This is a genomic window from Pseudomonas sp. GD03842 (genome assembly GCF_029841165.1).
In the GTDB taxonomy this organism is placed as follows: Bacteria; Pseudomonadota; Gammaproteobacteria; order Pseudomonadales; family Pseudomonadaceae; genus Aquipseudomonas.
Genome location: NZ_JAOCEA010000017.1, coordinates 57,672 through 115,342, shown reverse-complemented (window position 1 = coordinate 115,342; position 57,671 = coordinate 57,672). Strand labels below are relative to the sequence as shown.

Below are 57,671 nucleotides of genomic sequence, written 5' to 3'. Positions count from 1 at the left end.
CACTTCTATGACGTGGGTCAGGCCTGACTTGGTGCCGCGTGGCAGGTCGATCTGCGTGATGTCACCGGTGATCACTGCGGTGGAGCCAAAGCCAATACGGGTCAGGAACATCTTCATCTGCTCGACAGTGGTGTTCTGACTTTCGTCGAGAATGATGAAGCTGTTGTTAAGGGTGCGCCCGCGCATGTAAGCCAGCGGCGCGACTTCGATCACCTGTTTTTCGATCAGTTTGGCAACGTATTCGAAGCCCAGCATCTCGTACAGCGCGTCGTAGAGCGGCCGCAAATACGGGTCGATCTTCTGCGCCAGGTCGCCCGGCAGGAAGCCCAGCTTTTCACCCGCTTCGACGGCCGGACGGACCAGCAGGATGCGGCGAATCTGCTCGCGCTCCAGTGCATCGACCGCAGCCGCCACCGCCAGGTAGGTTTTACCCGTACCTGCCGGGCCGATGCCGAAGTTGATGTCGTTGCCGAGAATTTCCTTCACGTAGCGCTGCTGATTCAAACCACGCGGGCGAATCATGCCCTTCTTGGTGCGCAGCGCAACGCCCGCGTCGGCGGCAGGGTGGTTGTCCAGCGCTTCGACGCCGGACTCCTGCAGGAACAAGTGGACCATGTCCGGAGACAGTTCGGTGCTCTTGGTCTCCCGGTACAGGCGTCGCAGCAGGTTTTCGGCAGAAGTGGTCTGTTTGCGCTCGCCAATCATTTCGAACTGGCCTCCGCGATTGCGGATTTCGATGTCCAGCCGCTGTTCGATCAGGCGCAAGTGCTCGTCGAATTGGCCGCACAGATTGGCGAAGCGATGGGCCTCGATAGGTTCGAGACTGAAACGATGAGGTTCGATAGGTGCGTTCAAAGTGGTTATCAGCCGCCCGACGGCAATGAATGTGGAATGAAGGATAACCCCTGTGGGCAGTGTCCGAAAGGGCCCACTTACTAATGGTCGGATTGGATATTGCGATAAAACCCGTAGGAGCGCGCTTGCCCGCGATAGCTTTCTGTCAGCCAGCAGTGTTTTGTCTGAAACACCATGGTCGCGGGCAAGCGCGCTCCTACAGGATTTTGCGCCATCGCTGGCTTGCGGCGTCTGTCCCTATTGCAACAGCGAACCGCGCAGCGAGTGCGGTTGTGCGCTGTCGATGTACACGTCAACGAACTGCCCGATCATCTTCGGGTTGTCACAACGGAAGTTGACGATGCGGTTGTTCTCGGTGCGCCCCTGGAGTTCTCCCGGGTCTTTTTTCGAATAATCGGTGACCAGGATGCGTTGCACCGTGCCCGCCATGCGGCGGCTGATTTCGAAGCCCTGGCGATCGATCAGCAGTTGCAGCTGTTTCAAACGCTCCTTCTTCACCTCTTCCGGGGTGTCGTCGTGCAGATCGGCTGCCGGGGTCCCCGGGCGCTGGCTGTAGACGAAGGAGTAGGAAAAATCCATACCGACCTCTTCCACCAGCTTCAGGGTCTGCTGATGGTCTTTCTCGGTCTCGCCGGGAAAGCCGACGATGAAGTCGGAACTGATGCAGATATCTGGCACAGCGGCGCGGAGTTTGCGCAAGCGGGATTTGTATTCCAGCACGGTGTGGTTGCGCTTCATGGCCGCCAGAATGCGGTCGGAACCCGATTGCACTGGCAGGTGCAGGTGTTTGACCAATTCCGGCACTTCGGCATGGGCCTGAATCAGGCTGTCCGAAAACTCCAGCGGGTGCGAGGTGGTGTAGCGAATCCGGTCGATGCCGTCGATGGCGGCGACCACGCGAATCAGCTCGGCCAGATCGGCCACGCGCCCGTCGTGGGTGGTGCCGCGATAGCCATTTACGTTCTGGCCCAACAGGGTCACTTCACGCACGCCGTTTTCCGCGAGATGGAAGACCTCGGTGATCACGTCGTCGAACGGGCGGCTGACTTCCTCGCCGCGGGTGTAGGGCACCACGCAGAACGTGCAGTATTTACTGCAGCCTTCCATCACCGAGACGTACGCGCTCGGGCCATCGACGCGGGGCTCGGGCAGGTGGTCGAACTTCTCGATTTCAGGAAATGAGATATCCACTTGCGGGAGCCGGGTGACCCGCGCTGCGTCGATCATCTCGGGCAGGCGATGAAGGGTCTGGGGGCCGAAGACCACGTCGACATAGGGCGCACGGTCGCGAATGGCCTCGCCCTCCTGGCTGGCCACGCAGCCGCCCACGGCGATCACCATTTCCGGATTGGCCAGTTTCAGCTCACGCCAGCGGCCTAGCTGGGAGTACACGCGATCCTGGGCGCGTTCGCGGATCGAGCAGGTATTGAGCAGGATCACGTCGGCATCTTCCGCGCGAGCGGTGACTTCCAGCGCTTGATGTTCGCCCAGCAGATCGACCATGCGCGAGCTGTCGTACTCGTTCATCTGGCAACCGTGGGTTTCGATGTAAAGCTTCTTGGCCATGCGGGTTCGGATTCATCAGGTGATTCGAAGAACCGCGCATTATAGTGACCCGAGCCTTGGGTTCCTAGCGTCGCCTAACGAGCGGCGTGCTATAGTTCGCGCCCTTTTCAAAACACCGATCATTGCCTGCCTGTCATGACCAAACGCGAAGCTCCAATCTACAAGGTGATTTTTCTCAACCAGGGCCAGGTGTACGAGATGTACGCCAAGCAGATCTATCAAAGCGATCTGTGGGGCTTTCTGGAAGTCGAGGAATTTGTCTTCGGCGAGCGGACCACGGTGGTCGTCGATCCGAGCGAGGAGAAGCTCAAGGCGCAGTTCGATGGCGTAGTGCGCAGTTTCGTGCCAATGCACTCGATCGTGCGTATCGATGAGGTGGAGCGCATGGGGACCGCGAAAATCAGTGAAGCGCGCCCGACCGGCAACGTCATGCCGTTTCCGATGCCGATGCCGGAAAAGTAAGCGACTCGATCAGGGCTTGCTGGTGTCAGGGAAGGGTGCGAAAGGCGTGCGCCCTTCAGCGGTTTGCAGTTCCAGCAGGTATTTACGGAAGATTTGCCCCAGCACCTGGGTGGCGACGTCCAGGTCTTCCTTTTTCATTTGCCCGGACACTTCGTCGGCTTCGTCCAACGCGTCTTCGGAGCCATTGACCGCGGCCATCTTCAGCACGATGTAAGCCTGAATGTTATTGGCCTGTACCCCTTCGCCACGGAAAAACATCAGACCCAATTGATATTGCGCCTGTGCATGGCCCTGCAAAGAAGCCTGCTCGAAGTAGTTGAGTGCCTGAGTGAGATCACGCGGCGCATTCTTGCCGTCGTAATAGAACTGTCCCAACTCGTATTGCGCTTGTGCATCCCCACTCTGCGCCGCCTGCTGGCAAGCCGCTAACGCTGCGGGCAGGTTGTCTGGCTGGGTGTTCAGGGTGCAGCGACCCACCGCTGGGATTAACAACGAGTTGCCACCTGCATTCGCCAGCAGGGGATGAAGAAGCAACAGGCAGCCCAATGCAAGGGTGCGGCCGGTGCGATTCATGGAAGTCGACTTACCTCTGAAAAAGGTGCGGGTAATGCCCGTCCAGCTGAACGTGCTGGCTGCGCATTATGAAATAAGCGGGGCCTACCTTACAAAGTCTTTGCACAAATTCTGCCGCACGGCCTTGATTGGCCTGACTTCAGGCGCTCAATCCGACGTGCGGATATAACGATTCAACAAAATAACGCAGAAACAACCCAAATCAACTGCAAATACCTTACTGGACTCTGTAAGAGCGTGGCTGTCTGTGGGCCGTACTCGGGCAATCTGCCGGGGACCGGTTGCAAAGCCTGAATCCCCGGCTTACTGACTCTCCAGGTTGGTCGGTTTTACGACGGCTTCGCAGCCGATCATCCGAATGCGGCCCAGAGGCAAGCCACGCTCCTACAATGGCAGCGAGGTTATTTCAGCTGCGCAAATGCTTTCTCAGCGGCTTCCAGCGTCAGTTGCAGCTCTGCATCGCCATGGGCGATGGAGGTGAACCCTGCCTCGAACGCACTTGGCGCCAGATACACCCCACCCTCGAGCATCAAGTGGAAGAAGCGTTTGAAGCGCTCGGCGTCGCTGCTCATCACGTCCTGGAAGGTGACGATTGCTTTCGCGTCGGTGAAATACAGGCCGAACATGCCGCCTGCCTGGGTGGTGGTGAACGGAATGCCGGCAGCGTCGGCACGCTGCTGCAGGCCGTCGAGCAGGCGCGTGGTGTAGGCCGTCAGTTCATCGTGAAAATTCGGACGGCTGATCAGGCGCAGCGTCGTCAGGCCCGCGGCCATCGCCAATGGGTTACCCGAGAGGGTGCCCGCCTGGTAAACGGGGCCCAGTGGAGCGATATGCGACATGATTTCGCGTTTGCCGCCGAAGCAACCCACGGGCATGCCGCCGCCGATGATCTTGCCGAACGTGCTCAGGTCCGGGGTGACGCCATAGTGGGCCTGCGCGCCACCGAGGGCCACACGAAACCCGGTCATGACTTCATCGAAGATCAGCACCACGCCATGCTTGTCGCAGGCGTCGCGCAGGCCTTGCAGAAAGCCGGGGGCTGGTGGCACGCAGTTCATGTTTCCGGCGACGGGTTCGACGATGATGCAGGCCACTTCCTGGCCCACATCCGCGAGCATTGCGTTGACCGCGTCAATGTCGTTGAACGGCAGGGTCAGCGTGTGTTTGGCGAATGCCGCCGGGACGCCTGGCGAACTGGGAACGCCCAGCGTAAGCGCCCCGGAACCGGCCTTGACCAGCAGGCTGTCGGAGTGCCCGTGATAACAACCCTCGAATTTGATGATGCTGTCGCGGCCCGTGTAGCCACGCGCCAGACGAATCGCGCTCATCGTGGCTTCGGTGCCGGAACTGACCATGCGCACCATCTCCATGGAGGGGACGATGGAGCACACAAGGTCCGCCATTTCGGTTTCCATGGCGGTCGGCGCGCCGTAGGACAGGCCATGTTCCAGTTGCTTACGCACGGCTTCCAGCACGTCGGGGTGGCTGTGGCCGAGAATCATCGGCCCCCATGAGCCAACGTAATCGACGTAGCGCTTGTCGTCTTCATCGGTGACGTAGGCGCCGGCTGCATGTTTGAAGAACAGCGGCGTACCGCCGACGCTCTTGAAGGCGCGAACCGGTGAGTTGACGCCGCCGGGGATGTGCTTCTGGGCGTTGGCGAACAGGGTTTCAGAACGGGACATGATGAGGTCTCTGTTTGAATCGAAAGAGATGAACCGGCCCGATGTGGAATCAGGCCGATTTGAACAAGTCGTTGAAGGCGCGAGCGCGACGGGTGACTTCCTGAGTGGTTTCAGCGCCGAACAAACCCTGCACCACCGCCAGCAAGTCAGCCCCCTGCGCCACCAGCGGCGCGGCGTTTTCCAAGGTGATCCCGCCAATGACGGCAATCGGCAGCGAGATTCGCTTGCGCGCCTGCGCCAGCATGTCGAGGCTGCACGCCGGGGCGCCCGGCTTGGTGGTGGAATTGAAGAAGCGGCCGAAGGCCACGTAGGTCGCCCCGTCGGCCTTGGCTTTTTCGGCCAGTTCGATCTGCGCATGGCAGGTCGCGCCGACGATAGCTTTATGGCCAAGCAAAGCACGGGCATCGGGCAGCGAGCCGTCGGTCTGGCCAAGGTGCACGCCGACGCCCAGACGTGCGGCGACTTCAGCGTCGTCGTTGATGATCAGGCGGGTCTTGTAGCGCTCACACAATTTGAGCAGTTCCGAGGCTTCACGCAGTCGACGGGTTTCGTCGCCGGACTTGTCGCGGTATTGCAGCAGCGTCACGCCACCGTCGAGGGCGGCTTCGACATAAGCGAGGAATTTTCCGGCCAACAGTTGGCTGTCGGTCACGGCGTACAAGCCACGCAGTTTCATCAGGGGTGCCTCTTGTTCGTGGCGTTACGAGCAGAAATCCAGTGGCAGGCGACGCGGCACGAACTGGCCTTTGCCCAGTTGTTCAGCGTCGCGCAAGGTGCGCCAAGTGTAGTCCAGGGCTGTTTCCACAGCGCCCAGCACGTCCTGACCCAGTGCCAGTCGACCGGCGAGGGCGCTGGCCAGGGTGCAGCCGGAACCGTGGTAGCTGCCAGGTAAACGCTGACAGGTAAAGGTGCGCGACGGGCCATTGCGGGTGTAGAGACGGTTGTGGACTTCATGCTCATCGCCGTGGCCTCCGGTGATCAGCAAATGTCCACAGAAGGGCAGCAGCTTGTCGGCGCACTCGTCGGCAGTGCCTTCTGGCAGCTCGGCGAGAATACGCGCTTCGGGCAGGTTCGGCGTGGCGATGGTGGCTAATGGTAACAGGCGTTCGCGCATGGCATAGCCCACTTCGTCCTTGCCCAAACGGCCGCCGCCACCGGCCCGCAGCACCGGGTCGCAGACCAGCGGCAGATGCGGGTTGGCTTGCAGCAATTCGACGACGGTGTCGACCATTTCCAGCGAGCCGAGCATGCCCAGCTTGACGGCAGCCACTGTCGAGTCGTTGAGCACGGCATGGGCTTGGGCCAGCACCCATTCGCGATCCAGCACCCGAAAATCGGTGACGTTCACGGTGTCTTGCACCGTCAGGGCAGTGACCGCAGGGGCGGCGTGGCAACCTTGGGCGAGCAGGGCTTCGATATCTGCCTGCAAACCGGCGCCGCCACTGGGGTCGTGGCCGGAGAGACAGAGGACAACGGGGCGGGAGCTATAGATAGTCATGGTGCGCGAGCTTACCACTAAAGCTTTTGTCGGGCCGATGGTGGGTATCACAATTTTCCGGATCTCAAGCCGAACCCCTCTAGACCGGGTCTTTGAGAAGAAAGATGAACGGTGGTCATGAAAGGTTAAGGAAAGGCAGATGTGTGACGATTTAAATAGTGTCATCCAGCTATCAAACGCTATGCTTTCGCTTAGCTGTGTTCTTCCTGCCATCAGAGAAAAAGCAAGTGCGTTGCCCGCTATCCCAGTTGGCCGGGGCATCCCGGAACAAAATGTCGCCTTCAATGGTTCGGGAAATCTGCGACGCCGCCCACGCTGAAACGGGCGGTTTCCCATGCGTTTTCTTCTGATCGGGTTGCTGATGCTGGTGCCGATGCTGGTCAGCGCCGTGGATTTCAATGAAGACACACGCAATTTGCCGCTAGGCCCGGCGACCCTGGTTTATGAAGACCCCACCGGCGCAGCCACCATCGAAGAGGTCGCCTCTCCCCAAGGGCGGGCGAAGTTTCAGGCGTTGAACGCCAGCGCGCTGAATGCCGGGTATTCCCGTTCGGCGTATTGGTTGAAAGTGGATTTGACCTACAGACCACTCAATCCCGTGGCGGCCACGGACTGGTTGCTGGAATTGGCCTATCCGCCCATGGACCATGTCGACCTTTATCTCGCCAGCGAGGGCGCAATACCCAGCCTGACGTGGCAGACCGGGGACACGCTGCCGTTTTCCAGCCGTCAGATCAGGCAAAACAACTACCTGTTCGACCTCGACCTCAAGCCCCATGACACCAAGACCGCCTATATTCGAGTGGCCAGCCATGGCTCATTGCAGGCACCGCTGAACCTCTGGGCCAGCCACGCCTACATCGAAGAGCAGCCCTCACGGTTCTACATTCTCGGCATGATCTACGGCGTGCTGGCCGTGATGCTGGTGTACAACCTGTTCATTTACCTGAGCGTGCGGGATACCAGCTACCTCTATTACATCCTCTATATCGTCTGCTTCGGCCTGTATCAGGTCTCGGTCAACGGCGCGGGCATCGAGTACTTCTGGCCAGACAACCCTTGGTGGGCGAACACCTCGACGACCTTCCTGATGGCGGCAGCGCTCCTCTTTGCCAGTCAGTTCGCGCGCAAGTTCCTGCAGACCCCACGGTTGGGACCTTGGCTGGACGTTCCTTTGGTACTCACCATGGTCTGCGCCGCAATCATCATGGTGCTTGCGTTGTGCATGGATTACGGCATCGCTTTGCGCCTGGTCACCGCGCTGGTGCTGGTGTTCACCCCGGTGATCCTGTTGATTGGCGTGGTTGCCTGGCTTCGAGGCCGCCGCGTGGCGCGCTATTTCATCGTTGCCTGGTCAGCGTTTCTGCTGGGGGGCGTCGTCAACGCCACGATGCTGCTGGGGCATCTGCCGAACAACTTCTGGACCATGTACGCCAGCCAGATCGGCTCGGTGGTGGAGGTTGCACTGCTGTCGCTGGCATTGGCCGATCGCATCAACACCTTGCGCGAACGCCAGGCGCAAATCATGGCCCAGTCCAGCCAGGACCTCGAAAAGCTCAACCAGCAACTCGCAGTCAGCAACCGCTTGAAAGATGAGTTCCTCGCCACCTTGACCCATGAACTGCGAACGCCCATGAACGGTGTGATCGGCTCCCTGGAGCTGATGCAAATGGAGAGTGACCAGGACGAAATCGAACTCTATCGCCAGACCGCCGCGGACTCCGCGCAAAACATGATGGGCATCGTCAACGGCATTCTCACCCTCACTGAGCTGCAGGCTCGGCGCATCGCCGTGCAAAACGCGACGTTTAGCCTGCGTCATCTGCTGTTTCAGGTGCGCAGCACGTTCGAGCCCTTGGCGCGAGACAAGTCGCTCGCGTTGAACATCGAGATCGACGAAACGCTGCCTGACAGTCTGCACGGCGATGCCCTTCGCTTGCGCCAATGCCTGGATTGCCTGCTGGACAATGCAATCAAGTTCACCAAGGCCGGGTCGATTCGTGTCCGCGTGAGCGGCCACGTCATCAATGACCGGGATGTGCGGCTGGTGCTGGATGTCATCGACACCGGTATCGGCTTTGCCCGGTTGGATGAAGAGACGCTCTATGCCAACTTCTACCAAGTCGACGGCTCCATGACTCGGGAATACGGCGGGCTCGGCATCGGGCTGGCGATCTGTCGGCAATTGATCGAGCTCCAGGGCGGGCGTCTGAGTCATCAATCCGAGCCGGGCAATGGCAGCCAGTTTCGCCTCAGCCTGGACGTGCAGCGCGCGGCGTTGCCGGTGACTTGAGCGAGGAAGGACCGCACGGCACGGGCGAGCGCCGCGCATGACCCCGCGCCGGAGGGCGAAAGCGCCGAGATTTAGTCGTCTATGGCACTTCTTTCGCGTTTGGGTGCGTGTTTCACTGAGGGCATCTGCCGAACGAACCGGAGCCCGCCATGAACCTGCATCAGTTCGCTGAGACCCATGAAGTCACTAACCAGCCGCCGTCGCTGGATGGGGTCAATCTCTATCGCATTGACCTGCCGCTTCAAGAGTGGTCGCGACGCTTCGGTGCCGGTTGGGCCGAGGCCCGGATCGATGCCTATGGCGCGCTGGCCGGTGGCCCGCTGATGGAAGCGGGTTTTCTGGCCAACCAGAACAAACCGGTGTTCGCCAGCCATGATCGCTATGGGCATCGCATCGATCTGGTGGAGTTTCACCCGGCCTATCATCAGTTGATGCAAACCGCTGTCGAGCATGGCATTCCTTCGCTGCCATGGACCGATCCGCAGGGCGGAGCGCATGTCGCCCGCGCAGCCATGAGCTATCTCCATTCGCAGGCCGAAGCGGGCAGTGGGTGCCCGCTGACCATGACGTTCGCCAGCGTCCCCGCGCTCCGTTTGCAGCCCGATCTGGCCGAGACCTGGCTGCCAAAAATCCTCGCCACTCACTACGATCCGCGCAACGTCGGCGTCGCCCACAAGGCCGGGGTCACCATTGGCATGGCCATGACCGAAAAACAGGGCGGCACCGATGTGCGGGCGAACACCACGCGGGCCTACCCGGTCGGCCAGCCTGGCCCAGGCCAGGCCTATGAGCTGGTAGGGCACAAGTGGTTCTGTTCGGCGCCGATGTGCGACGCCTTTCTCACCCTCGCGCAGACCGACAAAGGCCTGACCTGCTTTCTGCTGCCACGCCATCGTCCAGACGACACGCGCAACGAGTTCTACATACAGCGCCTGAAGAACAAGCTGGGCAACTGGTCGAATGCGTCCAGCGAAGTGGAGTTCCGCGGCGCCTTGGCCTGGATGGTCGGTGAGGAGGGGCGGGGCGTGCCCACCATCATCGAAATGGTCGCCATGACCCGTTTCGATTGCATGACCGGCTCCAGCGCCCTGATGCGTCAGGCCCTCACCCAGGCCGCGCATCATTGCGCGCATCGTCGTGTCAGCGGCCGGTTGCTGAACGAGCAGCCTTTAATGCAGAACGTGTTGGCGGATTTGGCCCTGGAAAGCGAGGCGGCGCTGGCGTTGAGCATGCGCATGGGACGCTCGCTGGAGCGGCTCGAGGATGCCCATGAGGCACGTTTTGCCCGGTTGGTCACGGCGGTGGGCAAATATTGGATCTGCAAACGTGCCCCTGCGATGATCAACGAAGCCGCTGAATGCATGGGCGGCGCAGGCTATGTCGAAGACACGATCCTCCCACGCCTGTACCGGGAAGCTCCGGTCAATTCGACGTGGGAAGGTTCGGGCAACGTGCAATGCCTGGATGTGCTGCGGGCGCTGTCCAAAGAGCCGGGCGTGCTCGATGCGCTGTTCGACGAATTGGGCGACGGTCATGGCGATCGACGGCTGGCTTCCCACATCGAAAGGTTGAAGGCGGCGTTCAGCGACACCGCTGACATCCAGTACCGCGCACGGCAGTTGACCGAAGACATCGCTGTGGCGCTTCAGGCCAAATTGTTGCTGGAGGCGGGCAACTCCGCCGTCAGCGACGGTTTCATCGCCGGGCGTATCGATCAGCCGGGCCGGGTGTACGGCGCGCTGCCGCGTGGGGTGGATGTCGAAGCGTTGGTCGCCCGGTCTTCGCCACAGGTGGCGTGAATCCTCGGCCGCGCTCCTGCAGGGGCATGCGGTACGGCTTCCATCATTTCGTGCCTTCGTTCGTCGTTGCAGGCAAGATGGAGCCTTGCAAGATCAGAAGGATGCACATCGTGACTGAAGCTTTTGTCGTCGTAAAAACTGCCGAGCAAGCCGTGGACCGGCTTGCCGAACTGCACGGTCGTGCGACCAGCGCGTTGAGCCAGGCGCTCAAGCGTTACCTCAAGGACCGCATCGAGCCCGACGCCGCCGAGCGTCTGCTGTTCCGCTACCCCGAAGTGCGCCTGACCTACCATTGCCAGGGCGAAGTGCCGCTGACCACTCGCGCCTACGCCAAGGTTCAACTGCCCGGGACCTACAGCGTCACCGTGACCCACCCGGCGGCGTTTCGCAAATACCTGATCGAACAGCTGACGCCCTTGATGAATGACTTCACCGTCACTGTCGAGGTCGGTGTCAGCGAGCAAAACATTCCGTACCCCTACGTCGTCGAGCAGGGCGATGAACTGGCGGGCACGGGCGTGACGGCGGCGACGCTGGCGCGGGTGTTCCCGAGCACCGATTTGTCGGCGGCCACCGATGGCATCGCCGACGGCCTCTACGACTGGGCCAATACCGATCCGCTGCCGCTGGCGTTGTTCGATGCCGCTCGCGTGGACTTCTCTCTGCGCCGTCTGGTGCACTACACCGGCAGCGACTGGCGCCACGTGCAGCCGTGGATCCTGCTCACCAACTATCACCGCTATGTCGACCAGTTCATCGTCCACGGCCTTGAAAAACTTCGCGACGACCCGCGCTTCGTGAAGATGGTGTTGCCCGGAAACGTGGTGGTGGACAAGAGCATGGATCACGGCGAGGCGCAGGCTATCGTCTCCAGTGTGGTCTGGCACCGCTATCAGATGCCGGCCTATCACTTGATCGCCGAAGACGGTCATGGCGTGACGCTGGTCAACATTGGCGTCGGCCCGTCCAACGCGAAGAACATCACCGATCACCTCGCCGTGCTGCGTCCGCATTGCTGGCTGATGATCGGGCACTGCGGCGGGCTTCGTCAGTCGCAGACCATCGGTGATTACGTCCTGGCTCACGCTTACATGCGCCGTGACGGCATTCTGGATCGCGTGCTACCGCCGAACATTCCGATCCCCGCGTTGGCCGAGGTGCAATTGGCGTTGCAGGAGTCGGCGGCGCAAGTCACCGGCGAGCGCGGCGACGACCTGAAAAAGCGCCTGCGCACCGGCACCGTGTTGACTTATGACGACCGTAACTGGGAACTGCGCTGGGCTCAGGAGCGACCGTTGATCAACCTGTCCCGTGCCGTCGCGGTGGACATGGAAAGCGGCACCATCGCAGCCCAGGGTTATCGCTTGCGGGTGCCGTACGGGACGCTGCTTTGCGTGTCGGACAAACCGCTGCACAGCGAAATCAAATTGCCGGGCTCGGCCAACGCCTTCTACGAGCGTGCGGTGACCCAGCACCTGAAGATCGGCATCGCGGCGCTGGACCTCATGCGGACCCAGCTCAACTCGCTGCACTCGCGCAAATTGCGCAGCTTCGATGAGCCGCCATTCCGTTGATTCGCTAGGCGTTTGAAGAAAGGGCCACTAAAGTGGCTCTTTCTGTTTTCTCGCTTCGAGTTGATATGCCCCGCAACCCTCGCCCCCCTGCCCGTCGCCCTGCGCCCAAACCGTCGGGCTCGCCTCGTCGTGTTGCCAAGGCGCCGCCTGCCGAACCGCGGCTGATTCTGTTCAATAAACCCTTCGACGTGCTGACCCAGTTCAGTGATGGTCACGGGCGCGCAACCCTCAAGGACTTCATCGACATCCCAGGCGTTTATCCCGCCGGGCGACTGGACCGCGACAGCGAGGGCCTGTTACTGCTGACCAATGATGGGCAGTTGCAAGCGCGTATTGCCGATCCCCGGCACAAACTAGCGAAAACCTATTGGGTGCAGGTCGAAGGCGAGCCGTCTGAAAGGCAGTTGCAAATGCTGCGTGATGGCGTCGAGCTGAACGATGGCCCGACCTTGCCAGCGCAGGCCCTGCTGCTCGACGAACCCGAACTGTGGCCGCGCAACCCGCCGGTGCGTTTTCGCAAAAGCGTACCCACCCATTGGCTGGAACTGATCATCAAGGAAGGTCGCAATCGTCAGGTGCGCCGGATGACCGCAGCCGTCGGCCTGCCAACCTTGCGGTTGGTGAGGGTGAGAATTGGCGACTGGAGCATCGACGGGCTGGATCAGGGGCAATGGCGAGAAGTCCCCGCCAAGCTTTGACGAGCCTAGGAGAGCACGGCTTTACGGGAGGTTGCCAGTGAGCCGTTACGGGTGTTGCTCAAGGTAGGCGATCACCGCGCTCTTGATCACGAACGCCAGCACGCCCAGGCCCAGCACACCGAACAGCATGATCGTGCCGAAGCGCCCTGCGCTGGATTTCTTCGCCAGGTCCCAGACGATGAACGCCATGAAGCCGATCAACACGGTTACCAGAATGGTCATCATCCATTCTTCGAACAGTTCGGGCTCCATGGTCGTCTCCAATCGGTAAGGCAGCAGGTCAAAAAAACGCAACTGGGTTCAGTTGCGCAAATGCACCAAGGGCAATTCGGTGCTGGCCAGCACCTGATTGAGCACGAAGCTCGAGCGCACGCTGGTCACGCCATCGATACGGGTGAGGTGGCCGAGCAGGAATTTCTGATAGTGCTCCATGTCCGGCACGACCACTTTCAATTGGTAGTCGGCGTCGACTCCGGTCACCAGGCTGCATTCCAGCACTTGCGGCAGGTTGCGGATCTGCTGTTCAAAGTTTTCGAAACGGTCCGGCGTGTGCCGGTCCATGCCGATCAGCACATAGGCGGTCAGGCTCAACCCCAGCAGTTTGCGATCGAGCAGGGCCACCTGCCGGACGATGTAGCCGTCGTCCTCCAACTGTTTGACGCGGCGCGAGCAGGGTGACGGGGACAGCCCGATGCGCTCGGCCAGCTCCTGATTGGAGATGCGGGCATCGCGCTGCAATTCGGCCAGTATACTCAGGTCATATCTGTCGAGTTTGCTCACGACTGACTCCTTTATTCGATCAATTGCGCCGAATTATTCATCCGAAGGGAAAAATTGCGCAAGTGGTGTTTTCCTCAGCAACATTCGCAATCCTCTGTCGCTCCTGTAGGCCTATTCTTTTCAACAGAATCACTGCCCGGACATAGCGTCCAGCGCGGCCCGCCCAATCAGGCCAGCCGCGGCCTCCAATCCGACAGGGTTGACCAGGCCACCGGGCTACGCACTGTCCAGAAGACGATGCGAGGTGAGCCGGCGTCAAAAGCGTCGAGCCAGGGCGAAGTATCCAAAAGAGGGCTGACGAGCCCTCTTTTTTTATGCCCGCGATTCGGGAGCCTCCTCGGCCCTCCCTGCGCGGGCATCGCAGTTTCACGGCATGCTTCTCGCTGATAGAGTGCGGCGAACGGCGCACCCATTACGCAGTCCTATCATCAGGTATCCGCGCCGCAGTGAGGAAAGCATGAGCATGCGCATCTGGCGTTTGGCAGGTGTCAGTCTTTTGGCCTTGAGCATCAGCGCTCAGGTGTTGGCCGACGATAACAATCAGCAACAACAGCAGCGCAACGAGCAACGTCAGCAACAGCAGCGTGGCTTCGAGATGCAGCGCCAGCAGCAACAGAATCAGCAGCGCAGTTTCAACGAAGACCGCCAGCGCGATCAGCAGCAACGCCAGCAACAGCAACAGCAATTCCAGCAGCAGCGCCAGCAGGAGCAGTTGAATCAGCAGCGCCAGATCCAGCAGCAACAGCAGCAGCGCTTCGATCAGCAGCGCCAGCAACAAGACCGCGAGCGCAATCAACAGCGTCAGGAGCAGTTGCAGCAACAACGCCAAGAGCAGCTTCAACAGCAACAGCGCCAACAGCAGCAACAGTTGCAACAGCGCCAGTTGCAAGACCGCCAGAACAGCCTGCCCATTCAGAGTCGCCCCGACACCGCCATTCAGACGCAACCGCCGCGCCAGGGTTTTTATCGGGATCAGCCCCGTGATAACCCTTGGCGAGGGGGGGACAATCGCCCGCCCGTGGTCGGCCACCCCGGGGGGCATGGCGATGGCTGGGGCTCGGGACCGCGCTACCGTCCAGGCTACGAGATCGATCGCATCCCCGGCGGTTACTCTCGCGTGCCTTATCGCGGCAATGATTATTTTTACTCGGGTGGCTACTGGTACCGCCCCCAAGGTCCGCGTTACGTCGTCGTCGAGCCACCACGGGGCGTGCGGGTGCGGTATCTGCCCGATTATGCCCAACAGGTCTGGCTGGGCAGCGCGCTGTTCTTCCTGGCGGCGGGCACTTACTACTCCTATGAGCAGAGCACCCAGGAATACGTCGTGGCCGAACCGCCGCAGGGCGTTGAGCCGGTGTACAGCCCTGAGCAGCCGATCCAACAGGGCAGCCCGTATGAAGTGCTCGCCTATCCCGCCAACGGTCAGGGCGAGCAGCCGATCGCTCAGGATCGCTACGACTGCTATCAGTATGCGATACAGCAGAGCAATTTCGATCCGTCCACCGCGACCTATCAGCCGGCGCCGGAAGTTGTCGGACTATTCCGCCAAGCCATGGCGGGGTGCTACGCGGGTCGGGGGTACAGCGTTCAGCAGTGAGTCAGGGCACAGCCGTTGCGGGGCCTCGTCTCTGCCCGCACGGCTGCCCCATCCCTCAATTCAGGACCGGACTGCCGGCTTGATTCACCACTTCCTGCGGGTCGGCGTGGACCAGCACTTCGGCCTTCGGGTATTCGCTGATGATCGCTTGCTCGACCTGAACGCACAGGTCATGCGCGACCGACAGGGTCAAGGTGCCGGGCAATTCCAGGTGCAACTGCACGAACCAGTGGTTACCCGAAATGCGTGTGCGCAAGTCATGGGCGCCGAGCACGCCGGGGACACCTTGCGCCAGTTCGAGCATCTTCGCGCTGACACCTGGCTCCAGTTCCGCGTCCATCAGCACTGACACCGTCTCGCGAGCGATGGAAACCGCACTCCACAAAATGTAGAAGGCGATGGCTAGACCGAACCAGGCATCCAGTTGGCCGTATCCGAAGTAGGCCAGGCCCAGCGCCACCATGATGCTGACGTTGAGCAGCAGGTCGGAACGGTAGTGCAGCGAGTCGGCGCGGATCGCGGCTGAGCCGGTCTCCTTGACCACTTTGCGTTGCAGAGCCAGAAGCGCGACCGTCAGCACGATCGACAGCAGCATGACCAACATGCCCAAGCCAGGGGCGTTCAGCGGCTCGGGGTGCTGAATGCGCTCGATTGCTTGAAAGGCGATCAGGCACGCACTGACGGCGATGAACAACGATTGCGCCATCCCGGACAGGGCCTCGGCCTTGCCGTGACCGTAACGATGGTCGTCATCGGCCGGACGCAACGCGTAATGCACCGCCAGCAAGTTGAGGAAGGAGGCCGCGCCATCGAGCAGCGAGTCGGTCAAGCCCGCCAGCAGACTGACGGACCCGCTCAGCCACCAGGCAACGGCTTTGGCGATCACCAGAACACTGGCCACCGCCAGCGAGGCTCGCGTTGCCAGACGCAATAACCGGGCATGTTCAGGACTGCTGTTCATGGCGCTTCCTCAGCGAATCGACGTAAATCATCAGGCGGAGGGCACCAGACCCAGTGACGCCAGTTGCTCCACGCTGCCTTTGTGCTGAATCAGGCGTGGGTCATCCAATGGCAGACTGCGGCCCAGTTCGGCCTGCAGGATGGCCTGCAACTTGGCATTGTCGACCGTGCCATCCGCACGCACGGCGGGTTGCAGCTTCTGCGGGTCGACTTGCGCCTGTTTGCCTTGGGGCAGATAGATGGCGCCGGTGGCGAAATCGACGCCAAACGCGATCACGCCGGGGATGATGTAGAACAGCAAACCGATGGCGTCGAGCACCACGATTGCGGGGTCCATCCGGCCGCTGCCTTGAATCTGGCCGCGGCGTTCGGGGTAGAAAATGCTGCCGCAAGCGGTCAGTTGAGCCAGCAGGCTGACAACCAGAGCACCGCCGATCAAACGGGAAGGAATACGCATGAAGATCTCCTCAGAGGAAGTCGCAACTATACAAGGCAAATGCCTAACCAATAAGACTATCCCGTGAGCGCGACGGTTCGGTGTCGTGAGAAGCAAAGACGCGAGCCAGACCCGTATAATCGGCGACCCGTGTTTGGAGCCGCCATGATTTCCCTACCCATCGATGCCGCCCTGCCTGCGCTGTGCCAGGCCTTGGTCCACCGTCACGAAGCGGTACTCGAAGCGCCGCCCGGTGCGGGCAAGACCACACGCGTTCCCCTCGCGCTCTTGCGGGAGCCGTGGCTGGCAGGGCAGACCATCCTGATGCTCGAACCCCGTCGTCTGGCCGCCCGGGCCGCTGCTGAGCGGCTAGCGTCGGAGCTGGGGGAAAAAGTCGGTGAAACGGTGGGCTACCGGATTCGACTGGAGAGCAAGGTCGGCCCGGCCACCCGTATCGAAGTGGTGACCGAAGGCATCCTGACCCGACGTTTGCAGGAAGACCCTTCCCTGGAAGGCGTCGGGCTGTTGATCTTCGACGAATTTCACGAGCGCAGCCTCGACGCCGATCTTGCCCTCGCGCTGACCCTCAACGGCCGTGCGTTGTTCCGGGACGAGCAACCGCTGAAAATCCTCCTGATGTCGGCGACCCTCGAAGGCGAGCGGCTGTCGAGCCTGCTCGACGATGCGCCGGTGATCAGCAGCGAAGGGCGGATGTTTCCGGTGGCGCTGCGGTGGGGCCGACCGTTTCAGCCGGGTGAGTTCATCGAGCCGCGTGTCGTGCAAACCGTGCTTGATGCGTTGGGCAATGAATCGGGCAGTTTATTGGTGTTCCTGCCTGGGCAGGCGGAGATTCGTCGCGTCCATCAACAGTTAGCCGATGCCTTGGGCGAGCGCAGTGATGTGATGCTCTGTCCGCTGCATGGCGAGTTGGACCTGAGTGCACAGCGCGCGGCCATCGACCCGGCGCCAGCGGGCAAGCGCAAGGTGGTGCTGGCGACGAACATCGCCGAGACCAGCCTGACCATCGACGGCGTCCGCGTGGTAATCGATGCCGGGTTGGCGCGAGTACCGCGGTTCGATCCGGGCAGCGGCATGACGCGTCTGGAGACCCAACGGATTTCCCGCGCCAGCGCCACGCAACGAGCAGGGCGGGCGGGGCGTCTGGAGCCGGGTGTTTGCTATCGGCTGTGGTCGGAAGCGCAACACGAACAGTTGGCCGGTTATGGCACTGCGGAGATTCTTCAGGCAGATCTTGCAGGGCTCGCGTTGCAGTTGGCGCGTTGGGGCGTCGAGCCCACCCAGTTGACCTGGCTCGACCTGCCCCCGTCAGCCTCCTATGCACAGGCGCAGGACTTGCTCGCGCGTCTGGGCGCTTTGAGTTGCAGCCCTGGCGAAAGCTGGAAATTGACCCTCCACGGGCAGGCCATGGCCGAAGTCCCAGCGCACCCGCGCATTGCTCACTTGTTGCTGCGTGGACAGGATCTGGGCCTTGGCAGGCTCGCCTGCGATGTCGCGGCATTGCTCGGCGAGCGTGACATCCTGCGGGGCGCGGGGGCCGACCTTCACAGCCGTCTGACACTGCTGGCAGGGACGGAGCGGGCAGGGCGAAGCGCCCAAGGCGGGGTGCAGCGTGCCAAGCAGCTCGCTCGGCAGTACCGCAGCTATCTCAAAGACGCTGTGAAACGGCCGGTTGCTGACCCCGATCATCCACGCTGGGTCGGTGCGTTGCTGGCCTTGGCGTACCCCGATCGTGTCGCGCAACAACGCAAAGCGGGAGGCGCGGAATACCGGCTGAGCAACGGCCGCGCAGCCCTGTTCGCAGAGCCGGACGCATTGATGAAGGAGCCCTGGCTGGTGATCGCTGAACTCGGCAGTCGCCAGGGCCAGCGTGAGGAACGGATCTACCTGGCGGCTGAGTTCGATCCCGCGCTGTTCGATTCGGTGCTGGCTGAGCAGGTGAGTCACGTCGACCACCTGGAATGGGACGAGCGCGAAGGCATATTCCGGGCCGAGCGCCAGCGCAAGGTCGGTGAGTTGATCATCGGCCGGGAGCCCTTGACCGGCCTGGACGAGGCGACCCGCGGGCACGCGTTGCTCGCGCTGGTGCGGCGCAAGGGGCTCGAATTGCTGCCCTGGACGCCGGAACTGCGCCAGTGGCAGGCAAGGGTGGACCTGTTGCGCCGCCTCGATCTGGAAACGCACGACAGCAGCGAATGGCCGGATGTCAGCAACGAGGCCCTGTTGACCACGCTCGAGCACTGGTTGTTGCCTTATTTGGGCAAGGTCACGCGGCTGAGCCATTTCAGCCAACTGGATCTTTCATCGATCCTGCACAGCCTGCTGCCGTGGCCGCTGCCGCAGCGGCTGGACGAACAGGCGCCCCACCATCTCAGCGTGCCGTCGGGTTCATCCGTACGACTGGATTACAGCGAATACCCGCCGATCCTGGCGGTTCGCCTGCAGGAGTTGTTCGGGCTGTCCGACACCCCGCGCATTGCGGGCGGCCGGCAGATCGTCAAGCTGCACCTGCTGTCGCCTGCGCGGCGCCCGGTGCAGGTCACGCAGGACCTGGCCAACTTCTGGCGCAGCACCTATGCCGACGTCAAAAAGGATTTGAAAGGGCGATACCCCAAGCACTATTGGCCCGATGATCCCCTGATTGCCGAGCCCACGGCGCGGGCTAAACCGAGGAAGTAGCGCTCGCGCAGGGTGCGTTGCCGATCACGCACCCGTGCGGTGAGCATCATTCATTCGCATGAAGTAAAAAGCGCCCGATCACCGGCAAATGATCGGAAATCAGCAAGGTGTCGACCTGCCGCACGCGGGCATCGATTCGCTTCAGCGCCGGGCTGTAAAACAGGTAATCCTGCGTACGGTCGGGGCCGCTGACCCTCGGGTCATTGGGGAAGCGGGTGAGCCACCGGCGACGTTCTGCGCCAGTAGCCTCTTCCATGCTGGGGATCACGGGAAATTTGCCCGTGAGTACGCGCAGTTCGCTGTCAGGGCTGTAGCGCTCGCGCTGTTCGGCGGGTAACTGGGCGTATTGCCTAAGAGGCAGCAGATTGAAGTCACCGCCGCCGACCCACGGGATACCGGCTTTCTCAAAGCCGTCAAGGCGTTCGGCGATGGCCGACACCTGACGCCGTAGGGTGTCGTGCTCCGATCGGCTGTCCCCCAGTTGCGTGTTGACCACCGCCAGCCGTCCGCCGCTGCTGAGCGGCAGTTCGCTGATCAGCAGTGCCTGCTTGGGTGCGAATTGGCGGCTGATGAAATGGCCACCTGAGGTTGGGAGCTGCACCCGCTCGGCCTTGTCGATGCGGTAGCGGCTGAGGGTGGCGAGTTTGGTGCCGACGCTGCCGTAGATGTGCGGGTCGGGAAAGAAGTCCGCCTTCCAGTAGAACGCTTCGGTGCTGCAAGGGTAGAGATCGGTGATCCGATCCCGCAGCAACGCCAGTTGGTTGCTGTAGTCCGTGTTTTTGGCACCGTCGTCTATGTCCTGAAGCAACACGACGTCCGGCTGCTCGTCGCGAATCACTCGCGCGACCTCGTCGAGGTTATAAGCGATGTCTTCGGGTGTAGGTCGCTCGTCCGGTCCGCTGCCATCGGCCATGTCGTACCAGAACACGTAGCGTTTGCCCGCCAGATGCTGAATGTTCCACGTCATGACCTTCAGCGCCTGACCCGGCACGAGCAGCGGTGGCGGGGCGTCTTTGGCGTTGCAGGTTACGGTGGACGGCTCCTGCCTGGCGGGGTGCCACGTCATGTCGTAGATCAGCGCTGCCATCAGGGCAATCAACAGGACCAGGGCGAGACCCCACCGCAATAAAGCTCGCATCGGCGCTCCTCAGGCCGTTCGGGCGGATTGGTCGATCAGCATGAACAAACGAAACATCACTACACTGATGAACAGTTGCAGGAAGCTCGAAATGCTGTCGACCGTCAGCGAGAGCATCGGGCTCTGCTGGTCAGGCAGCACGTAGAGGCTCAAGCCTTCGAGTACGGAAAGCGGGATGTAGACGAACAGCACGCACGCGAGAATCCGTACCAGGTGGCCGCGGGTCATCATGAAACTTTCGCGCATGGCGTCCAGCGGACCCAGCCCGCGCAGCACTAAAAGGTATTCGGAGAACACCAGCTTGATCATCACCCAGATGCCGGGAACGATGAGCAGCGAAAACCCGGCCATGATCAGCAGTGTGCTCAAGGCGGTAAGCACCGCGAAGGTCGGCCACAGCCGCAGCGTCGCGGCCAGCAGGTCGCGCGTGCCGGGGGTGTCGCCCCGTGTCTTGGCATCGAGGAACAGGATCAGCGCGCCGGTGTAAAGCGGGTAAAACAGCAGGCCGGTCAGCAGTTGCCAGTTGGCGGAAGCATTCGGCCCGATGGCGCTGCTCAACAGCTGTTTACTCAGGGCCTCAAGGATCACCAGCGGCAGGCACAGGGTGAGGATGCTCGCGATGTTGCGTCGGAAGAAATAAAGCGAGTCTTGAATAATGGTCAGCGGGTTCATGAAAGGATCACAGGCCAAGGCAAGCGAACACTGTAACTTAGTGCTTCTGAGCGGGCCAACCTGCGGGCAAGGGCGGCCGTTCTTAAATTTTTCTACATGCTGTTGAAAGGCCCTTGAAACGCCCCATTACTGTTTGTGTCTGACATGTGCGTCAGTCGCAGAATTCCTACGGCAATCTAACGAGGTCGCCATGAACACCGAAGAGCAAACCCTGATCGATGGCTTGTTTGACAAACTCAAACGAGCAGAGACCGATTCGGCCCCCCGTGACGCCCAGGCCGAGGCGCTGATCAAGGAGCACCTGACCCGGCAGCCTGCAGCGCCGTACTACATGGCTCAGGCCATTCTGGTGCAGGAAGTCGCGCTCAAGCAAATGGAGGCCCAGAACCGTCAGCGCGACGAGCAGATCCAGCAACTGCAGGCCGAGCTGCAACGCGCCAAGGCGCAGGCCCCGCAGCAAAGCGGTGGCTTTTTGTCGAGCATCTTCGGTAGCGGCTCTCGCGAGTCGCAGCCGCAGCAGCCCGCTTCGTCGTTTTCCCGGCCCTCCAGCCCTCCGCCCAGCGGCAATGGCTGGCGCGATGGCCCGGCAAGCCCACCCCCTTACAGCCCACCACCCCAAGGCAACTACGGCCAGCCGCAACAGCAGGCGCCTGCCGCGCCGTTCGGCAGCGGCTTTTTGGGCGGCGCGCTGAAAACCGCAGCCGGTGTGGCCGGTGGTGTGATGCTGGCCGAGGGCATCAGCAGCCTGTTTCATCACAACAGCCAGCCACAGGAAATCGTCGAGATCATCGAGCAGCAGCCCGCGCAACCGGCCAGCGACAACGTGCCCGACAACGGTGGCTGGGGCGACGACCAACAGCGCGTCACCAGCAACGATAACTGGGGCAATGATACGGGCGGCTTCGCTGACACCGATTACGGCAGCGACGACGGCGGATTCTTTGGCGGTGATGACGACGACAGCTACGTCTGACCCTCACCCCTGAGCAGTCAAACGCCGACCTGCCGGCGGCGAGCCTCGTTTCGCCGTCGGCAAGCGCTCCTTCCACTTAATGGCGGATTGTCATCTTTCCGGCCTTCCATCGCGCGAGTTCGCCCTTCAATCCCTTCTCCAAACTGGCATACTGAACGCCGGTCCGACGTTCGGACCCTTGCCGCTTGTCAGCGCATCGAGGAGTTCGGGTGAGAAGAATCGCGGTGTTCGCCGACGTACAGAACTTGTATTACACCGTGCGTCAGGCCCATGGTTGCCATTTCAACTATGCCGCACTGTGGGCGGACATCAGCAAGCGCGGGCAGATCGTCGAAGCCTACGCTTATGCCATCGATCGGGGCGACAGCAAACAACAGCAGTTTCAGCAGATCCTTCGCAACCTGGGTTTCACGGTCAAGCTCAAGCCGTACATTCAGCGCAGCGACGGTTCGGCCAAAGGCGACTGGGACGTGGGGATCACCATCGACATCATGGACGTTGCGCCGAATGTGGATGAGGTGGTGCTGGCCTCCGGCGACGGGGATTTCGACCTGCTGCTCGAGCGCATCATCACCAAGCATGGCGTCGAGGCAGTGGCCTATGGCGTGCCGGGGTTGACCGCCAATTCGCTGATCCGCGCGGCCAGCCGTTACATACCCATCGAAGGCAGGTTGCTGCTCAAGAGCTGACCGCTCGGTCATCCCGTGCTACTGCATCCCCGCTCACGGGTGGGTTCGCTGCGAAACAGATCAATTCAAGGTTTTAACGACTCATGCAAGAACGAATCGCCGTCATCGACTTCGAAACCACCGGCATTTCCCCCAGCAGCAGTTGCCGCGCCACGGAAATTGCCGTGGTCATCATGGAGCAAGGCGTCATCGTCGAGCGTTATCAGAGCCTGATGAACGCAGGCGTGCGGATTCCCGCATTCATCGAGTCGCTGACCGGTATCAGTAACGCCATGCTGCGTACGGCGCCGCCAGCGGAGCGTGTCATGAACGAAGTGGCGGAGTTCGTGGGTTCGACCCCGCTGGTCGCTCACAACGCCGCCTTCGACCAGAAATTCTGGGACTACGAATTCTCCCGCATCAAACGCACCCGCGAGCAAAGCTTTGCCTGCTCGATGCTACTGGCTCGGCGTCTAATGCCCAGCGCGCCGAATCACAAGCTGGGGACATTGACCTCTTGGGCGGGCCTGCCTGCCACCGGCAAGGCTCACCGGGCACTGGCCGATGCGGAAATGGCGGCAAACCTGACGGCCCATTTGAGCCGGGCGCTGCGCGAGACCCACGGCGTCGCAGGGGTGTCGCACCAACTGTTGTGCACGCTGCAAAAGGTGCCAGCGAAAAAAATCGCCGAGGCCATCACCAAACATCGCGGGTGCTGAAGAACTGATCGTTGCGCCGCGCAAAAGTGTATCGGTCGAATCGCGCCCAGTTGTAACTGACCCTCTCGCAGTAACCTCTCTACACTGGCTCTCCATAAAAATCATCGTTTGTGGTCGAGTCTTTCATGCCTGCATCCCGCCGCTTTCCCTTGGTGCTTATCGGAGCCTTTTTCGCGCTTTATGTGATCTGGGGCTCGACGTATCTCGCCATCCGCATCGGTATCGAAACCTGGCCTCCGCTGTTGATGGCGGGGCTGCGTTTCACCATTGCCGGGGCCATTCTGTTCGCCTTCATGCGCCTGCGCGGCGCGCCGATGCCGACCTGGAAGCAGTGGAAGGCGTCGGCGATGGTCGGCGGCCTGCTGCTGGCGTGCGGCAATGGGGGTGTGACCCTGGCCGAGCACAACGGCGTGGCCTCCGGGGTGGCGGCGTTGGCCGTGGCGGTCGTGCCATTGTTCACCTTGTTGTTCGGGCTGATCTGGGGCCACCGCAACACGCGGCTGGAGTGGGCCGGCATCGTGCTGGGCTTGATCGGCATCTGCCTGCTCAACCTCGGCTCCAACCTTCAATCCAGCCCGCTCGGCGCGGTGTTGGTGGTCTCGGCGGCAGCGGCATGGTCGTTTGGCTCGGTGTGGAGCCGTTACTTGCCCTTGCCCCCCGGCGCCATGGCCAGTGGCTGCGAAATGCTGACCGCGGGCGCCATGATGCTGGTCGGCAGTTACCTCAGTGGCGAGCGGATGACCCAGTCGCCGGGCCTCTCCGGCTGGTTGGTGATGGCCTATCTGGTGGTGTTCGGGTCCATCGTCGCGTTCAGTGCATACATGTACCTGCTGAAAAACGTCAGGCCCGCCGCGGCAACCAGTTACGCCTACGTCAACCCGGCCGTGGCGGTGCTGTTGGGCGTGGTGTTCGCGGGCGAGCGCATCGGCGCTGCCGAAATGGCGGCCATGGCGGTCATCATCAGCGCCGTGGTGCTGATCGGCTTGCCGCAGTGGCGCAAGCAGAGTCCGGTGCAAGCAGGGTAAACTGCGCGTCTTCTTGATACGCCTGACCCTCTTTCAACGGTACAACCATGACATTCGCCACACTCGGCCTGATCGAACCCCTGCTGCGCGCCCTTGAGACGCTTGGCTACCAGACGCCCACCCCCGTTCAGGCCAAGGCCATTCCTCCCGTGCTGGAAGGCCGCGACCTGATGGCCGCGGCCCAGACCGGCACCGGTAAAACCGCAGGTTTCGCGTTGCCGCTGCTGCAACGCCTCACCATGGAAGGCCCCAAAGTCGCCCCTAATTCGGTGCGAGCGCTGATTCTGGTCCCGACCCGCGAGCTGGCCGAACAAGTCCACGAAGCCATTCGCCAATATGCCGAGCACCTGCCGTTGACCACCTACGCGGTGTACGGCGGCGTGAGCATCAACCCACAAATGATGAAACTGCGTCGCGGTGTCGACGTACTGGTGGCAACCCCCGGACGCCTGCTCGACCTGAACCGCCAGAACGCCGTCAAGTTCTCTCAAGTGCAGACCCTGGTACTCGACGAAGCCGACCGCATGCTCGACCTGGGCTTTTCCGAAGAGCTGCGCGGGATCTACGCGGCCTTGCCCAAACGCCGCCAGACGCTGCTGTTTTCCGCCACCTTTTCCGACCCGATCCGCGCGCTGGCCAGCCAGATGCTGACCAACCCGCTGGGCATCGAAGTCAGCCCTCGCAACGTGGCGGCCTCTTCGGTCAAGCAATGGGTGGTGACCGTCGACAAGAAGCGCAAAACCGAGCTGTTCATTCACCTGCTGAAAAAACAGCGGTGGGGCCAAGTCTTGGTGTTCGCCAAAACCCGAGTCGGTGTCGATCAACTCGTGGAGCGCCTGCAAGGCCTGAGCATCAACGCCGACGGCATCCACGGCGATAAGCCACAGGCCACCCGCCAGCGCGCGCTGGACCGTTTCAAGGTCGGCGAGGTGCAAATTCTCGTCGCCACCGACGTCGCCGCCCGCGGTCTGGACATCGACGACCTGCCAACCGTGGTCAACCTCGACCTGCCCATCGTCGCCGAAGACTACGTCCACCGCATCGGCCGCACCGGCCGTGCCGGGCAGACCGGCGAAGCCATCTCCCTGGTCTGCGCCGACGAAGTCGAGCTGCTGAGCGCCATCGAAGTCCTGACCCGCCAGACACTCCAGCGCAAGGAAGAGCCGGACTTCATTCCGGAACACCGCGTGCCGGTCACGGATGCCAGCGGCCAGATTCTGAAGAAGCCGAAAAAACCGAAGAAGCCAAAAGTCAGCGGCGGCGGGGCAGGGAAGCGCAATCTGGGCAAATGGGTCGACAGCGGAGACGTCGCGGCCGAAGCGCCTGCGGTCAAGCCGGTGAGGAAGGTGCCTGCGTTTAATACGGGGCCTAGGAAGCGTAAGCCATGATGCCATCCGGCTGACTAAGAGGATTACATGGATGAATCGATAAACATGTACCTTATTAATGATGGCAATTGGCGCTAAACTAGCGGGCGTTTTTATCGCTGCACGTTCGAACTCGTTACGGGCGCTTCAGTCGGATGAGTCTAGACGCCGAAGCCACTGCATTCGGTACTCGTTTCCATGGATCAGACGGCCGTCCTACCCGGCTGTCAGCAACTCAAGGTAAGAAACTCGCGTGAAAATCCTAGTCACAGGCGGCGCTGGCTTCATTGGCTCAGCGGTCGTGCGTCACATCATTTCGAACACCACCGACTCTGTCGTCAATGTGGACAAGTTGACCTATGCGGGCAACTTAGAGTCTCTGCAGAGCGTCGACCAGGATAAACGCTATGTTTTCGAACATGTGGACATCTGCAACCGCGAGGAACTGGATCGCGTGTTTCGCGAGCATCAACCTGATGCGGTGATGCACCTGGCTGCCGAGTCCCATGTTGACCGCTCTATCAGCGGCCCATCCGAATTTATACAGACCAACATCATCGGCACCTACGCGTTGCTGGAAGCCGCTCGCGGTTACTGGTCGGCACTCGACGAGGCGCGCAGGTCGGCGTTCCGTTTCCATCACATCTCCACCGATGAGGTGTATGGCGACTTGGAAGGTCCGGAAGATCTTTTCACCGAAACGACGCCCTATCAGCCAAGCTCGCCGTATTCGGCCAGTAAAGCCAGCTCCGACCACCTTGTTCGTGCCTGGGCTCGTACCTACGGCCTGCCGACGCTGGTCACCAACTGCTCGAACAACTACGGGCCATTCCACTTCCCCGAGAAGTTGATCCCGCTGGTGATCCTCAACGCGCTGGAAGGCAAGCCTCTGCCGATTTACGGCAAGGGCGACCAGATCCGCGACTGGCTGTTCGTAGAAGACCACGCGCGCGCGCTTTACAAAGTCGTGACCGAGGGTGAGGTAGGGGAGACCTACAACATCGGCGGCCACAACGAGAAGCAGAACATCGAAGTGGTGCGCACTGTTTGTGCCTTGCTCGATGAACTGCGTCCAGAATCGGCTTTCCGTCCTCACGTCGATCTGTTGACCTACGTGCAGGATCGCCCCGGCCATGATCTGCGTTACGCGATCGACGCCAGCAAGATCCAGCGGGAATTGGGCTGGACCCCAGAAGAAACCTTCGAATCGGGCATCCGCAAGACCGTGCAGTGGTACCTCGATAATCCTGAGTGGGTGGCGCACGTGAAGAGCGGCAGCTATCAGCAATGGATCGACAAGAACTACGCCGCGCGTGCCGACAAGGCATGAAGCTTCTTCTGCTCGGCAAGAACGGCCAAGTCGGCTGGGAACTGCAGCGCGCGCTCAGCGTGTTGGGTGAGGTGGTCGCGCTGGATCGTCATCCCGCCACCACGCCCTACGGAACGCTGTCTGGCGACCTATCGGATCTTGACGCCCTACGGGCCACGATTCGTGCCGTTGCGCCACATGTCATCGTCAACGCGGCGGCCTACACGGCCGTCGACAAGGCTGAAACCGAGCGCGAATTGGCCCATACGGTGAATGCCCTGGCGAGCGGAGTCATGGCCGAAGAAGCCAAGACGCTGGATGCGCTTCTCGTTCATTACTCCACCGACTACGTGTTTGATGGCACAGGCACTACGCCCTGGCGTGAAACCGATGCCGTTGCTCCCGTGAACTACTATGGCGCGACCAAACTGGAAGGTGAGCAACTGATCGTGGCATCGGGTTGCAAGCATCTGATCTTCCGTACCAGTTGGGTGTATGCAGCGCGCGGCAACAATTTCGCCAAGACCATGCTGCGGCTGGCCAAGGACCGGGAATCGCTTAATGTGATTGCCGACCAGATCGGAGCACCTACGGGTGCAGACCTTCTGGCCGATGTTGCGACAGCGGCCTTGCAGCAAACCTTGGATAACCCCGCCTTGTGCGGCATTTACCATCTGGTGCCTGCGGGCGAGACGTCGTGGCACGCCTACGCGAGCTACGTGATTGAATTTGCACGGGCGAACGGTGAACCGTTGGCAGTGCAAACGATCAATCCCATCGCGACAACGCAATACCCCACGCCCGCCAGCCGTCCGTTGAACTCTCGCCTTGCGACGGACAAGCTCCGCGACGCTTTTTCATTGCACTTGCCGGATTGGCAAAGTGGTGTAACCCGCATGCTTATGGAAGCTTTGAACAAATGAACACGACCAATCGTAAAGGGATCATTCTGGCTGGCGGTTCGGGGACGCGTCTGCACCCGCTGACCCTGGGCGTCTCCAAGCAAATGTTGCCAATCTACGACAAACCCATGATCTTTTACCCCCTATCGGTGCTGATGCTGGCGGGTATGCGGGAAATCCTGATCATTTCTACTCCTGACGACCTGCCATGCTTCCGCAAGCTACTGGGTGATGGCAGTCAGTACGGCATCAAGTTGAGCTACGCCGAACAGCCAAGCCCGGACGGCCTGGCACAAGCGTTCATCATCGGTGAAGAGTTCATCGGCAATGACCCATGCTGTCTGATCCTGGGCGACAACATTTTCTACGGTCAGCACTTCTCCGATAACCTGCGCGCCGCCTCTGAGCAAACTGAAGGGGCGACCGTGTTCGGCTACCACGTCAACGATCCAGAGCGTTTCGGTGTGGTGGAGTTCGACGCCAATGGCCGCGCTTTGAGTATCGAAGAGAAGCCTGCGCAGCCGAAATCAAGCTACGCCGTTACGGGTTTGTATTTCTACGATAATCAGGTGGTGCAGATCGCCAAGAACATCAAGCCATCCGAGCGTGGCGAGTTGGAAATTACCGACGTCAACCGAGCTTATCTCGAGCAGAAGAACCTGACCGTCCAGATGCTGGGGCGCGGCTTCGCTTGGCTGGATACCGGTACTCACGAATCTCTTCTTGAGGCGAGCCACTTCGTCCACACCATCGAACAGCGCCAAGGCTGGAAGGTCGCGTGTCTGGAAGAAATTGGCTACACCAATGGTTGGATCACCGCCGAGCAAGTGGCCTCTCAGGCTGAAAAGCTGAAGAAAACCGGCTACGGGCAGTACCTGCAGAAGCTGCTGGAGCACGGCAGCGTCTAATCCGGCCATGACTCGTTAACCAGGATCGCCGACAACATGTCTTCCGATATTCCCAAGGTTGCGGTGTTGTTGGCGGCCTATAACGGTATGGCCTGGATAGAGGAGCAACTGGCCTCAATTCTCGCGCAAACCAACGTCAGTGTGTGGGTTTACATCAGTGTTGACCCGTCCAGCGATGGCACTGAGGTCTGGTGTTCCGAGTACGCTCAACTGCATCACAATATTGTGCTGTTGCCCCCGGTGGGCCCGTTCAAAGGCGCGGCGCGCAATTTCTTTCGTCTTATCCACGATGTCGATTTCAGTGGGTACGACTTCGTTTCATTTTCCGACCAGGATGATGTTTGGTACCCCGACAAGCTTGAGCGAGCCGTGGCAAGGCTCCAAGTCGGTGACGTCGACGGTTATTCCAGTAACGTCATCGCCTTCTGGCCGAATGGCCGTCGGTTGCTTGTCGACAAGGCCCAGCCTCAGGTGGAGTGGGATTATCTCTTCGAAGCGGCGGGGCCAGGGTGCACCTATGTGTTGAAAAATCGGCTTGCCACCGACTTCAAGCAACTGATCCTCAATCACTGGGCTGAGGTACAGGAAATTGCCCTGCACGACTGGTTCTGTTACGCGTTTGCGCGTAGTCACGGATACAGGTGGTTCATTGATCCGGTGCCGGGAATGGATTATCGGCAGCATGCTTATAATTTGGTCGGAGTGAACAACGGCTGGTCTTCTGCGCTGGCTCGGCTCCGTCGCGTAAGCGGGGGGTGGTGGCTCAGGCAGATTCACCTAACGGCCCTGTTGACGATTGGTCGGATGCCTACTGAAATCCGTGAAATATTCGGGCTAATTCTTAATGCACACCAGTGTCGAAGAAAACGGCGCGACCAGGTTGTGTTCCCTCTGATGTATCTGATTTCCCACCTTACAAGCGATAAGTCTCATCGCGTGATTAAGTGAGGCGCTCCAGGGGCCAGTAGCCAGCCCCAGGGATACAAAACCACTCACTGTCCCGGCAAAGGATTAGCCGCTTTTGCCTTGTAGATCAAATAAGCGGCGTTCGGGGAGTCCTGAATCCGCTCGAAATTCGCACGGATATATTCATCGATTAGACGATGAGAGTTGGAGTACCGAAGCTCTTCTCGCCCATCCATTGCCATATCAAAAACAAGCGCAAAGCCAGGATTGGCTTTCTTGATTTCTTCGATTTCGTTGCGTTGAAATTCTTCGCTGCGCGGAGACAACGCATAAATCTCCCACAGCGGCGCTTTTCGATTCAGAAGCGGATATGCGCCAGGCCAGAAGGGAAGAACAAGCACAGGTCGTCCATCCGGCGAGTAGCGGTGCGTCAAATCTCTCAACAATTCCACCGCTTCCGATGTGCTGGGATCGACCAGTAGCGCCGTTCCGGAAACGTTGATCGTTTTCCAGCCAGCCTGGGTTCTCGCCAGTATTCCAGGCTGCCAACCTGCCAGTATGAATACACTGACCATGGCTGTTAAGGCGGCTAAAGAAACCCGTATCCATATCTTTTCCGATGCAGCAAGCGCGATCAGTACACCTACGAGTAGCGGGTAAATTGCCTGTGCGAGGTGGCCGAGATCAGCGCGGGCAAATGCGTAGTGTGAATAAGGAAGAGCGGCGCAGGCTACTGCTACCCACTCGGGTGGCACCGCCTTCCGTTGTGACCCCGCTCTGAAAATCCAGACCAGTGATCCGACTCCAAATCCGATCAATGCCATGAAGCACAGCCCGATGAGCAACCATCTCGTTTCTACTTCAACTCCGGCAGTGCCAAACCCTACGGTCCATGGCCACGGAACAGGCAACGGCAGATTGGTATTCCCCTGATCCAGCATGAACACGATCGTGTCGAGAAAAGACTTCAAATATCCAGGAATTATTGCGCACATCAGGATTACTGGTAGAAAACCAACAAACACACCGGTGCCCCAAAGCAGTATGGCTTTGCGGAAATTATCGGGTTTTCGCGCGATTGAGAGCCATCCAAGTGCGAATGCACTCGCCAACGCGCCGTACACACCGTGATTGCGGCCGAATACCGCTGCCAAACCAACAATGACTCCGAGCAGAAAATATCGAATGCTAGTTGGGCTGAGTACGAGGTGGGCAATGGCCGCAATGATAATCATCGAAATCGAGATGTCGAATATTTTGTGGCGCGGGTACATCCATGTCATTAGCGTAATGGCGGCGAGACTCAAATAAATGAGCGTGCTCGTGAAGCTACGTCCGCGTAGCGCTAATGAGATTGTCCACAGACCCGCATACATCCCCAGCACCTGAAAGAGGGCAACGGATACCCTCAATGCAGATATCCCTGTATCTCCTGAAAGCCAGAAGTACGAGGCAGCCCAGTAATAGCGACCGGGATCGTATGCCATAAAGTCTCTGATCGGAACGGCGCCTGCGGCTATCTCCTTCGCGCCGTACCACAAATACCCCTCATCCCATAAATTGAAGCCTGTATGGCCTTGCCACAGGAAATTGACAACTACGGAAAATAACGAGATCGCCAAAAGCATCAAGCTAGGTTTCGAGCGGTCGACTACAGCAAAATTCATGGCGATGTTCCAAGTAAAGAAGTGCTGTGAAATTCGCAACTACCTCACGACGGTCCCAGGTCGGCTGTTCGTTATACATGGGATGTGGATCTGAACTATTACTTGAGGCAGAGCTGCCTGTCGTTGAATGCTCATAGCTCCGTCTGATCGGTGAGGTGCTGCGGAGCTATGCCGCAACACATGCTCCCGCGTGACCTTGGTCATTGCACTACAAGAAATTTTTTCGGCTGGCACACAAGCAATGTCTTGCCGTTCGGTATCTCTACAATAATCCCGTACCCTCCAGGTTCGAGAGTGGATAGATCCGCCTGGATGTAGAATCCCGATTTGAGTATGTCCTGATTATTGTAGGCTTTCACTAAATCCGGCCGATCTATGACAGCGCTGTTTTCAAAGGTGTGTGGTATCCCGGATGCGCCAGTCAAGCGCAGACGTATCGCTTTGGGGGCTGTCTTGGTCGAGGCGTCAATTGCCCAGCCTACAAACGCCACCTGTTCTCTTTTCACGTAAATGCTCGTGTCCGGTTTGCCACCCACCGCATCGAGCGAACACAGGTCAGTTGAATAATGCGTGATATTGGGATTCTCGACCTTCCCGTCGCAACCAGCCAGGGTGGCGAGGCCCAACACCAGACCACTGAATGCAAGAAATTTTTTGCGCATGATTTTCCTGACAAAATATTTTGGTATGAGACCGGATGGACCGAGTGTAGGACCTGCGGAATTGCGGCGGAAGGTCACTACCGTTTCGCAAAAGCGAATTTGGAAAGCAAAAATGTCACTGGCAAGGTCAGGACGATAGCGGCCAAGGGTGCGAGTCTACTGTCAAATCCAAATTTCTCTACCCAGATCCACAAAATCACCAGGCTAAGCAGGTATTGAACGAGGTAAATAAAAGGCATCAGCACCGCGGACCTGAGCCCCTGATGACTTTTGAAAACAAAAAAACGGTTGAGGACATAGGCCAGCACGATGCCGGTGACGTAAGAGATCGTGTAGCTGATCTGGTATGACAGGACGCTCAGTAAAGCCAGGTACATGCCGTATGTTAGGGCGGTGTTAAAACCGCCCGACATCAGAAAACGGGCAAAATCCAGCTTTAAAAGTTTAGAAATGGCCTGATTGTTCATCGGTTACTGACGGTTGCCATTGATCAATGACTTGAACTCATCATAGTTACGAACATAGTCATCCGCATCGTAGTAATGAGAAGCGAACACCATGAGTACGGCATCCTGCGAGTAGCGGTACTGGATGCCCCACGTCATGGGCGGAAGGTGGATGCCTTTATTGGGCTTGTCCAGCACAAACTCTTCGCGGTTAACACCATCATCGGCTACTACATGGACCGAACCTTTCACGGCCACCAAGAACTGGTGACATTCGCGATGAGCATGCTCGCCCCGGGTTTCGGCGGTCGGTACGTCGTAGACAAGGAAATAACGTTCAGTCTTGAACGGAATGGAGCGATCAAACTCACCTGCCGATAGACTGCCGCGAATATCCGCGACCTCTTTCATCGTGTGCAGTGTGACGCCCTTGACCGTAGTCCCGATCACACCCGTTTGATCAGACTTTTTCTCTGCTTCTACGGTGGCTGAAGCCGGCTTCGCGTCCACGTAGCCAATAATCTTCGCGGGATTGCCGACGACGATCGCGTTTGGCGGGATGGAGCGAGTCACCACCGCGCCCGCGCCGATCATGGCGTTAGTGCCGATGGTCAGCCCTGGAAGGATGGTGCAGTTGGCGCCCAGTGAGGCTCCTTTTCGAATGATCGTGCGTGCGAAGGTCTGGGGATAAACCTTACTGCGAGGAAAGATGTCGTTGGTGAAGGTAGCGTTCGGGCCGATGAAAACGTCGTCTTCGATTGTGATTCCATCCCAAACCTGCACGCCGCATTTCAGGGTCACGCGGTCACCAATGATGACATCGTTCTCAATGAACACGTTATCGCAGACGTTACATTCCCGACCCAGCGTCGCCCCCGGCAAAACATGGGCAAATGCCCATACTCGAGTGTCTTGCCCGATTTTTTCCGACTCACACAGTGCGTGGCTGTGTACGAAAAAATTTCTATCGCCGCTCATTGCTTTCTCCAAAATCTTCAACCCGCATTGGAATCGCCAATGGCCGGTTCTTTGTATTCTCGTAAGTGCGCCACGCGTAAGAGCCCACGATGCCCAGCCCCAGCAGATTGAGGCAGCCTAGGAAGGTGATCGCGAGCATGATCATCGCGTAACCGGGCACCTCAATCATGCCGTGCAGCTTGGCAATCAACGTAAAGACGCCGAACAGTGCGGCCAAGGCTGATCCGAACGCACCGACGCGGGTGAGCAGTCTGATAGGCAAATCAGTGAATGAGAAGACACTGTCCATCAGATAATTGACTTTCTTGCGCAACGTCCACGCTGATTTCCCATGAACCCGCTCCTGACGGGTGTAGGTGACGACCTCTCGGCGGTAACCCAGCCAGAAAATCTGAGCAATCAGCGAACTGTGGCGTTCGTCGAGCGTGAGCAGCGTATCTCTGAAGGCTCTGTTACACGCGAACATATCGACGCCGCCTGGGGGAATCTCCGGTATCACATAACGGCGATAGAGCCCCCAGAATATTTTCGAAGCCGTCCGGCTAGCCCACGGGTCCTGGCGGCCCTCACGAACGCCGACAACGACATCGATATTTCCTTTGAGCAGAACGCGGTTCATCTCCAACACGAGTTCCGGGGGCTCTTGCAGGTCGGCAGCCATCACTGCGAATCGATCACCGCTGCCGTTCTGCAATCCGGTGCGGATGGCCATGAACGAGCCGAAGTTGCGCGACAGCAAGACAAGCTTTGATCGGAATGACTGCGACGGCAGGGTATCCCGTAGGATCTCATAGCAACGGTCAGGACTGCCGTCCACGACAAACACGACTTCAAGATCTTTGTTCAACTGCGTATCGAGCTTCGAAACCGCTACCAGCAGATCAGGTAGATTGCTCTCATTGCGGTAAACGGGGATAACCAGCGTCAGCAAAATCATTGCTCCTTGGAGAAATAGGCTGTGACTGCCTCAATGACTCTGTCCACTTCTTCATCGGTCAAGCCGGGGAAGCAGGGCAGGGAGATGACGGTATCACAAGCTTGCTCGGTTACTGTCAACGATTGGGACGGTGCTGATGGATAAGCAGGCTGATGATGATCCGCAATGGGATAGTGGATATCTGTACTGATCAGCTTTGCTTTGAGCGCTGCAGCGAGGTCGGCTCGATTCTTGATACGCACCACATAGAGGTGAGCCACGTAATCTTCGGCGACCGAGGCGGGCAGTTGCATCTCCAGAGAGGCGAACGCGGCGTTGTAGCGTTGTGCAATCGAGCGCCGTTGTTCGTTCCAACTGTCCAGCAGTGGCAGTTTCACGCGGAGAATCGCGGCCTGCATTTCGTCTAAACGGCTGTTGCGACCGCCGGGAATTGCAACTTGATACTTTTGCGACCAGCCGTACTGACGCAGTTGGCGAATACGCGTATTCAAGTGGTCGTCGTTGGTAACGATCGCCCCACCATCACCCAGCGCACCGAGGTTTTTGGTTGGGTAGAAGCTAAAGCAGGCGATATCACCAAAACTGCCTGCTTGCTTGCCGTTGCGGCGAGCCCCGTGCGATTGCGCGCAGTCTTCCAGCACAGGCACACCCGCCCCCGCTGCAATCCGCACGATCTCTTCGATGTTGGCCAGTTGCCCGTAGAGATGAGTCACGATAATAGCGGCGGGTTTAGTTTCGACCACGGCCGCCAGTGCCTTAGGGCACATAGTGAGCGTGTTTGCATCTACGTCGACATACACGGGTTCAGCACCGATGGCGTGGATCGCCGTGCTGCTGTAAAAGCCTGCGTTGGCGACTGCCACCACGCGATGACCTGGCTCGACACCCAGACCGCGGAGTGCCAGTTCCAACGCTTCGGAGCCGTTCGCAACACTGATGCAGTGATTGACGCCTACGTAGGTGGCGAATTCCTCTTCGAAGAGCTTGACCTCGTTGCCGAGGATGTACCAGTGGCTGTCCAGCACGTTTTTAAGCGGGCTGAGAAAGTCGATGCCCGCATTTGCCTTGGTCGCAGAGAAGAGAACGATGTTTTCCATGTGAATTCCACAATATCAATGATGAGGGACGTTGGCTTTGTCGCATGCGCTTGGCATCGGAAAAAGCCTCAGCGACGAGGTCAGAGCAAAGAGCGTGATGTTACAGCCTGACATATCGCCAGTGTTGGTGATCTGACCGTCGTAACCTGTACGCAGTGCCTCTTTGTTGTTCAGGGCTTTCGCGACGTCGGGCCGGCTTTCGCTGACCTTCAGGGCTCCCACGATCTTGCTGTTTTCGACTGCGACCACGAATTCGGGGCTATCGACTCCGTTTGCTAAAAAGACCCATCCTCTCAGCTTGATCCCGGAGGGTGTTTTTACAACTTCGTCAATGTTGCCCATGACCGGCGTGTCGGATATCGGCATTTGCAAAGAAGGCTGAGAGTCCGCTGAGAATACCGTTCTGTTTTTGAGATCGTTCTGGTTCAGGCTCAAATTGCCCGAAGTGCCAGCAGTGCTGATCTGAGGAAGTGCCTCATCGGCCATTTTCGCAATGGCAGAAGTGTGAGCGTTTTTAGGAAATGTTACGTTAGCCTTCCATGACGAGAAGTTTGCAATGAGTATAAACAGGCACAGCAACGCCAGGACGGTAGCGATTCTTCTCTCAGCTTTCCACGATGCATTCTCTACGCTGCTCATACACTGCTCCGGTCAACCATGCGCTTTGTACTCAGGGCCAGCAAAAGCGCCAAAAACGGGATCGTGACGAAGAGGTACCTTCCCTGGGGCTGTGGGAGTGAGTTTTGAGAGGCTATCAAGCTCAACAGCGTGATGGCAGGAAAGAGGCCAATGATCATTACGAGAGGAAGGATGTAGCTGATGGTAATATCCTTCCAAGTCTCCGACGCTCTCAACGGTTTTATCTGAAGAATGGAGAAACCGATTGTGCACACGAATGCCATGCTCGCGAATACGTAAAAGTATTCGGAAATGAAGATATTCATCCAGCCGGTTACTGAGAAATAGCTGGTGAGCGTGAGTTCGAGCCACGGTATTAAGTTTTTGGTATTTACAAACTGATCACCGCAAAATAAATAACACGTACCATAGCCTGCTGCGGGATTGAGTTTATGCATCTCGACGAAATCAAGTTGTCCCGACACCCCCGAAATTTCACCGTACTTTAGATACACAACTAGTAGCATGGGGACGGCAACTATAACGGCTGCAATGCAGAGGGTTTTCCAATGTGTCAAGAGCTGATGATTCATAAATTTTCTATTGACCACCAGCATTACTGCAACAAAAACCAACGCAGGTAGAAAGTACAGTTTCGCCAGCAGCATCAGCCCAACAGCCAGACCAAGGTACATCGCTCTTTTTCTAGTGGGCGAATTCGTATAGCTGATCATTGTGCCGATCAGCAAGCCAATGCTGGCAAGGCCGTATCCATCGCTGTTCAGGTAAGAGAAAACGAAGGTAACTTGGGGAATCAGTGCGATGCTAAGCGCAATGAGCGCTGAAATCTGCATCGAATTTCCAATAGAACGTGCAATGCGAAACAGCGAGCAGATGAATACCCCCCCTAATATCCAGTTAAAACTGCGAGCGGCCAGATATAGGAGGTCAGCAGGCATCAACCAGCTACCAACTTTCGTGGTGATTAGGGCGCCGATGACGTGAGGGAAGGGAAGCCCGTGATACCAGAATTCTCCCTGTTGCCAAGTGCGACCAGAAATCAATCCAGTGAACGCCTGCTTGGGCTCCATGGTTGAAGGCATTGCATCAAATTTATTCAAAAACTCCAGAAGGAAGAAGTGCGTCGACTCATCGGGCGCACTGTTGAACGCGATCCCGCATGACCACACGGCAATGATAAAAATATAAAGAGCTGCCAGCAGGAGCTGACAGCGTTTATTGGTCAGGCCCATGAGCCTATTGTCATGTTGATTTTCAAGCACTGTCAGATTCCTGTCTCCGTTGGCGCCTACCACCTTTATATTTTGACCCTTGGTGGCCATGCCAGGCCGAAATCTTCATGGTCCAACGTCAGGTTAGGATTGTATGTATAGTCTTCCTGGATCTTGGGCCAGCGCGCTTGAATGTGCAGGACCTCTTTGGAGAAACGCTCTTTTTTCTCTGGCGTGTCTTCCATCCCCCGTGTCGCTGACTCGTGGTGATACAGCTCTGCGAATGGCGTCCAGACGTTGATATAACCAGCCTCTTGAACTCGCAGGCAGAAGTCCACGTCGTTGAATGCGATCTTCAAATTTTCCTCATCCAGCCCGTTTACCTGCTCGAAGATGGATTTCTTGATGATCAGACAAGCGGCGGTGACTGCAGAGAATTCCTGAATCAGTGCAGCGCGGCAGAAATATCCGTAGTCGCCTTTCGGCAAGTACTTATGCGAATGTCCAGCCACTCCGCCTACACCAACAACGACGCCACCGTGTTGTAGACGGTCATCCGGGTACCACAGTCGAGCACCAACTGCGCCGACATTCGGCTGCAGCGCGATGGCAACCATTTCGTCCAGCCATTCGGGAGTGATCACTTCGATGTCGTTGTTGATCAACCCGATCAGTTCGCCTCGCGCCAACTGGACTGCTTTGTTGTTGAGCGCAGAATAGTTGAACGGGCCGTCGTCTCGCATGACGCGGATGTTGTCTTGCTGGTCCAACTGCGCGAAATATTCCAGCGCAACGGGGTCATCTGAGCCGTTGTCGATGAGGATGATCTCGTAATTCTTGTAGGTGCTCAGTTGCTCGATACTGTCGATGCATTGCTTCACCAATGCATAGGCGTTCCGTGTCGGAATGATCAGGGACACTAACGGTGCCACGGCAGGACGGGCGTAACGCACCCGGTACATTCCCATGGGCAGAAGTTCGGTAGTCCCGATATTTCCTTTACGTTGAAGGTGCTCGTCCAGCGCTTTCACGCCTGCTAATGCAGCGTAAGGCTTTTCGTCACCGCCCATTGCCGTGCTACCGGAGTGTATCCGCCAATGGTAAAGGACCCGCGGGATGTGAACGATCTGAGTGCGCTCAAGCTTCTCTGCACAGCGCAAAGCGAGGTCGTAATCCTGCGCGCCTTCGAAGCCAGGACGGAAACCACCGACCTGTTTGACCAAGTCGAGCCGGTACACGCCCAGATGGCACACCATATTTTGAGAGCGGAAGAGAAATTCGTTCCAGTCCGATTTGAAATAAGGCGCGCTGCGTTTACCCGACGTGTCGATTTTGTCTTCATCGGAATAGATGAGGCCGACGTCGGGATTTTCATGAATCGCCCGAACGACCCAGTAGAGAGCATTTTCCGGGAGCAGATCGTCGTTATCCATCAACGCGATAAATCGCCCCGAGGCCAGATCCAGCGCAGAATTGCTCGCCTTGGCGATATGGCCATTTTCTTCACGGAAAATCACTTTGAAACGGCGATCCTGCTTTGCCAGGGATTTGAGATAGGCAATGACTTCAGGATCTGTCGACGCATCATCTGCAATGCAGAGCTCCCATTCTTTATAGAGCTGAGATTTGATGCTATCGATAGCCTCACGCAGAAGCGATAAAGGCGGGTTATAAACCGGCATGATGATTGAGATCAGTGGCTTGGACTTCCACTTTCTTATCTCTTCTGTGATCTTCCATCGACCGTTGTCGTCGAGGGTGTCGTAGTATTTCACCCATGTCGCGTAATCGTGGCGGTCTAAAACCTCGCGGGTCTCTTGGCCCACGAATGCAAAATTAGCCCCAGCAACCCAACGCACGCGAGCTATCAACCCAGCTGTACCTTGCATGCGCCATACGGCAATTGCTTTACGGATGGTGTTTTTCAAGCCACCGCCGCGACGCACGACGGATGGAAGCAGACGCCAAGCTTTTTTCAACCGACGCGCAATTCTGAGCACTTTGCGGGCAGGAGCGGTCGCTTTCCAGCTTGAGGATGACTGCATCGCCATAATATGAAGGTTGAGGTTATGGATGTGTGTGTCCTTCTCGACCTGCTGGATGCGCAAATGTTCTTCAAGATTACGTATGTGAACGTCTTTCTCAGACAGCGACTCCTGCCATCTGGAGAGCGTCGCTTGTAGCGCTTCATCCTTCAGAGTGATCTGGCTGCTGAGTTCTTCAATGATTTGAAGACGCTCTTCTTCAGAGTTGGCATCATCCAGAGCTTTGGAACCGATCAGCTCCTGCACTTGAGCTTCTTTCGCATCGAGTTCAAGCTTTTTCTGTTCCTCCAAGATCTGGAGCTGGGTCTCATGCTCTCGAATCTTGAGCTGCAGCTCATCGGTCAGATCGCGAACGAGACGTTCCTTCTCAAGCAACGTCCTATTCAGATCGCTGACGGTGCCGCTCCCATTCACCGAAGCTTTGACCAGCTCCAGGGCGTCTGCGATTTCTTTGTTTGAATTGACGATCAGGTCGAGTTTGTTTTGCAGTTCTGCGTGTGGACCGACAAGTCCAGATTGATTAAGCACGTTGATCTCTTGAGCCAGTTGCTCTTCCGTGAATAAAGTCAAGCTTACTTCTAGCTCAAGCAGGTCCGTGCTCTGCAACGCCTCGCCGTTTACGGGAATCGTTACGCTTGGGTCATCACTCAGCGCCAGATAAAGCGTTTCATCACCCCGCTGGGAAATTTGGACAGCATAGGCAGCGACAAGCGGCTGCGTGATGTCACCCTGCCATTCCCAGACTGGGGAGGCGGAAGAGTATACCGTGATAGCCTCAATCGAAAAGCTCTGACGGTGATTGATTGGGTCGAAGCGAAGCTTGGTAGACGCTCCGAGCCCGGAAGGAAGGCTGAATCTTACCTGCTGTTTTCCGTTCTTAACGGTTTGGTGCAGTGCGTTCTGTTCTGAATACCCCCCATCTTCATCGCTGATGTACAGCGTTGCGAATTTGGGCGTGGGCCTTTGGGCACCCAATTTGTGTATAGGCGCCTCGGGTGCCCAGTTAAGGAAGTTGTCGGCTTTTTTTCCAGTCACTTTCTCTTGGAATGCCGCTTCAGTCGCGATGTACCGGTCGCAATCCTCCGCAGCAATTTCCAAACCTGCACTTGCCAGCAGGCCGGTGACAAACTCCTGTCGACTGAACGATGCAGTGCTTGGGTAGAAAGGGTTCGCGGCTGCCATCAAGAGCAAAAGGGCACGCATCATGAGGTGACCGAGTTCGACGCCCTCCACCATCTCCCATTCAACGTCTATCAGTTGGGGCGATCCATCTGCAGTCAATACGATATTTTGTGGAACCGCGTCGATATATTTGCCTGGAAGAAGCGTTTTTACTGAGTCAAGCTCCTGCTCCACGCCCTCATTCACGAGCAGCGTCTTCAGATGGGCCAGATATTTCGTCACAAACGGAGTGAAGCTTTCGATACTCCAGTTTCTCTGAGCGGCAATATCCAGGAATTCAAGGCTTAGGACTTTGCCGGTCACATAAGTGTCGATCCGAGGCAGGACGTACTTGAATGAGTCCGCCCCCACTGCGTCCGTCAGTTCTTCCGTCGCGGTGCCGAGCTTCCTGTATTCGACACGGATCCCTTCCTGCGTTTTGACAAACAGTGATTCCTTGCAGTACCGAGTCTTCCGACCAGTGCTGTAATGGTAGGCAAGAATATCCCGTGCCGACGGCTCCGTCTCAGAGCAGGCTGCAACGATCAGAAATGAGTTGGCAAGGTCCATACCCAGTCGATTGTTAACGACCACGGGCCATGCTTTTTCCAGATTGAAAGTGGTCGCTTCTGGCAGCTGTGGGTCTTTCTTGACGTTTTGCCAGGCGAGCGCGGCTGCATCGAACTCAGCGCATTCAAAGCCGGCTTCCGTGATGATCGAGTTGGGAAGCTTATAGTCGGGACTCGGAGCCATGAATTCGGACGCGGCGAAGCCAGCCGACGCAATCAGTTCTTCAAGCTCTTTTTTGCCAAATGTTTTCGGCTGGCCGTGCTCGTAGCGACCCTCAATGCCATACATCGAAACGCCGATATGATCCTCGGGGGCTCCGGCGAAATATTTCAGCCCCAGTTGGTTTTCAATGGCGATGAAAAGGTGTCCGCCCGGCTTGAGCAATTGACGGATGCGCACCAGCATGGCAAGCGCAGGATCCTTGGCATTGCTAAACATGCTGGCGTATTCAAGGACACCGATCAAAGTGACTGCGTCGAATTGTTCCTCGATCTTGAAGTCGTCGAATCGCTCTGCGAGGACGGTGACATTTGATAGCCCACGCGTTCTGCTCGCAGCGATAGCAGCTCTTCGCGGACTTCCCTCCAGACAGAGAAGCTCTGCCCCGGCTTCACCCAAGTACCGGCTGATCGCTCCGCAGCCTGCACCGATCTCCAATACCCGGCCTTTCAGCAAATGTTCGAAGGGTCGCAGGATGTTCGCCCGGGTGGCACTGAGGTGATAAAGCTTTGCCCAATCGGAGCAGTGCTGCGGTAGCTCATCGGACAAAACTGAAACGTCGTCAGCTTCTCGAATGATCTTGGCCAGCTCAGTTTCTGCGCTGTCACCGTCGCTGTAAGCGATTCCTTGGAAGTCAGAGCGCACCCACACTCCAGTGTCGCTGTCTCGGGTATAACCATATTGTTCTAGAGTCTGCATCGTCGCTTACCGAGTGATTTCCATGGTGAGATCTAAGTCGATCAGGCCTAAAAGTTTCGGCGTTGGTTCGACGACAAAGTGAATGGAGTCATATCGGCGGTCGTGCGGAATAATTTCTTCGCCCTCTCGAGATGCAAGTCCGATAGAAATGAAATAGTCGCCTGTCGCAAGTCTGTTCTTGAAATGTAGCCGTGCCGTCGTTTTCGCACCGCTTTGGCCCATTTCTCTAGCTTCTACGCAGTCCAAAAGGTATGAATTGGTGCCATACACCGTGACACCTTCCTTCGTTTTTATCGTGAAACCCAATATCGGGTTAATGATGTGGCGATTGAAGGTGAACGCCAGGGTAAGGGTGATATTGTCCCCAGGTTCAACGCTACTCGGGTAGGCCCGTCCCGCTGCACTCAGATGAAAGTCCGTAAGAGTGGCTGCGCCATCCCCCCAACGGTACTCATGGTGATTGTAGCCAGGGCGTGTGGCATAGGCGTCCCGATCAAACAGCAGCGCGATTTCTTCATCGGAGCTTTCTTGAATACGTGAGTCGGTGAGTTCGCTGGGTTGTTCGCCAAGAGCTGCCTCTTCCTGCTTTTCCCGGCCAAAGAGGATGTCGGTGTATCGATTAACGACGGGGCGTGACTCGCCGATCATTTCGACGTGGCTTTTTTCCAACAAAATCGCACGGTTGCAATGTGTGACTACTTGTTCGCTTGAATGCGTAACGAGCAGGATGCTGGTGCCGTTTTCCTTCAGTTGCCTCAGACGCTCGAAGCACTTTGCCTGAAATCGCGCATCACCCACGGAAAGGGCTTCGTCTACGACCAGGATGTCGGGGTCTACCTGAGCCTGTACCGCGAATGCAAGCCGTACCGCCATTCCGCTGGAGTAAGTCTTGACTGGGTGGTCAAGGAACTCGCCGATGTCGGCAAACGCTGCGATTGCATCGAAGCGTGCGTTGATCTCTTCCCGAGTCAATCCGAGGACGGCGCCATTCAGGTAGACATTTTCACGACCGCTGAACTCTGGGTTGAAGCCGGAGCCCAGCTCCAGAAGCGCCGCGATACGGCCCCGGGTTTCGATTTGGCCTAACGTTGGGGTCAGTGTCCCACAGATGATCTGTAGCAACGTAGACTTGCCCGAGCCATTACGCCCTACGATTCCTACCGTTTCCCCTTGTTCGACATCGAAGCTGATATCGCGCAATGCCCAAAACTCTTTCCCATACGTTGTGACCTGGTCGCCTGCCCAGCGTTGAAATCTGGGAACGATGGCTTGTTTAAGGCGGTCATGGGGCTTGTCGTAGCTGTAAAAGCATTTGGAGACATTCCGAACGCTGATTACCGATTGATCAGATGACATCAGCGAATCCCTTGCGTGTCTTTTGGAAGAACCAGAACCCGATGGCGGCGATAAGTGCGCCTGCAGTAATGGCGATCGCTAGGCTGCCCCAGTCCGGCAAGTTGCCAAAAAGCAACACGCTGCGGCTTTCTTCGATAATGTAGGTCAATGGATTGAGCTTGAGCCATGGTTGGTAGGCATCTGGCAAGGCTGCGACCGGGTAAAGCACGGGCGACAAGAACAGCAGAACGGTTGTCAGAACGGTGATCACATGGCCGACGTCTCTGAGATATACACCCAGAGAAGCGAGCAACCAGCTAACGCCCAATGTCGCGAGGATCAAGGGGATCAGGATCAAAGGAAACAACAGGGCGCTCCAGTGAAGCGTACCCACTACCAGCAATTGCGCGACCACCAGTACCAGTAGGCTGATGCAACTGTGAAACAGTGCAGAACCAAGTGTTATCACCGGAAGAATTTCCAGCGGAAAAACGACCTTCTTGACGTAATTGCTATTGCTCATGACCAGCGATGGTGCCCGGTTTGCGCATTCGGCGAACAGCCCATGCACAATCATGCCGACAAACAGCAGAATGGCAAAACCGCCCTTTCCCGTGTCGACACCTACCCAGCGTGATTTGAAGATTTCCGAAAAGACAAAGGTGTAAACGGCCAGCATCAAGATCGGGTTGAAGAACGACCATGCGAGGCCCATGACTGACCCGCGATAACGGCCAATGACCTCACGCTTGGTCATCTGCGATATCAAAGACCGATTCTTCCAAAGACTGATGGCGAGGCTAACGGGGCCAGCGGAAGGGCTGAGGTGAGGATTCACTACTGGAATACCTCGGCGTCTTGCAGGTTGACTGCAACTGCGTCTTTGGCAGACAAGGTGGGTTGGCCAATTTCCGGCCATTCGATCGCGACAGTCGGGTCATTCCAAGCGAGGCTGCGCTCGTGTTCTGGAGCCCAATAGTCAGTCGTTTTGTACAGAAACTCTGCGCTTTCCGACAAGACTACAAATCCATGCGCAAAACCTTCAGGAATCCACAGTTGGGATCGATTGGTTGAGCTAAGAAGTGCACCTACCCATTGACCGAATGTCGAAGAGCTTCTACGCAAATCGACCGCAACGTCGAAAACTTCACCTTGGGTGACGCGTACGAGCTTGCCTTGAGCTTGTTTGATTTGATAGTGGAGGCCGCGCAGGACGCCCCTGACCGAACGAGAATGATTATCCTGAACGAATGTTACAGCCCTGCCGACCGCCTCTTCGAATACCTTTTGGTTAAAGCTTTCGTAGAAAAAGCCTCGTTCGTCGCCGAAAACCTTCGGCTCGAAGAGGACAACATCTGGAATGGCAAGGGGGGTGGCTTTCATCGTTGCAGCGTCTCCAATTTGCACCCAGGGCCGAGGTTTCGGCTCAACTGGTAAAAAATGATGTTAAAACCAGCGCTGGACTTGGTCTGCGCATGCACGGCGGGCTTGGTCTCCGGAATTTTCCGGTCGGCTAGGCACTGGTCCGCACATTCTTTTACACGCTGGCGAAGATAAATTTCGGAAGGCGCGGAGTGTATCTGTACGCACCTCGAGGTCCAATCCCCGCGACGATCAGATAGAGATCTCTGTTGACAGGGCTGAATGCGCGCCTCTGCTGGGGCGTTCGATGGTTATCACGGCATGCCGCTGCAGCGTTTTTTACCTTACCAATTTTATTCATGGCCCTCAGACCGCGACTTCGGGCGCTTGTTCGACATGCAACGAGGCGGTATTGCCCTAGGCTCCAGATGCAGATGCCTTCTGCGATTGTAGAGTGCCATCGCCTTGCACCGGCCTGCGTCCTGCAAAAACTGCATCACCCGAAAAATTTTGGGCGACGGTAAGGTTTTCCCATGCGGCCCGCAAGCGTAATGTCGGTTTCTGAACTGAATTCGGAAATTTCCGACATTTGCTCACACCTTACCTAAACACGCTGCCACATAAAGGCTTACGCTTCCCGAGCGGGTTTGCCGGTAAACGCCCGACTTTTTTATCTCCCACAGTCGCGCTGGAAGGCCTAAAGCGCGTCCCCGCTTGAAGTGAGCGATAATCGTGCGGTTCTCCTCTGTCAACGGGGCGTCGATACTCTCCAAAATGTGAAGGTTGGCATCTGTCCAGGCTTTACGCTGCCCGGAGAACATGTCTACCAAACGCTTGAGCTTGTCACCCCACTTCGAATTTGAACCGATGAGATTATTTCCATGCTGGCGGTAATCAAGGGTGGGAAGGGCGTCATAATGTATCTGGCCACCACATCCGCTGATCAATAAATAGGCAAGCCAATCGTGAGCAACGACGTAGGCGTCCACCGGAACTCGCGCAAGGATTTGGCGGGCGGCCGAATTTATGAGCATCGTATTGGCGCCCGCTATGCTTTGAACCAGTGCGTTTTGAAATGAAGGTGGTTTTTCGAAGTCAGGCGAGTGTCCTATGACCTGACCTTCCTCATCGATGAGCCTAGTTCGGGTGCAGTACATGCTGGGGATGTCGACCTCGACTCTCGCCAATGCCGCCATGCCCCTACCAAGCTTGTCGCCGAACCAGATGTCATCCTGATCGCTAAAGGCAAAATAGTCCGCAGTCAGATCGGGGCGTCGAATCAGGGACAGAAAATTCTGCGCAAATCCTTTTTTGGGCCCATCGAAGATGATGAGCTTATGAGGCCCCCATCGGTCCGCATACTCCGTCAGGATCGCTTTGGTAGTGTCGCTGGAGCCGTCATCTGACACGTAAAGGGTCCAATTGGAGAACCCCTGTGCTTCGAATGAGTCAAGCTGCTCCTTCAGAAAAGAAGCACCATTGTATGTACACATCAGAATAGCGACGCTTTCCCGCCCGTCGTCACTTCTGAAATAAGGAGGTCCTGAGCGTCGGTCGTTAACCTGAGTTGCCACCAGCAATTGACCTCTAGATTCGGAAATTCTTAAAAGATGCCTCGATACAGGCCGGCATTTTACCTATCGACTGGCACCGCGTCAGCATTGGCGCCGAACGCGTCATCGGACAATGGGTAGTCTTGATATAAGAAGCCGGTGGTACACTTCGATGGCCGTCAGCGAGGAGGCAGGTATGAGGGCTCAGAAATTTTTGCGCAGTCCTGTTGTAATAATCGGTGTCCCGGTGCTGATCGTCGGTTTGGCGTTTGATCTGCCTGCGCTTGTAGGGTTATTCATGTCGCTGCTGACCTGTGCACTGCTCGAGCCTTGAGCAAGAAACGCTTTGATGGTTGCCGATGGGCACCAAATGTCTATCTGCGCCTAGCGCCTGATTTCCCGCCCCCATGATCTCACCCCGCCATTGCCTTTCCCCCGCCAACCCCTCACCATCACTTACCCCTTATCCATACTTCTAATGGACTAGAAATTGGCAGCACCCTCCGCCCACAAGCGCCCTGGATTCTGGCTGTTGCTTGCGCTTGCACTCACGTGCACGGCGTGTGCGAGCTATTTGAGTGCGGATTGGGATTTTTCGCTGATCAGCCGTCGGGCCGAGGCGTTGTATGGGCCGTTAGGGGCGGGGAAGCAGCGGATCGATGCCTGGCAGAACCTGCTCTCGACCGAGAAGCAGATCAGTGAGATGGACAAGCTGAAGGTGGTGAATACCTTCTTCAACAAGCAGATGCGCTATGAGGAAGATATCGACCTGTGGCATGAGGTCGATTACTGGGCCACGCCCATCGAGTCGTTGTGGAAGGGGGCGGGGGACTGTGAGGATTATGCCATCGCCAAGTATTTCAGCCTGCGTCGTCTGGGTGTGCCGAGCGAGAAGCTGCTGATCACGTACGTCAAGGCGTTGCGCCTGAACCGCGCGCACATGGTGCTGACGTACTACGCCACGCCCAATGCGATGCCGCTGGTGCTCGACAGCCTCATCAATGAAATCAAGCCCGCCAGCGAACGCACGGACCTGTTGCCGGTGTATGCCTTCAACGCCGAAGGCCTGTGGCTGCCGGGTGCGCAGGGCAACAAAAAAGTGGGTGATACCAAGCGTCTGTCTCGCTGGCAGGACGTGTTGAAGAAAATGACCGCCGAAGGCTTTCCCGCCGAGCCTGAGAGTTAGGAGCACCGATGTCCCTTTTCAAGCAACTGTTGATCGCGATCTGTCTGTTTCTGGTGGTGGCGTTTGCCGGCAGTTTCGCCGTCAGCCTGGAGAGTTCGCGGGCGCAGTATGTCAATCAACTGCGGTCCCACGCGCAGGATGCGGCGACTTCGCTGGCGTTGTCGTTGACGGCCAACATCGATGATCCGGCGATGGTCGAGTTGATGGTGTCGTCGATTTTCGACAGCGGCTATTACGCCAGCATTCGGGTGGTGGACCTGGCGACCAATGCCGTGCTGGTCGAGCGCAGTGCCACGCCGGACAATCAAGGCGTGCCGCCGTGGTTCACCCGGTTGATCGGCCTGGATCCGGCGGGGGGCGAGGCGATTGTCAGCCGGGGTTGGCAGCAGACGGCGCGGGTCGAAGTGGTCAGCCATCCGATGTTTGCGCTGGCCAAGCTCTGGCAAAGCGCGCTGGGCAGTCTGGGCTGGCTGGTGCTGTGTGGCGTGTTGAGCGGTGTGCTCGGGGCATTGTTGCTGCGCCGTCAGCTCAAGCCGCTGGATTACATGGTGGCTCAGTCTCAGGCGATTGGCCGTCGCGAGTTTCTGACGTTGCCCGAATTGCCGCGCACGCCTGAATTGCGCCGCGTGGTCCAGGCGATGAACCAGATGGTGGAAAAGCTCAAAGCGCTGTTTCAGGAGAGCACCGAGCGGACCGAGAAACTGCGTATCGAGTCCTATCAGGACAGCCTGACGGGGCTTTCCAATCGGCGTTATTTCGACATGCAGCTCGAGGCGCACGTCAGCAACCAGGAAGAGGAACGGGCCGGTTACCTCTTGCTGCTACGCATCAAGGACTTGGCGGGTCTGAACCAGCGGATGGGTGGCAAGCGCACCGATGCGCTGCTGGTGGCGGTGGCGCACGTGCTGCTCAAACAGTGCGAACAACACCCCAATACCCGCAACCTCATCAGCCGTTCCCGCGGTGGCGAATTCGCGGTGCTGGCGCCGGGGTTGTCCAGCAAAGAAGCCTTGGCGCTGGTTCATGACCTGGAGCAGGCGTTGCAGGCACTGGGCGGAACGGGGGCCTCGGATGTTTCGCCTGTTGCGCATATGGGCCTGGCGCCCTACACCCCGGGCGAGGCGCCTTTGACGTTGTTGGCCTTGGCGGACCAGGCTTTGGCACTGGCTGAAACCCAGGGCCAGCAGACCTGGGCCTGCGTTGAAAACGGCGTGGTGACCAACGTCGGCGACGATGAGCAGACTTGGCGTCTGGTGCTGGACAGGGCACTCAGCCAGGGCGGCTTTGAGTTGTTCTTCCAGCCGGTGGTCGAAACGAAGGACACGGCGCGGGTCCTGCACTACAAAGCGTTGTCACGGCTGATCACCGAGCAGGGTGAGGCGGTCGCAGCAGGACGCTTTCTACCGTGGATCGAGCGCTTTGGCTGGGCCAGTCGGCTTGACGTGATGATGCTGCAACAGGTGCTCGACCACATGGAAACCCATGATCGCCCCTTGGCGCTTAACCTGTCGGCGGCGACGGTGAGCGATCCTCTGGCGCTGGAACGGGTCTTCGATGCGTTGCGCCAGCATCCCAAGTTGCGTGGTCGCCTGACGTTCGAGATCGGCGAAGAGCAATTGCCAGAGCAAGCGGTGCTGGAGAAACTCGCCCGTCGCTTGCGGGAGGCCGGCTTCTCGCTGGCATTGCAGCGTTTCGGCGGCCGTTTCAGCATGATCGGCAACCTGGCGCACCTGGGGCTGGCGTACTTGAAGATCGACGGCAGTTACATCCGTGCGATCGATGAGGAGGGGCATAAGCGGTTGTTCATCGAAGCGGTGCAGCGTGCGGCGCACAGCATCGACCTTCCGGTGATAGCAGAGCGGGTGGAGACCGAAGGTGAGCGTCAGGTCATCGCCGAAATGGGGATCGAAGGGATACAGGGTCGGCTGGTGGGCGATCCGGCGCCTTGGAAGTGAGGTCATAATGCGGGTGATGCTCCAGGAGCTTGGCTGGCAAGTCCGGTGTGTCTGACGTGATCCCGTCCGGCTGCCTCAGCGCAGCAGATCGCGGGAAGACTCGCCCCTAGAAGCGGAACCCGGAAAAAACAAAACCCGTAGCAATCCGGGTGGACCGCTACGGGTTTCGTGGGATGTCGGTTACGTCTGGACTAGATCAACCGTGTTTCATCGTCATTGATCAAATCGCTCAAGCCTCCCAGTGTTTCACGGGCCTGGGTACGATCGAGCAATTTCGCCTGTGCCGCTGGCGGCAGGTCGGTGATATTAAGAACGCCCTTGCTGGTCAGCACCTGAATCAAGTCGTCGAGTACACGGATCATCTCCATGTCGCTTAACTTGAGCTGGTTCAGGCTTTTTTCCACCACCTCATTGGCATACCAGGCCTGGATCTCGTGATCGTCGGCCGGTAGTTGTCCGGTCGCCTCGGCAAACGCTGCCGCTTCCACACGAACGAGCACCCCCTCTGCATCGCGCTGAACGTAAAACATGGCTCATTCCTCAATGAGTGCAACGGCTGGCAGCCGCAGGAAACGGCTGCCAGCACAGTACATCACCTCGCGCGGGCGGGCTATCAGTGATGATCGACCTTGATGGTCGGATCGGCACCGTTGACCAGCGAGTTGATCATCGAGTTGTTCCAGGTCACACCTTCGACCTTGATGTGCACATCAGCGGTGCTGTTGGCATTCGAGGCGTTGGTGCTGCTGGTGAACTGCCCAGTGCTGCTGATTTCCAGGGTGGTGTCCTTGCCATCGTTGGTGATTTGCAGGTACTTGGTCAGGTCGTTCACGTTGTTGCCGTTCTCGCCCTGCAACAGGTCGCTCAGGTCAATCTTGTCGCCTTCGCTCGCTTTGAAGTCCTTGATCACATCGAAGCCACCGCTGTTGGTGTCGCCCGCCTTCCAGGCGAACGTATCGGCACCGGCGCCGCCGAAGAGGACGTCGTTGCCTTTACCACCGATCAACAGGTCGTTGCCATTGCCGCCGTACAGCGTGTCGTTGCCGCCCTGACCGAACAGAATGTCATCGCCATTGCCGCCCAGCAGCGTGTCCTTGCCATCGCCCAACAGCGGGTACTTGCTGGCGTCGTAGGTATTCGACGCATTGGCCAAGTGCGCCACGTCATCCACGTGGCTGCTGATGAACGAGTGCAGTGCCTTGTCATCGATGGTCGAAACGTTGACGTGCAGCGTATCGGCCGCGAAGGCTTTGAGGGCAGCCGTCCCTTCGAATGATCCGTAGTTGATCATGTCGCCGAACACGATGTCGTTGCCGTCGCCACCGTTGACGGTGTCGTTGCCTGGGCCGACGAGGGTTTCGCTGCTCAGGATGGCTTGTTTCAGGCTGGTGACGTCGATCACGTTCTGCGAGTGATTGTTGGTGTCGTAGGTGTCCAGCGCTGCGGTGTTGATACCGATCGCTTCTACGGCCGACTTCTGCGCCAGGGCGTTGAATGCGGCCTGTGTTTCACTCAGCGCAGCACCGCTCACGGCATTGCCATTGGCGTCGTCGTGGTAGTTCGGCTGACCATCGGTGATGAAGAAGGTCAGTTTCTGCGCGCCATCGCCAGCGGTGCTGGTGAACCAGTTGCTGGTCTGGTTGAAGACCGACTCGTAGTTAGTGTTGCCGCTGGTGGTCAGTTTGTTCACATAGTCGATCGCGCTGTTCAAGCCCGAGCTGGTGGACAGGTCATAGGCCTGGCCGGTGTGCGCCGTGGTGCCGAAGTTGGTCAGGTAGACCTTCACGGCACCCGCGTGCTCGGTGGCCGCCGAATTAGCGAGCGTCTGCAGCGTCGAGATCAGTTGGTTCTTCATCTCGGCCAGTTGATTTCTCATGCTGCCCGAGGTGTCGATCATGAACGCGATGTCATAGCTCTGACCTGCGACCAGTTTCATCGCGGTGACATCTGCCACCACCACGTCGTTGGACGCCGTGCCGGTGACCGTGCTGTCGCCCGCCGTGCCTTCGCTGGCCTTGTAGACGCCTGCGTCGACTGTCACTGCGATTTGCTTGGTGTCCGTCGCGGTCGCCACGGCGCCTGCCTTGCCCACCAGCGCCGTTTCCGTGGCCGTCGCGGTGACGGTCAGCGTGAAGTTGCCGCTGTAGTACTGAGGCGTCTTGATGACCAGGCTGGTCAAGTCGAAGCTGCTGACATCGACCGCAGTGCTGGCCGCGGCGATGGTCACGCTGTGACCGGCGCCGTCGGTCAGGATGGAGCCCGCAGGTGCACCGCTGATGGTGGTGACGTGGGTTTCCGAACCGTCGTTGTCGGTGTAGTTCGCTGTGATCGAACTCAGCTTGATCGGGTTGTTTTCCGTGCCGTGGTTCAGGGTGTACGCGGTGTAGTACCCCTCGCCGGAGCCTGCGCCGTTTTCATGCAGCGTTACGCCGTTCAGGCCGGAAGCCTTCAGATCGTCCACCGAGGTGTACAGCAGTTCATTGGTGCTGTTCAGGGCGACGGTCGTGGTGGCGCCGGTGCTGTTGGTCTTGTCGACCAGGTTGATCGTGTAGCTGCCTGGTCCGGCCTGGTTGTAGTGGTAGATATCCAGGGTGTAATAGCCGGATTCGGTCGGGGTGTAGCCGGTGGACGAAATGGTGCCGCTGTTGCTACCCCAGGTCGCTTTGGCCACGGTGCTGCCGCCGACGGTGATCAGCAGGCTGTCGTCGCCCGAACCCGAGAAGTTGTAGGTATGACCCGCTTCCAGGTAAATCAGGCCGGACAGCTTGGTGCCGGTGCCCGCCGAGACGTTGCCATCCTGTGCGGCGGTTGCAGTGGTATGGGTCGTCGGGGAAGTCGAGGTATTGAAACCGGCCTTGATGGTCGATTCGCTCGCACCGTTCCCGTCTGTGCCCATGCCGGTCAGCGTGCCTACCCAGACGTCCTTGACCAGGCCGGTCGATTGGACCGCGCTGGTGCCCAGCGACAGGGACGGCTGATCCACGGCCGGACGGATGCTGATATTCAGCGTGCCCGGCGTGGCGACAGAGCCGCCATCGGTCGCGCTGAACTGCAGCTGGCTGTAGACCGACTTCTGATCACCCACACCCGACGCGCTGTAATCGCTGCTGCCGGATTTGTCGGCCGCTGGAACGAATTGCAGTTTGCCCGCTGCGATGTCGGCATAGCTGAAGGCCTTGCCAATGTCGTTGCCGGTCAGGGTGGTCCAACTGCCATTGGCTGCCTTGTATTGCAGATCGCCGCCGCTTGGCAGGGCCGTGATCTTGATACCCAGTGCCGAGTTCGCGCTGTCGACATCGCTGATGCCGAAGTCGGACCACTTGAACACCAGCGCCGTGTCTTCGGTGCCGGTGGCCGCAGCGTTGCTGACGGTCGGTGCATCGTTGGTGCCAGTGACGGTGATCGCCAGGTTCGATGTACTGCTCGCGCCCGACTTGTCGGTGACGGTGAACGGTACATTGATAACCGTGGTTTCCCCCGCAGCCAAGTGCTGGTAAGCCGGGTTGCTGGCGTCCAGCGTCCAGTGGCCACTGGCATCGACGGTAAATCCGGCAGGCTTGTCAGCCGACTTGACGGTGTAGGTCAGCGTGTCGCCATCATCCACGTCGGTGGCCTGCAGTTGACCACTGAGCGTGGTGTCTTCGCTGCCGGAGCCGATGCTGGCTTTGGCCACCGGTGCATCGTTGGTGCCGGTCACGGTGACGGTCAGCACCGAGGTGCTGGTTGCGCCTGCTTTGTCGGTCACGGTGAAAGGCACGTTCAAGGTGGTGGTCTGCCCGGCTGCCAGGTGCTGGTAAGCCGCGTCGCCAGCGTTGAGCGTCCACTGGCCCGTGCTGCTGTCCAGAGTAAAGCCCGCCGGTTGGCTGCTGTTGGCAACGGAGTAGGTCAGGGTGTCGCCTGCATCCACGTCGCTGCCCTGCAGTTGACCGCTGATCACCGTGTCTTCCATGCCGGCGCCTGTGCTCGCCGTCGCGACAGGGGCATCGTTGACCGCCACGACATTGACCGTCACGGTCGCCGTATTGGACGTCAGGTTGCCGTCGGTCACGGTGTAGGTGAACGTCGCCGTGCCGTTGAAATTCGCGTTCGGCGTGAACACCACGTCACCGGCCGGGGTCAGGCTGAGCGTGCCGTTGCTGCTGTGCAGGTCGCTGGTGATGCTCAGTTTGTCGCCGTCGGCATCGTAGTCGTTGCCCAACAGGGTAGCGGCCTTGATCAGCAGTGGCTGATCTTCGAGCGTCGTCAGCGTGGTGTGCGTCATGGCGGCAGTGCTGCTGCTCAGCACGGTGTAGTCACCGATGCCGTTTGCAGTGACAGGTGCCACTTCGACTTTCAACTGCGCGTAGCCGCCCTGATCCCAGTACACGATCTGAATGCTGTGATCGCCCGACGTGTCGAGTGTGACGTTCACAGCCTTCGAGCTGGAGGACTGGTTCTGATCCACGGCAAGCACCTGCTTGCCGTCGATGAGCACGATGTAGCCGTCGTCCGCGGTCACCTTCAACGAGTACGTACCCGCGTCGGCCTTGATGTTGCCTGTCAGCTCGACGATGGCGTCGGACGTGGTGGCTTGCGAAGTGCCCGTGGCGTAAACCAGCGAAGCTTTGTCCGCGCCCAGGAAGGATTCAAGATTCCCGGCGTGGCCCAAGTCATTGCTGAACACACCGCCGCCGCCATAGTTGAGGGTGGTCGCATTGAAGGTGGCATCGGCTGTGTGCGCACCGATGAAGTCCAGTGCCTGCTTGATGCTGGCAAGGTTGCCGCCGTCGACGCCTTCTTTATAACCGTAGTAGTTGCCTTGCAGGCTGCTCACCACCAACGCCGGGCCGTCATTGACCGCCACCGGCGCATCATTGGTGCCGGTCACAGTGATGGCGACGCTCGAGGTGCTGGTAGCGCCCGATTTGTCGGTGACCGTGAACGGTACGGTGATGACGGTGGTCTGGCCCGCAGCCAGGTGCTGATAGGCCGGGTCGCTGGCGTCCAGGGTCCATTGGCCGGTCGCGCTGTCGAGCGTGAAACCGGCAGGCTTGTTGGCATCGGCGACGGTGTAAGTCAGGACATCATTGTCGTCGACATCGCTGGCTTGCAGTTGGCCACTGACAGACTTGTCTTCATCGACGGTCGCCGTGGTCGGTTTCGCCACCGGCGCATCATTGGTGCCGGTCACAGTGATGGTCAGGGTCGAGGTGCTGGTCGCGCCGGCCTTGTCGGTGACGGTAAACGGCACGCTCAAGGTGGTGGTCTGACCGGCAGCCAGATGCTGGTACGCCGCATTGCTGGCATCCAGCGTCCACTTGCCGGAATCGTCGACAGTGAAACCGGCTGGCTTGTCGGCGTCCTTGACGGCGAATTTCAGTACATCGTTGTCATCGACATCGGTGCCTTGCAGCTGACCGGTGGTCGTGGTGTCTTCCACGCCCTTGCCGGTGCTGGCTTGGGCCACCGGTGCATCGTTGGTGCCGGTCACAGTGATGGTCAGGGTGGATGTGCTGGTCGCGCCCGCCTTGTCGGTGACGGTAAACGGCACGTTCAAGGTGGTGGTCTGACCGGCCGCCAGATGCTGGTACGCCGCATTGCTGGCATCCAGCGTCCACTTGCCGGAATCGTCGACAGTGAAACCGGCTGGCTTGTCGGCGTCCTCGACGGCGAATTTCAGTACGTCGTTGTCATCGACATCGGTGCCTTGCAGCTGACCGGTGGTCGTGGTGTCTTCCACGCCCTTGCCGGTGCTGGCTTGTGCGACCGGTGCATCATTGGTGCCGGTCACAGTGATGGTCAGGGTGGATGTGCTGGTCGCGCCCGCCTTGTCAGTGACGGTAAACGGCACGTTCAAGGTGGTGGTCTGACCGGCCGCCAGGTGCTGGTAAGCCGCGTTGCTGGCGTCCAGGGTCCATTGGCCCGTGGCGGCGTTCAGGCTGAAACCTGCTGGCTGACTGCTGCTGGCAACGGAGTACGTCAGCACATCGCCGGTATCGACATCGCTGGCCTGCAATTGGCCTGTGAGGGTCGTGTCTTCCTTGCCCGCACCGGTGCTGGCCGATGCAACAGGCGCATCGTTAACGGCGGTCACATTGACCGTGACGGTGGCGGTATTGGAAGTCGCATGCCCATCCGTGACGGTGTAGGTGAAAGTCACCGGACCGTTGATGTCTTTGGCCGGAGTGAAGACCACGTTACCCGCGGCATCCATGACCACCGAGCCGACCACTTTGCCAGACGCGTCGGTGACGCTGGATGGCGTTTTCGGATCGTGGCCTTGCAACGAGTTGATGGTCAACGCGTCGCCGTCGACGTCTTTGTCGTTGGCCAGCAGGGTCGCCGCCTTGATGACCAATGGCTGGTCTTCGAGGGTGGTCAGGGTGTCATGCGCCAGGGCAATGGCTGGGTTGGTGCCCAGCACGCTGTAGGCGCCGGTCACGTTGCCAGTGACCGTGGCCACTTCGACTTTCAACTGCGCCTGACCGCCCTGGTCCCAATAAACGATCTGGATGCTGTGCTCGCCGCCGGTTGCCAGCGAGAACGGCGTCGTACGGGCCGTGGGCGACTGGTTGGCGTCATAGGCAGCCACTTGTTTGCCGTCGATCAGAACAAGGTAGCCATCGTCCGCGGTGATCTTCAGCGAGTAGTTGCCTGCCGCCATGGTGACTTTGCCCGCCAGTTCGACGATGGCGTCACTCGTGGTGGTTTGCGCGGTGCCGTTGGTGTACACCAACGAGCCCTTGTCGTTGCCCAGGAAGGTCGCCAGGTTTCCGGCATTCCCCAGGCCGTTGCCGAACGAGCCGCCGTAGTTCAGGGTGCTGGCGTTGAAGGTCGCGTCGGCCTTGTGCGTGGCGATGAAGTCCAGCGCCTGCTTGATGCTGCTCAGGTTCGGACCATCATTGCCCGCGCCGCTGCCTTGTTTGTAGCCGTAGTAGTTACCCTGCAGGCTGCCGATGACCGGCTGGCCGATGTCGTTGGCGGCAATCGGCGCATCGTTGACCGGAGTGACGTTGATCACAACGCTGGACGCATTGCCCAGGGTCGCGCCACCATCGCTCGGCTGGAAGCCGATGGTCGCGTAGTTGTTGCCGTTGGCATCGTCGGCAGGCTTGAAGGTCAGCTTGTCACCGTCGATGTCGGCTTTGCTGACCAGTTGGCCTTGCGCAACGGCCACGCCATTGAGCAGCAGGGTGCCATTGGCTGGCAGACCGGTAATGACCACGCCCAGCGAGCTGGCGGGAGAGTCGATGTCGGAAACACCGAAGTTGCTCCAGTGCAGGGTCTGGGTGGTGTCTTCGTCCCCGGTGCTGCTGCCGCCGGTGGCGGTCGGGGCATCGTTGACTGGGTTGACCACCAGGTTAGCGGTGTTTGGCACGGTGACGGTGCCGTCGCTTACGCCGAAGCTGATGTTGGCGGTGCCGTTCCAGTCTGGTTTCGGCGTGAAGGTGTAGGTGCCGTCGCTGTTCTGTACCAGCGTGCCTTGCGAAGCGGGCACGGTCACATTGACGACCGAGAGGTTGTCGCCATCCACATCCTTCGCGCCCGCCAGCAACTGATCTTTGGTGAAGGTGATCGCGGTGTCTTCGTTGGTCGGGGTCAGCGTGACTGGCGTGACCGTCGGCGCATCGTTGACCGGAGTGACGTTGATCACGACGCTGGACGCATTGCCCAGGGTCGCGTCGCCGTCGCTCGGCTGGAAGCCAATGGTCGCGTAGTTGTTGCCGTTGGCATCGTCGGCAGGCTTGAAGGTCAGCTTGTCGCCGTCGATGTCGGCCTTGCTGATCAACTGGCCTTGCGCAACGGCCACGCCATTGAGCAGCAGGGTGCCGTTGGCTGGCAGGCCGGTGATGACCACGCCCAGCGAGCTGGCGGGAGAGTCGATGTCGGAAACACCGAAGTTGCTCCAG

46 protein-coding genes (2 of these 46 cut by a window edge) are annotated in these 57,671 nt (G+C 58.6%); 18 read left to right on the top strand and 28 right to left on the bottom strand.

The window, feature by feature from the left end:
- Positions 1-855: the 5' portion of a PhoH family protein gene (locus N5D61_RS21945; RefSeq protein ID WP_108239582.1), read on the bottom strand. It extends 153 nt beyond the left edge of the window; the window shows 855 of its 1,008 coding nt (coding positions 1-855); it begins with the start codon at positions 853-855; its stop codon lies off the left edge, out of view.
- A gap of 237 nt (positions 856-1,092) precedes the next feature.
- Positions 1,093-2,421 (bottom strand): tRNA (N6-isopentenyl adenosine(37)-C2)-methylthiotransferase MiaB, encoded by a 1,329-nt coding sequence (miaB, locus tag N5D61_RS21940; RefSeq protein ID WP_108239583.1) that lies wholly within the window; start codon positions 2,419-2,421, stop codon positions 1,093-1,095.
- A 135-nt stretch (positions 2,422-2,556) separates the two neighbouring features.
- Between miaB and N5D61_RS21935 the strand changes: the two genes are divergently transcribed.
- Positions 2,557-2,883 carry a DUF1820 family protein gene (locus tag N5D61_RS21935; protein ID WP_108239584.1) on the top strand — a complete coding sequence of 109 codons (327 nt, stop codon included), beginning with the start codon at positions 2,557-2,559 and terminating at the stop codon, positions 2,881-2,883.
- Between the two features lie 9 nt (positions 2,884-2,892).
- On the opposite strand, the gene N5D61_RS21930 is transcribed toward N5D61_RS21935, so the two are convergent.
- From N5D61_RS21930 to N5D61_RS21915, 4 genes are all read right to left on the bottom strand, one after another.
- Positions 2,893-3,456, bottom strand: coding sequence for a tetratricopeptide repeat protein (locus tag N5D61_RS21930; protein WP_108239585.1), 564 nt, complete (start codon positions 3,454-3,456; stop codon positions 2,893-2,895).
- Positions 3,457-3,857: 401 nt separating this feature from the next.
- Positions 3,858-5,141: a glutamate-1-semialdehyde 2,1-aminomutase gene (gene hemL, locus N5D61_RS21925; protein ID WP_108239586.1), complete on the bottom strand. Its 1,284-nt coding sequence runs from the start codon at positions 5,139-5,141 to the stop codon at positions 3,858-3,860.
- Positions 5,142-5,190: 49 nt separating this feature from the next.
- Complete coding sequence (gene thiE, locus N5D61_RS21920) at positions 5,191-5,817, bottom strand: thiamine phosphate synthase (protein ID WP_108239587.1); 627 nt, start codon at positions 5,815-5,817, stop codon at positions 5,191-5,193.
- A gap of 24 nt (positions 5,818-5,841) precedes the next feature.
- Positions 5,842-6,639, bottom strand: coding sequence for a hydroxymethylpyrimidine/phosphomethylpyrimidine kinase (locus N5D61_RS21915; RefSeq protein WP_108239588.1), 798 nt, complete (start codon positions 6,637-6,639; stop codon positions 5,842-5,844).
- 334 nt (positions 6,640-6,973) lie between these two features.
- Between N5D61_RS21915 and N5D61_RS21910 the strand changes: the two genes are divergently transcribed.
- From N5D61_RS21910 to N5D61_RS21895, 4 genes are all read left to right on the top strand, one after another.
- Positions 6,974-8,932, top strand: coding sequence for a hybrid sensor histidine kinase/response regulator (locus N5D61_RS21910; RefSeq protein WP_108239589.1), 1,959 nt, complete (start codon positions 6,974-6,976; stop codon positions 8,930-8,932).
- A gap of 149 nt (positions 8,933-9,081) precedes the next feature.
- Positions 9,082-10,731, top strand: a complete 1,650-nt coding sequence (locus N5D61_RS21905; RefSeq protein WP_279894214.1) for an acyl-CoA dehydrogenase family protein — start codon at positions 9,082-9,084, stop codon at positions 10,729-10,731.
- Between the two features lie 77 nt (positions 10,732-10,808).
- The gene (gene amn, locus N5D61_RS21900) at positions 10,809-12,305 is read left to right on the top strand and encodes an AMP nucleosidase (protein WP_177411108.1); all 1,497 of its coding nucleotides are present in this window, start codon (positions 10,809-10,811) and stop codon (positions 12,303-12,305) included.
- Positions 12,306-12,370: 65 nt separating this feature from the next.
- Positions 12,371-13,003, top strand: a complete 633-nt coding sequence (locus tag N5D61_RS21895; RefSeq protein ID WP_108239591.1) for a pseudouridine synthase — start codon at positions 12,371-12,373, stop codon at positions 13,001-13,003.
- Between the two features lie 45 nt (positions 13,004-13,048).
- Here N5D61_RS21895 and N5D61_RS21890 read toward each other — a convergent pair whose 3' ends face one another.
- From N5D61_RS21890 to N5D61_RS21880, 3 genes are all read right to left on the bottom strand, one after another.
- Entirely contained in the window at positions 13,049-13,255 is a 207-nt protein-coding gene (locus N5D61_RS21890) for a DUF2788 domain-containing protein (protein WP_108239603.1), read from the bottom strand.
- A 48-nt stretch (positions 13,256-13,303) separates the two neighbouring features.
- Positions 13,304-13,783: an Lrp/AsnC family transcriptional regulator gene (locus N5D61_RS21885; RefSeq protein ID WP_108239592.1), complete on the bottom strand. Its 480-nt coding sequence runs from the start codon at positions 13,781-13,783 to the stop codon at positions 13,304-13,306.
- A gap of 412 nt (positions 13,784-14,195) precedes the next feature.
- A complete protein-coding gene (locus N5D61_RS21880; protein WP_256601891.1) occupies positions 14,196-14,648 on the bottom strand; it encodes a hypothetical protein in 453 nt (150 codons plus the stop codon).
- Between the two features lie 153 nt (positions 14,649-14,801).
- Between N5D61_RS21880 and N5D61_RS21875 the strand changes: the two genes are divergently transcribed.
- Positions 14,802-15,380 carry a DUF6515 family protein gene (locus tag N5D61_RS21875; RefSeq protein WP_279894213.1) on the top strand — a complete coding sequence of 193 codons (579 nt, stop codon included), beginning with the start codon at positions 14,802-14,804 and terminating at the stop codon, positions 15,378-15,380.
- Positions 15,381-15,435: 55 nt separating this feature from the next.
- On the opposite strand, the gene N5D61_RS21870 is transcribed toward N5D61_RS21875, so the two are convergent.
- Together N5D61_RS21870 and N5D61_RS21865 are read right to left on the bottom strand one after the other, a co-directional pair.
- Positions 15,436-16,341 (bottom strand): cation diffusion facilitator family transporter, encoded by a 906-nt coding sequence (locus N5D61_RS21870; protein WP_279894212.1) that lies wholly within the window; start codon positions 16,339-16,341, stop codon positions 15,436-15,438.
- 30 nt (positions 16,342-16,371) lie between these two features.
- On the bottom strand, positions 16,372-16,797 hold the full coding sequence (locus tag N5D61_RS21865; RefSeq protein WP_108239595.1) for a polyribonucleotide nucleotidyltransferase: 426 nt from the start codon (positions 16,795-16,797) through the stop codon (positions 16,372-16,374).
- 144 nt (positions 16,798-16,941) lie between these two features.
- Here N5D61_RS21865 and hrpB point away from each other — a divergent pair, with 144 nt between their 5' ends.
- Complete coding sequence (hrpB, locus tag N5D61_RS21860) at positions 16,942-19,473, top strand: ATP-dependent helicase HrpB (RefSeq protein WP_279894210.1); 2,532 nt, start codon at positions 16,942-16,944, stop codon at positions 19,471-19,473.
- A 46-nt stretch (positions 19,474-19,519) separates the two neighbouring features.
- Here hrpB and N5D61_RS21855 read toward each other — a convergent pair whose 3' ends face one another.
- Together N5D61_RS21855 and N5D61_RS21850 are read right to left on the bottom strand one after the other, a co-directional pair.
- Positions 19,520-20,611: an endonuclease/exonuclease/phosphatase family protein gene (locus tag N5D61_RS21855; protein WP_279894209.1), complete on the bottom strand. Its 1,092-nt coding sequence runs from the start codon at positions 20,609-20,611 to the stop codon at positions 19,520-19,522.
- Between the two features lie 9 nt (positions 20,612-20,620).
- On the bottom strand, positions 20,621-21,283 hold the full coding sequence (locus tag N5D61_RS21850; protein WP_279894208.1) for a YciC family protein: 663 nt from the start codon (positions 21,281-21,283) through the stop codon (positions 20,621-20,623).
- 190 nt (positions 21,284-21,473) lie between these two features.
- Between N5D61_RS21850 and N5D61_RS21845 the strand changes: the two genes are divergently transcribed.
- The 9 genes from N5D61_RS21845 (at position 21,474) to N5D61_RS21805 (ending at position 30,102) form a co-directional block, all read left to right on the top strand.
- Complete coding sequence (locus N5D61_RS21845) at positions 21,474-22,256, top strand: DUF2076 domain-containing protein (RefSeq protein ID WP_279894207.1); 783 nt, start codon at positions 21,474-21,476, stop codon at positions 22,254-22,256.
- A gap of 209 nt (positions 22,257-22,465) precedes the next feature.
- The gene (locus N5D61_RS21840; RefSeq protein ID WP_108240535.1) at positions 22,466-22,945 is read left to right on the top strand and encodes an NYN domain-containing protein; all 480 of its coding nucleotides are present in this window, start codon (positions 22,466-22,468) and stop codon (positions 22,943-22,945) included.
- 83 nt (positions 22,946-23,028) lie between these two features.
- Positions 23,029-23,643: a 3'-5' exonuclease gene (locus tag N5D61_RS21835; RefSeq protein ID WP_108240534.1), complete on the top strand. Its 615-nt coding sequence runs from the start codon at positions 23,029-23,031 to the stop codon at positions 23,641-23,643.
- Between the two features lie 125 nt (positions 23,644-23,768).
- Positions 23,769-24,668, top strand: coding sequence for a drug/metabolite exporter YedA (yedA, locus tag N5D61_RS21830; RefSeq protein WP_279894206.1), 900 nt, complete (start codon positions 23,769-23,771; stop codon positions 24,666-24,668).
- A 47-nt stretch (positions 24,669-24,715) separates the two neighbouring features.
- The gene (locus N5D61_RS21825; RefSeq protein WP_279894205.1) at positions 24,716-26,056 is read left to right on the top strand and encodes a DEAD/DEAH box helicase; all 1,341 of its coding nucleotides are present in this window, start codon (positions 24,716-24,718) and stop codon (positions 26,054-26,056) included.
- A gap of 232 nt (positions 26,057-26,288) precedes the next feature.
- Positions 26,289-27,365, top strand: a complete 1,077-nt coding sequence (gene rfbB, locus N5D61_RS21820; RefSeq protein ID WP_279894204.1) for a dTDP-glucose 4,6-dehydratase — start codon at positions 26,289-26,291, stop codon at positions 27,363-27,365.
- Positions 27,362-28,267, top strand: coding sequence for a dTDP-4-dehydrorhamnose reductase (gene rfbD, locus N5D61_RS21815; RefSeq protein WP_279894203.1), 906 nt, complete (start codon positions 27,362-27,364; stop codon positions 28,265-28,267). The genes rfbB and rfbD overlap by 4 nt, the downstream gene beginning before the upstream one ends.
- On the top strand, positions 28,264-29,154 hold the full coding sequence (rfbA, locus tag N5D61_RS21810; protein WP_108240529.1) for a glucose-1-phosphate thymidylyltransferase RfbA: 891 nt from the start codon (positions 28,264-28,266) through the stop codon (positions 29,152-29,154). Before rfbD ends, rfbA begins: the two co-directional genes overlap by 4 nt.
- Before the next feature lie 36 nt (positions 29,155-29,190).
- Complete coding sequence (locus N5D61_RS21805; protein ID WP_108240528.1) at positions 29,191-30,102, top strand: glycosyltransferase; 912 nt, start codon at positions 29,191-29,193, stop codon at positions 30,100-30,102.
- A gap of 44 nt (positions 30,103-30,146) precedes the next feature.
- Here the strand turns inward: N5D61_RS21805 and N5D61_RS21800 are convergent, their stop codons facing one another.
- The 13 genes from N5D61_RS21800 to N5D61_RS21740 form a co-directional block, all read right to left on the bottom strand.
- Positions 30,147-31,727, bottom strand: a complete 1,581-nt coding sequence (locus tag N5D61_RS21800; protein ID WP_108240527.1) for a hypothetical protein — start codon at positions 31,725-31,727, stop codon at positions 30,147-30,149.
- Positions 31,728-31,927: 200 nt separating this feature from the next.
- The gene (locus N5D61_RS21795) at positions 31,928-32,389 is read right to left on the bottom strand and encodes a hypothetical protein (protein ID WP_108240526.1); all 462 of its coding nucleotides are present in this window, start codon (positions 32,387-32,389) and stop codon (positions 31,928-31,930) included.
- 77 nt (positions 32,390-32,466) lie between these two features.
- Positions 32,467-32,856 carry a GtrA family protein gene (locus tag N5D61_RS21790; RefSeq protein WP_108240525.1) on the bottom strand — a complete coding sequence of 130 codons (390 nt, stop codon included), beginning with the start codon at positions 32,854-32,856 and terminating at the stop codon, positions 32,467-32,469.
- A 3-nt stretch (positions 32,857-32,859) separates the two neighbouring features.
- Complete coding sequence (locus tag N5D61_RS21785) at positions 32,860-33,813, bottom strand: WxcM-like domain-containing protein (protein WP_108240524.1); 954 nt, start codon at positions 33,811-33,813, stop codon at positions 32,860-32,862.
- The gene (locus N5D61_RS21780) at positions 33,800-34,750 is read right to left on the bottom strand and encodes a glycosyltransferase family 2 protein (RefSeq protein WP_279894202.1); all 951 of its coding nucleotides are present in this window, start codon (positions 34,748-34,750) and stop codon (positions 33,800-33,802) included. The genes N5D61_RS21785 and N5D61_RS21780 overlap by 14 nt, the downstream gene beginning before the upstream one ends.
- On the bottom strand, positions 34,747-35,847 hold the full coding sequence (locus tag N5D61_RS21775) for a DegT/DnrJ/EryC1/StrS family aminotransferase (protein WP_108240522.1): 1,101 nt from the start codon (positions 35,845-35,847) through the stop codon (positions 34,747-34,749). The genes N5D61_RS21780 and N5D61_RS21775 overlap by 4 nt, the downstream gene beginning before the upstream one ends.
- Before the next feature lie 15 nt (positions 35,848-35,862).
- A complete protein-coding gene (locus tag N5D61_RS21770; protein WP_279894201.1) occupies positions 35,863-36,486 on the bottom strand; it encodes a hypothetical protein in 624 nt (207 codons plus the stop codon).
- Entirely contained in the window at positions 36,483-37,748 is a 1,266-nt protein-coding gene (locus N5D61_RS21765; RefSeq protein ID WP_279894200.1) for a DUF2142 domain-containing protein, read from the bottom strand. Before N5D61_RS21765 ends, N5D61_RS21770 begins: the two co-directional genes overlap by 4 nt.
- A gap of 35 nt (positions 37,749-37,783) precedes the next feature.
- Positions 37,784-42,391 carry a glycosyltransferase gene (locus N5D61_RS21760; protein ID WP_108240521.1) on the bottom strand — a complete coding sequence of 1,536 codons (4,608 nt, stop codon included), beginning with the start codon at positions 42,389-42,391 and terminating at the stop codon, positions 37,784-37,786.
- Positions 42,392-42,397: 6 nt separating this feature from the next.
- Positions 42,398-43,747, bottom strand: a complete 1,350-nt coding sequence (locus N5D61_RS21755; protein ID WP_108240520.1) for an ABC transporter ATP-binding protein — start codon at positions 43,745-43,747, stop codon at positions 42,398-42,400.
- The gene (locus tag N5D61_RS21750; RefSeq protein ID WP_108240519.1) at positions 43,737-44,564 is read right to left on the bottom strand and encodes an ABC transporter permease; all 828 of its coding nucleotides are present in this window, start codon (positions 44,562-44,564) and stop codon (positions 43,737-43,739) included. Before N5D61_RS21750 ends, N5D61_RS21755 begins: the two co-directional genes overlap by 11 nt.
- Entirely contained in the window at positions 44,564-45,109 is a 546-nt protein-coding gene (rfbC, locus tag N5D61_RS21745; RefSeq protein ID WP_108240518.1) for a dTDP-4-dehydrorhamnose 3,5-epimerase, read from the bottom strand. The genes N5D61_RS21750 and rfbC overlap by 1 nt, the downstream gene beginning before the upstream one ends.
- A gap of 572 nt (positions 45,110-45,681) precedes the next feature.
- Complete coding sequence (locus N5D61_RS21740) at positions 45,682-46,662, bottom strand: glycosyltransferase family 2 protein (protein ID WP_279894199.1); 981 nt, start codon at positions 46,660-46,662, stop codon at positions 45,682-45,684.
- A gap of 469 nt (positions 46,663-47,131) precedes the next feature.
- On the opposite strand from N5D61_RS21740, the gene lapG reads away from it, so the two are divergent.
- Together lapG and lapD are read left to right on the top strand one after the other, a co-directional pair.
- Entirely contained in the window at positions 47,132-47,827 is a 696-nt protein-coding gene (gene lapG, locus N5D61_RS21735; RefSeq protein WP_347881583.1) for a cysteine protease LapG, read from the top strand.
- Positions 47,828-47,835: 8 nt separating this feature from the next.
- The gene (lapD, locus tag N5D61_RS21730; RefSeq protein WP_279894198.1) at positions 47,836-49,782 is read left to right on the top strand and encodes a cyclic di-GMP receptor LapD; all 1,947 of its coding nucleotides are present in this window, start codon (positions 47,836-47,838) and stop codon (positions 49,780-49,782) included.
- A gap of 191 nt (positions 49,783-49,973) precedes the next feature.
- On the opposite strand, the gene N5D61_RS21725 is transcribed toward lapD, so the two are convergent.
- Together N5D61_RS21725 and N5D61_RS21720 are read right to left on the bottom strand one after the other, a co-directional pair.
- Positions 49,974-50,312: a tryptophan synthase subunit beta gene (locus N5D61_RS21725; protein WP_108239928.1), complete on the bottom strand. Its 339-nt coding sequence runs from the start codon at positions 50,310-50,312 to the stop codon at positions 49,974-49,976.
- 83 nt (positions 50,313-50,395) lie between these two features.
- Positions 50,396-57,671 carry the end of a retention module-containing protein gene (locus N5D61_RS21720; protein WP_279894197.1) on the bottom strand. Its footprint extends 9,098 nt past the window's final position, so the window shows 7,276 of its 16,374 coding nt (coding positions 9,099-16,374); its start codon lies beyond the right edge, outside the window — the gene reads right to left on this strand; its stop codon occupies positions 50,396-50,398.

Excerpts from the sequence above, each read along its gene's own strand:
- N5D61_RS21760 (WP_108240521.1), bottom strand. The coding sequence starts at position 42,391 with ATGCAGACTCTAGAACAATATGGTTATACCCGAGACAGCGACACTGGA.
- rfbD (WP_279894203.1), top strand. The coding sequence starts at position 27,362 with ATGAAGCTTCTTCTGCTCGGCAAGAACGGCCAAGTCGGCTGGGAACTG.
- N5D61_RS21910 (WP_108239589.1), top strand. The coding sequence starts at position 6,974 with ATGCGTTTTCTTCTGATCGGGTTGCTGATGCTGGTGCCGATGCTGGTC.
- N5D61_RS21725 (WP_108239928.1), bottom strand. The coding sequence starts at position 50,312 with ATGTTTTACGTTCAGCGCGATGCAGAGGGGGTGCTCGTTCGTGTGGAA.
- rfbC (WP_108240518.1), bottom strand. The coding sequence starts at position 45,109 with ATGAAAGCCACCCCCCTTGCCATTCCAGATGTTGTCCTCTTCGAGCCG.
- N5D61_RS21895 (WP_108239591.1), top strand. The coding sequence starts at position 12,371 with ATGCCCCGCAACCCTCGCCCCCCTGCCCGTCGCCCTGCGCCCAAACCG.
- N5D61_RS21850 (WP_279894208.1), bottom strand. The coding sequence starts at position 21,283 with ATGAACCCGCTGACCATTATTCAAGACTCGCTTTATTTCTTCCGACGC.
- thiE (WP_108239587.1), bottom strand. The coding sequence starts at position 5,817 with ATGAAACTGCGTGGCTTGTACGCCGTGACCGACAGCCAACTGTTGGCC.
- N5D61_RS21865 (WP_108239595.1), bottom strand. The coding sequence starts at position 16,797 with ATGCGTATTCCTTCCCGTTTGATCGGCGGTGCTCTGGTTGTCAGCCTG.
- N5D61_RS21825 (WP_279894205.1), top strand. The coding sequence starts at position 24,716 with ATGACATTCGCCACACTCGGCCTGATCGAACCCCTGCTGCGCGCCCTT.
- lapD (WP_279894198.1), top strand. The coding sequence starts at position 47,836 with ATGTCCCTTTTCAAGCAACTGTTGATCGCGATCTGTCTGTTTCTGGTG.
- miaB (WP_108239583.1), bottom strand. The coding sequence starts at position 2,421 with ATGGCCAAGAAGCTTTACATCGAAACCCACGGTTGCCAGATGAACGAG.
- N5D61_RS21930 (WP_108239585.1), bottom strand. The coding sequence starts at position 3,456 with ATGAATCGCACCGGCCGCACCCTTGCATTGGGCTGCCTGTTGCTTCTT.
- N5D61_RS21785 (WP_108240524.1), bottom strand. The coding sequence starts at position 33,813 with ATGAGCGGCGATAGAAATTTTTTCGTACACAGCCACGCACTGTGTGAG.
- N5D61_RS21905 (WP_279894214.1), top strand. The coding sequence starts at position 9,082 with ATGAACCTGCATCAGTTCGCTGAGACCCATGAAGTCACTAACCAGCCG.
- N5D61_RS21755 (WP_108240520.1), bottom strand. The coding sequence starts at position 43,747 with ATGTCATCTGATCAATCGGTAATCAGCGTTCGGAATGTCTCCAAATGC.
- hemL (WP_108239586.1), bottom strand. The coding sequence starts at position 5,141 with ATGTCCCGTTCTGAAACCCTGTTCGCCAACGCCCAGAAGCACATCCCC.
- N5D61_RS21795 (WP_108240526.1), bottom strand. The coding sequence starts at position 32,389 with ATGCGCAAAAAATTTCTTGCATTCAGTGGTCTGGTGTTGGGCCTCGCC.
- rfbA (WP_108240529.1), top strand. The coding sequence starts at position 28,264 with ATGAACACGACCAATCGTAAAGGGATCATTCTGGCTGGCGGTTCGGGG.
- N5D61_RS21915 (WP_108239588.1), bottom strand. The coding sequence starts at position 6,639 with ATGACTATCTATAGCTCCCGCCCCGTTGTCCTCTGTCTCTCCGGCCAC.
- N5D61_RS21780 (WP_279894202.1), bottom strand. The coding sequence starts at position 34,750 with ATGATTTTGCTGACGCTGGTTATCCCCGTTTACCGCAATGAGAGCAAT.
- N5D61_RS21835 (WP_108240534.1), top strand. The coding sequence starts at position 23,029 with ATGCAAGAACGAATCGCCGTCATCGACTTCGAAACCACCGGCATTTCC.
- N5D61_RS21890 (WP_108239603.1), bottom strand. The coding sequence starts at position 13,255 with ATGGAGCCCGAACTGTTCGAAGAATGGATGATGACCATTCTGGTAACC.
- N5D61_RS21775 (WP_108240522.1), bottom strand. The coding sequence starts at position 35,847 with ATGGAAAACATCGTTCTCTTCTCTGCGACCAAGGCAAATGCGGGCATC.
- N5D61_RS21800 (WP_108240527.1), bottom strand. The coding sequence starts at position 31,727 with ATGAATTTTGCTGTAGTCGACCGCTCGAAACCTAGCTTGATGCTTTTG.
- amn (WP_177411108.1), top strand. The coding sequence starts at position 10,809 with ATGGAGCCTTGCAAGATCAGAAGGATGCACATCGTGACTGAAGCTTTT.
- hrpB (WP_279894210.1), top strand. The coding sequence starts at position 16,942 with ATGATTTCCCTACCCATCGATGCCGCCCTGCCTGCGCTGTGCCAGGCC.
- N5D61_RS21845 (WP_279894207.1), top strand. The coding sequence starts at position 21,474 with ATGAACACCGAAGAGCAAACCCTGATCGATGGCTTGTTTGACAAACTC.
- yedA (WP_279894206.1), top strand. The coding sequence starts at position 23,769 with ATGCCTGCATCCCGCCGCTTTCCCTTGGTGCTTATCGGAGCCTTTTTC.
- N5D61_RS21770 (WP_279894201.1), bottom strand. The coding sequence starts at position 36,486 with ATGAGCAGCGTAGAGAATGCATCGTGGAAAGCTGAGAGAAGAATCGCT.
- N5D61_RS21935 (WP_108239584.1), top strand. The coding sequence starts at position 2,557 with ATGACCAAACGCGAAGCTCCAATCTACAAGGTGATTTTTCTCAACCAG.
- N5D61_RS21805 (WP_108240528.1), top strand. The coding sequence starts at position 29,191 with ATGTCTTCCGATATTCCCAAGGTTGCGGTGTTGTTGGCGGCCTATAAC.
- N5D61_RS21790 (WP_108240525.1), bottom strand. The coding sequence starts at position 32,856 with ATGAACAATCAGGCCATTTCTAAACTTTTAAAGCTGGATTTTGCCCGT.
- N5D61_RS21855 (WP_279894209.1), bottom strand. The coding sequence starts at position 20,611 with ATGCGAGCTTTATTGCGGTGGGGTCTCGCCCTGGTCCTGTTGATTGCC.
- N5D61_RS21870 (WP_279894212.1), bottom strand. The coding sequence starts at position 16,341 with ATGAACAGCAGTCCTGAACATGCCCGGTTATTGCGTCTGGCAACGCGA.